Raw genomic sequence first — 57,288 nt, 5'->3', positions numbered from 1 at the left:
GGTCCGCGCTTCTGTGCGACGCGGGAGGCGGCGGCGTTCGCGGAGGCTCGTGGGGCCGGTGAAGCCGGGGCCGGAGTCGGTGACCTCGATGCGGCAGGTGTCCCCGTCGATGCAGGCGGTCACGCGGTAGCCGGTGGAGGAGTCACCGCCGTGCTCCACGGCGTTCGCACACGCCTCGCTGAGGGCCACGGCCAGGTCATAAGCCGTCTCGGGATCGACACCGGCCGTCTCCATCGCACCGACCAGCAGCCGCCTGGCGAGCGGAACGCTCGCAGCCTCGCGCCGCAAGTGGAGTGACCACCAAATGCTCATGCTCAGCCTCCTGGCTGCGGCTCGACATACCGATACCTATAGCCGTGCGCGACAGGTGGTAAGCCTGCCGGGCGTGTGAGTCCGCTCATTCGGCGGATGCGTCCGGACGGCGCATTGGGGTATGCGGGCCCACCCTGCCGTGGGGAGGGGGTGGGTCCGGTGGGATGATGACGCAGCCATGCCTCACCCCGTCGCGCGCGCCGGCGCCGATCTGCGACTGACCCGGGCCGCGGTGTTCACCGCGGTCTGCGTTCTGCTGTCCGCGGTCGGGCACGCGCTGGCGTCCTGTGCGGCCGTGCCGGTGTGGACGCTGGCCGCGGGGTTCGCGGCGGTGTTCGCGCTCGTCGCGCCGCTGGCGGGGCGGGAGCGCTCGCTGCCCGGGATCGCGGTGTGCCTGGCCGTGGGCCAGGTGGCTCTGCACGCCCTGTTCGCCCTGGGCCAGCGGGGCCCGGAGGCCGTACCGCGGCGGTCCGGTCACGACGGTCCCCTGGTCTCCTTCGCGGGCCGGCTGCTCTGCAACGCGCGGCCCCCCGCGTCCCCGGCCGAGGCGCGCCGGATCCTCACCGACGCCGGGCTCGACCCGGCTGCAGCCCAAGGGGCCCAAGGAATCCAAGGGGCTCAAGGGGCCCACGGTGCACAGGGGAACGCGTCCGGGGTGCTGGAGGGTGTGGCACACGCCCTGACGCCCTCGCTGCCGATGCTGCTCGGCCATGTCCTCGCGGCCCTGGCCGTCGGCTGGTTGCTGCGGCGCGGCGAGGTGGCGCTGTGGCGGGTGGTGCGGCTGTCGGCACAGCCCGCCCGCGCCCTCGCGGAGGCGGCGTTCGTCCGGGCGCTGCGCGCCGCGTCGGTGCTCGTCCGCGTCCTGTCGGCCGGCACCGTCCGGGAGCAGGCCGTCCCGGCGCGCCGGACGTCCGGGGACGAGGCGCGCCCGGCGCGCGAGCCGGAGCTCCAGCACTTCGTGATCAGGCGGGGCCCGCCGCGGTTCGCCCTCGCGGCCTGAGCACACGACGCACTCCGCGTTACGGCGGGAGGGCGGACGTGTGGTGGCCGCACGCGCGCCATCACATCCGCCCCCTCCTGCCCAAGGAGTGTTTCCGCATGAACATCAACACCGCGCTCCCCTCGCGTCCCTCGTCCACCCGTCGCGGCCGGCTCGGCCGGCTGGCCGTCGTCGGCGCCGCCGCCGCGAGCGGGGTGCTGCTGCTCGCCGGGCCCGCCTCGGCACACGTCAGTGTCCAGCCGGGCACCGCCGAGAAGGGCGGCTACAGCACCATCTCGATCAAGGTCCCGAACGAGAAGGACAACGCCTCGACGGTCAAGCTGGAGCTGGACCTCGATCCCAAGCACCCACTGGTCTCGGTGATGCCACAGGCGGTACCGGGCTGGGACGTGAAGGTCGAGAAGACCAAGCTCGACAAGCCGGTGCAGATGCACGGCAAGTCCATCGACGAGGCCGTCACCAAGGTCGTCTGGACCGGCGGCAAGATCGAGCCCGGCCGGTTCCAGCAGTTCCCGCTGTCGGTCGGGCAGCTGCCCACCGACGCCGACGAGCTCGTCTTCAAGGCGCTCCAGACCTACTCCGACGACGACGTGGTCCGCTGGATCGACCCGTCCAAGCCGGGCGGTGAGGAGCCCGAGCACCCGGCTCCCGTGCTCAAGCTCGTCGACAAGGCGCCGGCCGGCGGCAAGGCGGACGGTGCCGACGAGAAGAACGGCAAGGACGCCACCACCCAGGCCGCGGCCTCGGACGACGACGGTGGTTCCTCCGACACCACCGCGCGCGTCCTCGGCATCGTGGGCATCGTCGTCGGCGTGGCGGGCGTCGCCTTCGGCGTCCTCGCCGGCCGTCGTCGCACCGCGGCCTGACGTACGGAACGGCCAGGGCCGGCGACCGCACCGGGCGGACCGCCGGCCCCCATCCCCCGAACCCACCCCTGGAGAAGCACTCCATGCGCATGCGCACCAAGACCGCGAGCACGGTGCTGGCCCTCGCCGCCGCGCTCACCCTGTCGGCCTGCGGCGGTTCCGACGAGAAGGCGGACGACAAGCCGATCGCCGATGTGTCCGGCGGGGAGCCGAAGAAGTCCCCGCTGACGCTGGACATCGCGAAGGCCAAGCCCGACCTCGTCCTGAAGGACACCGCCAACAAGAAGTACGAGCTGGTCAAGGAGACCGCGGGCCGCCCCGTGCTGCTCTACTTCGGCTACACCTACTGCCCCGACGTCTGCTCGACCGTGGTCTCCGACATGGCCGCCGCCGCGAAGAAGCTGCCGCAGGCCGAGCGCGACCGGCTGCGGATCGTCTTCGTCACCACCGACCCCGACCGGGACACCCCGGAGCGGATGCGGAAGTGGCTCGACGCCCAGGGCGGCCAGGACATCGTCGGTCTGACCGGCTCGTTCGACACCATCCAGGCGGCGGCCAAGCCGCTGGGCATCCTGGTGGACAAGGCCAAGAAGGAGAAGGACGGCTCCGTCACCGTCAGCCACGGGGCCCAGGTCGTCGGCTTCTCGCCCAAGGACGACAAGGGCCACTGGCTCTACACGGCCGAGACCACCGCGGACCAGTACGCCAAGGGCCTCCCCAAGATCGTCAAGGGGGAGAACCCCTGATGCGCAAGTCCACCGTCGCCGCGGCGGCGGCCCTTCCGCTGGTGCTGGCCGGCGCGCTCGTGCTGGTCACGGGCTGCGGCTCCGGCTCCTCGGACAAGCCCGAACTGTCGGTGAGCGGCGCCTACATGCCGCGCCCGGCGATGCAGGACATGGCCGCGGCGTACTTCACCGTCAAGAACGAGGGCGGGAAGGCGGACCAGCTCACCAAGGTCACCACACCGCTCTCCCGCGACGTCACCCTGCACACCACCGAGGGCTCGCGGATGAAGCACGCCGAGCGGCTGGACGTCCCGGCGAACGGCGATCTGTCCCTCTCCCACGGCGGCACCCATCTGATGCTCGGCAAGCTGGAGCACCGGCCCGCGGTGGGCGAGAAGGTCGAGTTCACGCTGCACTTCGCCACGTCCGCACCGGTGAAGATCCAGGTGCCGGTCGAGAGCGCGTCGTACCGGCCCGGGGACTGACGCACGATGAGCACCCCGACCGCCGGGCGGCTCGCGGCCCTGCTGGGCACGCTGGCCGCCGCCCTGATGTGCGTGCTGACCGTCGGCGCGGGCACCGCGTCGGCGCACGCCGCGCTCACCTCCACCGATCCCCGGCAGGGGTCGGTGGTGCCGTCCGCGCCCCGCCAGGTCCGGCTCACCTTCTCCGAGGGAGTGCTGCTCGGCGCGGACTCGGTACGGGTCCTGGACCCGAAGGGCGCCCGCGTCGACGACGGCCGGCCCGCGCATGTCGACGGCCGGTCCGAGACGGCCGCCGTCACCCTGCGGACCGGGATCGCCGACGGCACGTACACGGTGGCGTGGCAGGCGGTCTCCGCCGACAGCCACCCGGTGGCGGGGGCCTTCACCTTCTCCGTCGGCGCGCCCTCGGCGACCACGGTGAAGGCGGCGGTCAACGGGACGGACCCGGCGGTCGGGACGCTCTACGACCTCGCCCGGTACACGGCGTACGCGGGGTTCACGCTGCTCGTCGGCGCCTGTGTCTTCGCCGCCGTGTGCCATGCCACACGCGGGGTGCAGAAGGTCGCGGTCGGCGGCTGGGTGGCGTTGTTCCTGTCCACGGCGGTGCTGTTGCTGCTGCGCGGCGCCTATACGGGCGGCAGGGGGCTGGGCTCCGTCCTCGACCTGTCGCTGCTGGGGGACGCGCTCTCGACCAAGCCGGGGGCGGCCATGCTCTCCCGGCTGCTGCTGCTCAGCGCCGCGGCGGTGGTCCTCGCCCTGGTGTTCGGCACGCCCGTCCGCGAGGGCGGCAGGATCGCCGGGGGACGCCGGGGAGCCGCCTGGGGCCTGGGCATCGGCGGTGGCGTCGTCGCCGCGGGCCTCGCGACGACCTGGGCGGCGGCCGAACACGCGTCGGCCGGCATCCAGCCGTGGCTGGCCATGCCCGTCGACGTGCTCCACCTGCTCGGTGTCGGCGTGTGGCTGGGCGGGCTGGCCGCCCTGCTCATCGCGCTGCGGGCGGACGTGCCGCCGACGGGCGGCGCGGTCCGCCGGTTCTCCCGGCTGGCCTTCGCCGCCGTGTGCGTCCTGGTCGCGACCGGGCTCTACCAGGCCTGGCGGCAGGTCGGCAGCTGGGACGCGCTGACCGGTACGGAGTACGGGCGCTGGCTGCTGGTCAAGGCCGGTCTGGTCGTCGTCATGGTCGTCCTCGCGTCGTTCTCGCGGCGCTGGACGGCCCGGCTCACCGACCGGGCGCCGGCCAGGAAGCCGCGGCAGAAGACCGGGTCCGAGGGGCCCGGGGCGAAGGGCGCCGGGGCGAAGGAGGCCGGCGGCTCGCCCGAGCGGGCTGCGCAACTCGCCCGGCAGCGGGCCGCGATGGACAGGGCGGCCGGGCGGCGGCAGCGCGACGCGGACCCGGGCCGCTCCGGCCTGCGCCGGGCCGTACTCGCCGAGTCCGCGGTGGCCGTGGTGCTGCTCGCGGTCACCACCGTGCTCACCACCACCCAGCCCGGCCGTGCCGAGACCGAACAGCGGCAGGCGGGCCGCCGGGCCACCGGCGAGGCGCCCGCCGCCGGGCCCGCCGAGGCGCGGATCGCCTACGACACCGGGGGCAAGGACGGCCGCGGCACGGCGCGGATCACCGTCGCTCCCGGGCGCTCCGGCGCCAACACCGTCGACGTCGCGCTCACGGACCCCGCCGGGCGGCCGGTGGACGTCCCCGAGGTGACGGTTTCGTTCACCGAGAAGGAGAAGAGCATCGGTCCGCTGCGGGCGCCCCTGGAGCGCCTGTCGGCCGGCCGGCTGCGCGCCTCCGGATTCCAGCTGCCCATGGCGGGCCGGTGGCAGCTCACCCTGACCGTACGGACCTCCGAGATCGACCAGGTCACCGAGATCGAAGACGTGAACATCAACTGATGGCTGAGACTTCCGGCAAGACGACTTCCGGCACGACGCAGAGGACCACGCAGAAGAAGCGGCGGGAGGAGGAAGAGAAGAAGCTGTCCCGGCGGCGGCTGCTCGGCACCGCCGGTGCCGTGGGCGCCGGCGGGCTCGTCGCGGGCAGCCTGGCCGGGGCGTCGGTCGCCGAGGCGGTGCGCAAGGACGCGGAACCGCTGTCCGGCGTCGGCTCCGCCGCCGTCCCGTTCCACGGCGCGCACCAGGCGGGCATCGCCGACCCCGTACAGGCCCACGGCCACCTGGTGGCCTTCGACCTGGCGCCCGGCGCCGACCGCAAGGCCGCCGCCGCACTGCTCAGACGCTGGTCGGCGACGGCGGCGGAGCTGGCGGAGGGCCGGGCCCCCAAGGGGGACGACACCGGCATCGCGCTGGACGCGGGACCGTCCTCGCTGACCGTCACCTTCGGATTCGGCCGCACCTTCTTCGACCGGACGGGACTGAAGGACCGGCGCCCCGCGGCCCTCGAACCGCTGCCCGCCTTCACCCAGGACGCGCTCGACCCCAGGCGCAGCGACGGCGACCTCTGGGTGCAGATCGGCGCCGACGACACGCTGGTCGCCTTCCACGCCCTGCGGCTGCTGCAGAAACAGGCCGGGGACGCGGTCCGGCTGCGCTGGCAGATGAACGGCTTCAACCGCGCGCAGGGCGCCACCCCGCGGCCGATGACCCAGCGCAACCTGATGGGCCAGATCGACGGCACCAACAACCCCAAGCCGTCGGACGACACCTTCGACACCCGGGTGTTCGTGCCGTCGGACCACAAGGGCGCCGACGCCTGGATGGCGGGCGGCTCGTACGCGGTGGTGCGGCGCATCCGCATGCTGCTGGACAGCTGGGACAACCTGTCGCTGGAGCGGCAGGAGAGGGTGATAGGCCGCCGCAAATCGGACGGCGCCCCGCTGTCCGGCGGCACGGAGACGACGCCCGTGGACCTGGAGAAGATCGGACCGGACGGCGCGCTGGCGATCGCCGGTGACGCCCATGTCCGGGTCGCCGCACCGGAGTCCAACCGGGGGGCGGCGATGCTGCGACGCGCCTTCTCGTACCACGACGGCTACCGGGACGACGGCGCACCGGACGCCGGGCTGCTGTTCGTCGCCTGGCAGGCGGACCCGATGAAGGGGTTCGTGCCGGTGCAGCGGAAGCTGGACCGGGGGGACGGGCTGTCGCGCTTCCTGAAGCACGAGTCGAGCGGGCTGTTCGCGGTGCCCGGCGGCTGCGCGGAGGGCGAGTACGTGGGGCAGCGGCTGCTGGAGGGTTAGCCCCCACCGCCGATGGGAAGCCGTGGAGCCGGGGTGCCCCCTCCGGGGAGGGTCGGGGGCACCCCCCACGTGCTCGGTATCGTGGCGGGAGCCCGCTCACCGCAGCGGACCGTCCGGAGGAGTATCGCGTGATGTCGGCCAGCCGCTACACCTACCTCGGTCCCGAAGGCACCTTCACCGAGGCCGCGCTGCGCACGCTCCCCGAGGCGGCCACGCGGGAGCTCGTGCCCATGGTCTCCGTCCCGGCGGCGCTGGACGCCGTGCGCGGCGGCGAGGCCGCGGCGGCCCTGGTGCCCATCGAGAACTCGGTGGAGGGCGGCGTCACCGCGACGCTCGACGAACTCGCCACCGGCGCCCCGCTGATGATCTACCGCGAGGTGCTGCTGCCGATCGCGTTCGCCCTGCTCGTCCGGCCGGGCACCGGGCTGGCGGACGTCAGGACGGTGACCGGACACCCGGTCGCGCAGCCGCAGGTACGCAAGTGGCTGGCGGCACACCTGCCGGACGCGCGGTGGGAGTCGGCGGCGTCGAACGCCGACGGGGCCCGGCTGGTGCGGGAGGGCCGCTACGACGCGGCGTTCGCGGGCGAGTTCGCGGCCGCGACGTACGGGCTGGAGCCGCTGGTCACCGACATCCACGACGCGAAGAACGCGGAGACCCGGTTCGTGCTGGCGGGGCGGCCCGCGCGGCCCGCGGCCCGGACCGGCGCCGACCGGACGTCCCTGGTCGTGTGGCTCCGCGACGACCACCCCGGTGCGCTGATGGAGCTGCTGCAGGAGTTCTCCGCGCGCGGGGTCAACCTGACGTGGATCGAGTCGCGTCCGACCGGTGAGGGCATGGGGCGGTACTGCTTCTCCATCGACTGCGAGGGGCACATCACCGACCGGCGGGTGGCCGAGACCCTGATGGGGCTGAAGCGGATCTGCCCGAACGTGCGGTTCCTCGGCTCGTACCCGCGGGCGGGGGGCGAGGCGGACGGGCCTTCCGGCGCGGCCTCCCGGCCCGGGACGTCGGACGCCGACTTCGTCGCGGCGGCGGAGTGGCTGGCGCGCTGCCAGGACGGGCGGGCCTGAGGACATCGGCGGGCCGTCGGGGGATCACCCGGGTGGCCGTCCACAGAGTTATCCACAGGGTGCGTCGATCCTGGGGATAAGTCGACAGAGTCAGGCCCAGGCAAGGGTTACGAATCGGTCAACGTCGACAAATCTCTCTAGCAATCCACGCCCTCGTCCACAGCTCCCCCCGCCGGCCCCCAGCCCTGGCCACAGCCCCACCCGTCAGCCAAAACGGCTCGAACAACCCTTAAGGGCGGGAAATCTCCACCCGAAAGAGTGCCCGGCCAAGGTTTATACGTCAGAAAGCCACCAAAGGATGGCCGATAACGAAAACGGGCGGAAGATCGACTTCCGGCATCCACAGATTTCACGCACACCCTGTGGACAACAAACCGGAACCACTCGTTCCTGTGGACAACTGACGCCCTCATTGACTCCGTATGCCGATTCGTCGACGCACCGCCGTTAGGCGGCGATTCACAGCGCCTCGCGACGGCTCGCGGCGGCTCACGGCGAATCGCGACGACTCACGGCGAATCAGCAATTTCACCCGATGTGCACCCGGAGTTTTCCACTCTTCCGTAATTACCCTCAGAAACACCTGAAAACGGCTCGAACTGGACAAATCCCACCGAAGAGGAATATCGCGTCGAGTGATCGCAGCAGTCAACGGTAGCCTGGTGGGGTGATTGACCTTCGCCTGCTTCGTGAGGACCCCGACCGTGTGCGCGCCTCCCAGCGTGCCCGTGGAGAGGACGTCGACGTCGTCGACGCACTGCTCTCCGCCGACGAGCGGCGCAGGTCGTCCGGCGTCCGCTTCGACGAACTCCGCTCCGAGCAGAAGGCGCTCGGCAAGCTGATCCCCAAGGCCGTCGGCGATGAGAAGGCCGCGCTGCTGAAGAAGGCCGGCGAGCTGTCCGCCGCCGTCAAGGCCGCCGACGCCGAGCAGGACGAGGCCGCGGCCGAGGCCCAGCGCCTCCTGCTGAGCATCGGCAACATCGTCCACCCCGACGTACCGCGCGGCGGCGAGGACGATTTCGTCGTCCTGGAGACCGTCGGCACCCCCCGCGACTTCGCCGCCGAGGGCTTCGAGCCCAAGGACCACCTGGAGCTCGGCCAGGCGCTCGGCGCGATCGACGTCGAGCGCGGCGCCAAGGTCTCGGGCTCGCGCTTCTACTACCTGACCGGCGTCGGCGCGCTGCTGGAGCTCGCCCTCGTCAACGCCGCCATCGCGCAGGCCACCGCGGCCGGCTTCACCCCGATGCTCACCCCCGCGCTGGTCAAGCCACGCGCCATGGAGGGCACCGGCTTCCTCGGCCAGGCCGCGCAGGACGTGTACCACCTGGAGAAGGACGACTTCTACCTGGTCGGGACGTCCGAGGTGCCGCTCGCGGCGTACCACATGGACGAGATCCTGGAGGCCGACAAGCTGCCGCTGCGCTACGCGGGCTTCTCGCCCTGCTTCCGCCGCGAGGCCGGCACGTACGGCAAGGACACCCGGGGCATCTTCCGCGTCCACCAGTTCGACAAGGTGGAGATGTTCTCGTACATCGCGCCGGAGGAGGCCGAGGCGGAGCACGCGCGGCTGCTGGAGTGGGAGAAGCAGTGGCTGACCGCCCTGGAGCTGCCCTTCCAGGTGATCGACACCGCCACGGGTGACCTGGGCGCCTCCGCGTCCCGGAAGTTCGACTGCGAGGCGTGGATCCCCACCCAGGGCAAGTACCGCGAGCTGACCTCCACCTCCAACTGCGACGAGTTCCAGGCACGCCGTCTGTCCGTCCGGATGCGCGACGGCAAGAACGTCCGCCCGCTCGCCACGCTGAACGGCACGCTGTGCGCGGTGCCGCGCACGATCGTCGCGCTGCTGGAGAACCACCAGCAGGCCGACGGCACGGTCCGGGTGCCCGAGGTGCTCCGGCCGTACCTGGGCGGGCGCGAGGTCCTGGAGCCGGTCGCCAAGTGACGACACCGCCCCCGTACCGCCTCGTCGCCACCGACCTCGACGGGACGCTGCTGCGGTCCGACGAGACCGTCTCCGAGCGCACCCGCGCCGCCCTCGGCCTGGCCGCGGCGGCCGGGGCCGCGCACATCGTCGTCACCGGCCGGCCCGTGGCGTGGACCAAGCACATACTGGACGCGCTGGACTACCGGGGGCTCGCGGTGTGCGGGCAGGGCGCGCAGGTCTACCACGCCGGTGAGCACCGGCTGCTGACCTCGGTCACCCTCGACCGGCGGGTGGCCGCGCTGGCGGTGGAGAAGGTCGAGGCGGAGACCGGCCGGCTGCACCTGGCCGCCTCCCGGGACGGCCTCGACGGCGACCTGCTGATCACGCCCGGCTACCGCGTCCTGGAGGGCCCGCGCCCGCCGGTGCCGGTGACGGACCGGTCGGAGCTGTGGGCCGAGCCGCTCAACAAGCTCTACCTCCAGCACCCCGAGCTCGACGACGACGCCCTCGCGGAGGCCGCCAGGACCGCCGCGGGCGGGCTCGTGGACGTCACGATGGCCGGGGCCGGCATCGTCGAGCTGCTGCCGCTCGGGCTGAGCAAGGCCACCGGCCTCTCGCTGGCCGCGCGGCGGCTCGGGGTGAAGGCCGCCGACACGATCGCCTTCGGCGACATGCCGAACGACATCCCGATGTTCGCCTGGGCCGGGTACGGCGTGGCCATGGCCGGCGCGCACCCGGAGCTCAAGGCCGTCGCCGACGAGATCAGCGCCTCGAACGACGAGGACGGGATCGCGGTCGTCGTCGAGCGGCTCTTCGGCTGAACGACGCTCCTCGACTGGACGACGCTCCTCGGCCGGGCCGGGCCGCCACGGCTCACCGCCCCCGGCCGAGCAGCGTCCGGACGGCCCGGCCGGGGGCCGCGGCGTCCCAGGTCGGCCGCCCGCGCACGAGCGGCCCGCACGCGAGCCCCACGGCCACCGCGATCGCGTGCCCGACGTCGGTGAACGTGGCGCCGGTGGCCAGCGGAGTGGCGAAGAGGAGCACCAGGGCGGCCAGCCAGTACCAGCGCCAGGGCCGAGGTATCCGGTAGGTCAGCAGCCCCGCGCCCGCGGCCAGGCCGTACGAGACCCCGATGTCGACCACGTGCCGCATCGCGCGCGGCGCCGCGTGGTGCTCGATGGCGACGAGCAGTACCTCCTGGCTGGTCAGGGTCGCCGCGACGTGTGCGACGCCCACGGTGAACAGCCAGCGCAGGGTGCCGGCCCAGCGCTCCACATTGGCGTGGATCAGCTCGAAGAGGACCGCGTAGAGCAGGAACGACGACGGCGTCTCGATCCAGAAGCCGCTGATGAGCAGCGACTGCAGGGGGTGTTTCGCCAGTTGGTGGATGTTGCTGCTGGTGCGGTGGAGGAGGAAGGTCTCCAGCCCCTCGCTGGCCGCCGCCACGACCAGACTGGTGACGCCGATGACGAGCAGCCAGATGTGGGTGCCGGGAGAGCCGCGGACCCAGGAGCGGACGAGGTCACCGGCCCGGACGGTCCCCCGTCCGTACCGGCGCAGGCGGGCGGGAACGGACGGACGGCCGCCCCCGGGTGCCCCCGGTTCGTCCCGTTCCATCATTCGACGGTAGCCGAGGGGCCGCGGGCCGGACAGCGGGCGGCCGCGGGGGCGGAGGCCGAGCCGGGTGACCCATCCGGGGCAAACGGGGGGGCATCCTGCCCGACAGGTCTTGTCCCGCGCCGGGCGTCACGGAGAACAGCTCCCGGACGGCGGCTCGTGCCCGGTCGACGGCACGGGGCCGGCCATCGGGGCCACGCCCTCGGTCCGGTCCGGGCAGGGGTCGCCGAATCGCTTCTTCCTCACTCGTTCGAGCGGCGGGAAACGCACTCGTGCCCGATACGCTGAGGCCGGGATCAGAATCGCGCCCATGGGAGCAACCGTGACCACCTCCGCCGCCGGGCAACCGCTCATCCCCCAGCCCCCTGCCACGGTCACCGCGCTGCGGCAGGCCATCAGCCAGATCGCGCCTGCCGCGCTACCGGCTTTCACCAGGGAGCTGGACCAAGCCGCCGACCAGTCCCGGCAGGGCTCCGACCTGGCGCCGCTCCAGCGCTTCATCGCCCAGTGGGCGGTCTATGTCCACATCCAGCGCCAGCCCGACCTCGCAGCGGACCTCCGCCGCTGGGAAGACACCGCACAGTCGGGCGACGCCGCCCAGGCACGGATGGCTGCCTCCGAGATCGGGCGGATCCTGGACGGAGCCCACACAGCCATCGGTCTGCCGGCCCGGTGAGCCCGGACCGGCGTTGGGAGTACGACCCCGACCACGGCCATGTCGCAGGCGGAATCCCCGAATACGTGGTGGCGGAGGTGGAACGACTGGCCGGCCAGCTCGTCGACCTCGCCGGTACGGGCATCGACGTCAGCGATCTCGGCAAGGGACCCCGCCCCGGCGGCCTGCGCCGCATGGACGCCGCCGGCGGCTGGTTCTACTTCCTGGTGGCACCACGTGATCCGCTGATCATCGTCGTCCGCATCGTGCCCCCGTTCGACGCACTGTAGCGGGGAGTCGGCACACGACCGCGGGCCCGGGAGGCGGATCGCCTTCCCGGGCCCGTCGCGGCGCCGGCCGTCCGGCAGGGGCGCCTCAGCGCGAGGAGGCCAGGGTAAGGACCTCGGCGTCCTCCGTGACCGGCGCGGCCGGCCGGGACGCGGGGCGCGGGGCGCGGAGCAGCGCGGCCACGGCGACGCAGAGGGCGGCGGTGAGGCCGGCGATGCCCCACAGCGCCGTGTGCCAGGCACCGGTGAACTGCTGGGCCAGGTGGGCGTGGTCCGGTCCCGCGAGGTGGCCGGAGGCGATCTGGGCGGCGAGGCCGGAGGAGCCGACGCGGTCCTGGAGGAGGCTGAGCATCACCGCGCCGAGGGCGGCGATCATCATGGCCTGCCCGCCGCCGCGCACGGTGTTGAGGAAGCCGGCGGCGGTACCGGAGCGTTCCGGGTCGACGAGGCTCATGGCCTGGCCGTCGATGATGCCGTTGGCGAGTCCGGTGCCGATGCCGATCGTCAGCAGCGGTCCGGCCAGCGGGAGGAGGCCCATGCCCGGTTCGAGGACGGTCAGCCACGCGTTGCCCGCGGCGACCAGCCCGATCGCGACCGTGATCACCAGGCGGGCGGGCACGCCCCGGGTCACCAGCTGCGCGCTGATCAGCGGCGCGACCAGGACGGGGGCGGTGAGCAGCAGCATCGTCGTCCCGGCCTCGCCGGCCGACACGCCGTTCACGCCCTGGAAGTAGGTCGGCAGGTAGGTCAGCGATCCGGCGAACCCGACGGCACCGGTCAGTCCGGCCAGCGTCCAGGCCAGGTAGCGGCGGTCACGCACCAGCGTCAGGTCGAGGACCGGGTGCGCCGAGCGGCGCTGGAGGACCGCGAAGAGGCCCAGCAGGAGGGCGCCGACACCGAAGGCGGCCAGGACCAGCGGGTGCGACCAGCCGTTCTGCGGCCCCTGGGTGACGCCCGTCATCACCAGGGCGAGCGCGACGATGAACGTCACGGCCCCGGGCACGTCCAGGCGCGGACGGACGGCCGACCGCGATTCGGCGATGAGGAAGGTACCGGCCAGCAGCACCGCGCCCACCGCGGCGAACACCAGGAACCCGGCGCGCCAGCCGACGGCGCCGACCAGGGCGCCGGAGAGCGTCGGTCCGGCGGCGAGGCCGATGCCGCCGGTGGTGCCGAGGGCCGCGTACGCCTTGGTGCGGGCGGGGCCGGAGAAGGTGGTGGCCAGCAGCGCGCCGGCGCTCGCCATCACCCCCGCGGCGCCGAGTCCCGCGACCGCCCGGGCCGCGTCCAGGAGCAGGACGTCCGTGGCCGTCGCGCTCAGCAGGAGGCCCACGGTGAACAGCGCGGCTCCGGTGCGGTAGACGCGGCGGCGGCCGAAGAGGTCGGCCAGCGCGCCGGTGACCAGCATGAAGCTGGACGCCGTCAGGAAGTACCCGGTGACCGCCCACTGCAGGCTCGCGCCCGAGGCGCCGAGGTCCTCGCCGATGTCCGGCAGCGCCACGGTGGTGCCGGACATCGACATGGACAGGGTGAGCATTCCGAGCAGGACGAGGGCGAGGGTCACCGCCGCACGGCGGGACGGGGGAGCTGCGGAGCCCTTCGGGGCGGTGTCGTTCATGGTCCCGACGCTAGGAAAACGGACGACCGGGTCACATCTGCCGGACGACCGGGTCGGTGACCGGGTCCCTGACCGGCCGGCCCGGTCACCGAACCCGGTCGTCCGACAGATGTGGGGGCAGGAGCCGCCGCCATAGCTTTTGGGACGTCAGCCGGTCACGGCCGACGGGCCGCCGGATACCGGACGGCCCGCGGACGCCGGTGGGGCACGCCCCCGCCCCGCCGGCGTCTCTCCCAGCACGCGTTTCCCGAGCACGAAGGAAGTCCCCGTATGAACGCCGCGCCGCTCCGCCTCGTCGTCATCGTCGGTTCGACCCGCGAGGGCCGGTTCGGTCCCACCGTGGCCGACTGGTTCGCCGAGGAGGCCCGCGCCCACGCCGGCGTGGACATCGACGTCATCGACCTGGCGGAGGCCGACATCACGCACGTCCTGTGCGGCGAGCCCACCCCCGAGGTCGCCGCGATCACGCCCCGGCTGGCCGCCGCCGACGCGTTCGTGGTCGTCACGCCCGAGTACAACCACTCCTACCCGGCGTCCCTGAAGGCCGCGATCGACTGGCACTACGTGCAGTGGCAGGCCAAGCCCGTCGGCTTCGTCTCCTACGGCGGGCTGGGCGGCGGGCTGCGCGCCGTCGAGCACCTGCGTCAGGTCTTCGCCGAGCTGCACGCCGTCACGGTGCGGGAGACCGTCAGCTTCCACATGGCCTGGGAGCGCTTCGGCCAGGACGGGACGCCGCACGACGCGGACATCGTGAGCGGCGCGGCCAAGCGCATGCTCGACCAGCTCGTCTGGTGGGGCCGCGCGCTGCGGCAGGCCCGGGAGGAGCTCCCGTACGGAGCGTGACGCCGACCGTACGCCGCTGAACAGTGATTACTGTGGGGTACATGCTCCATGGACGTACCACGGAAATCGCCGCGCTCGACCGGCTCCTCTCCGACGCGCGGGAGGGCCGCAGCGGCGCCGTGGTGCTCCGCGGCGAGGCCGGCATCGGCAAGTCGGTCCTGCTCGACCACGCCGCCCGCACCGCCGGGGAGGCCGGCATGCGGGTGCTGCGCGGCCTCGGAGTCGAGGCCGAGGGCGAACTGCCGTTCGCGGGGCTGCACATGATGCTCTCCGGCGTCCTCGACCGCGTCGACCGGCTCCCCGACACCCAGGCGGCGGCGCTGCGGTCCGCGCTCGGGATGGCCCCCGCCGCGGTGGGCGGCGACCGTTTCCTCGTCGGCCTCGCGGTGCTCACGCTCCTCGACGGCCTCGCCGAGGAGCAGCCGCTGCTGTGCCTCGTCGACGACGCCCACTGGCTCGACCGGGAATCGGCGGACGCGCTGCTGTTCGCGGCCCGCCGGCTGGGCGCCGAGCCCATCGCCGTCGTGATCGCCGCCCGCGAGGAGAACGCCCCGGCCTTCCCCACCCCCGGCATCCCGGAGCTGCGCCTGACCGGCCTGGACGCCGCGGCCGCCGCCTCGCTGCTGGACGAGCACGCGCCCTCCCTGCCGCGGCACGCCCGTGACGTCATCCTCAAGGAAGCCGCGGGAAATCCGTTGGCGCTGCGGGAGCTCCCCACGGCCCAGCGGGAGGAGCAACGGTACGCCTCGCCGTACGGGGTGGCCGCCCTGCCCACGCACAGCAGGCTGCTGCGCACCTTCACCGGGGTCGTCACCGCGCTGCCCGGGCGCACCCGGAGCCTGCTCCTCGTCGCCGCCGCGGCGGGCGGCGCCGACCTCTCCGTCGTCCTCGCGGCGGCGGAGCGCTTCGGCGCGGACCTCGACGACCTCGAACCCGCCGAGCGGGCCCGGCTGCTGCGCCTGTCGGACGGGCGTCTCGTCTTCCGGCACCCCCTGGTGCGCACCGCCGTCTACCAGGACGGGACCGCGAGCCGCCGGCTCGCCGTGCACCGGGCGCTGGCGGACGTGCTCGCCGACCGCCCCGACCAGGCGGACCAGCGGGCCTGGCACCTCGCCGCCGCAGGGACCGGGCCCGACCCTGAAGCCGCCCGGCTGCTGGAGGAGAGCGCCGAACGCGCCCGGTCACGCGGCAGTTCGAGCGCCGTCGCCGCCGCGTACGAACGGGCCGCCGCGCTCACTGCGGACCCCGCCGGACGGGGCCGTCGGCTGACGGCGGCCGCCCGGGCCGCGGCCGACGCCGGGCAGCTGTGCCGGGCCGAGGAGCTGGCGGCCGGTGCCGTCGCGCTGTCGGACGGCGTGGCGGACCCGGCCGCGCTCGCCGCCGCCGTACGGGTCCGGGCCGAGGTCACCGACGAACAGGACCGGTCCCGCGACGCCCACGCCATGCTCGCCGCCACCGCCCTGGACCTCGTCGGCCGCGCGCCGGAGCTCGCGGACACCCTGCTGTTCCAGGCGGCACAGGCCGCCTGGCACGCCGGTGACCAGGAGGCGCTGGACCGGACCGCCGCCCGGGCCGCGGAGCTGGAACTGCCCGGCGCGGCGCGGATCGCCGCGCTCGCGCGGCTCGCCGCCGGGCAGCACCGGACCGGCCCCGGCGGCCCGGCGGACGCCGCCGACGCGGTGCGGCAGCTCATCGGCACGGCCGACGGGTCGCCGGAGGACATCCGGGAGGACGTGCGGCTCGGCTGGTGGCACATGTTCAACGGCGACCTGGCCGCCGCCCGCGAGCTGGCCTCCTCGCTGGAGCGCCGGTGCCGGGAGACCGGCGCCATCGGCGTCCTCGCCCTGGTCCAGATGCTGCTCGCCCGTACGCAGCTGCTGCTCGGCCTGCACCGCGAGGCCCTGGCCACCGCCACCGACGGGATGCGCGTCGCGGACGACACGGGGCAGTCCCGCGTCCGCGTCCACCTGGCCACCGTCCTCGCCCACCTCGCCGCCGTCCGGGGCGACGACGAGGGCTGCCGCGAGCTGACCGCCGAGGCGCTGGCCCGCGGCGTGGCCCCCGGCACCGTGCACGCGGCGGGCGCGCTCAGCGTCCTCGACCTGGGGCTCGGGCGGACCGAGGCGGCGTTCGACCGTCTCACCGCCGTCACCGCGGGACCGGACCGGCAGGGTGTCATCGGCAGCCTGCCCGACCTCGTCGAGGCGGCGGTACGGCTCGACCGGCCGGACGGGGCCCGTTCGGCCTTCGCCTGGTACGAACGGCACACGGCCGCCTACCGGCGCCGGCCCTGGGCCGAGGCGCTCACCGAGCGCTGCCGGGCCCTGCTCGCGGACGACGCGCGCGCCGGCGAACACTTCGCCCGGTCCCTCCGCCTCCACCACGAGGGCGGGGGCTCCACGTTCGACCGGGCCCGCACCGAGCTGCTGTACGGCGAGCACCTGCGGCGCCTTCGGCAGACGTCGGACGCGCGGCTCCGGCTGCGGTCCGCGCTGGAGACCTTCGAGCGGCTCGGGGCGGTGCCGTGGGCGGAACGGGCCCGCACCGAGCTCCGGGCCACCGGCGAGAGCGTCGTCACGTCCGGCGCCGCGGCCGGTCCGCTCGACCGGCTCACCCCGCAGGAGTTCCAGGTGGCACGCCTCGCCGCGCAGGGGCTCAGCAACCGGGACATCGGCGCCCGGCTCTTCATCAGCCCTCGGACGGCGGGGTACCACCTGTCCAACGTCTACCCGAAGCTCGGCATCACCTCGCGGACGGAGCTGGCGCGGCTGATGATCTGAGGGCGGCTCCACTGGCTCCAGCCGGAGCCTTCCCGGGCAGGTTGTAGGATGACTGGGCAACCGGGAGATCCGGTGAAGCGGAAGACGCGGGCAGCCGGAGGTTCGACCCCATGGCACTACGGGCAGCGGGACGCCAGTCCCTCGTGGACACCGTCGTGGAGCAACTGCGCGGGCAGGTGGCCGCCGGTGAGTGGCGGGTGGGGGAGCGCATCCCCACCGAGCACGCCCTCGCCGAGCAGCTCCAGGTGGGGCGCAACACGGTCCGCGAGGCCGTCCGCGTCCTCGTGCACGCCGGGATGCTGCGCTCCCGGCAGGGCGAGGGCACCTTCGTGGTCTCCACCGCCGACCCGGCCGAGATCATGCGCGGGGTGCAGCGCGCCGGGGTGCGCGACGTCCTCGAACTGCGGATCGCGCTGGAGGCCGAGGCCGCCCGGCTCGCCGCGGTCCGCCACGAACCCGCCGACCTGGACCGGATGCGCGCCGCCCTGAACGCCCAGGCGGAGCTGGAGGACGCCGACGGCCAGCCGGACTCCGGCAGCCTGGAGCTGTACGCGCACCACGACATCGAGTTCCACAAGGCCGTCGTGGAGGCCGCGCACAACACCGCGCTGACCGCGACCTACACCTGGTTCAGCAGCTCCGTGCGCGAGGCGCTGGTCACGGCGCTCGGCGACCGGGACATGCCGCGCATCATCCACGGCGACCACCACGCCCTCATGGTGGCCATCGCCTCCGGCGACCCCGACGCGGCCCACCGCGCCGCGCGGGCCCTGCTCGAACGCCCGAAGCAGGCGGTCGAGGCACTGCTCGCCGAGCGGTGACGGACGGCCTCCCCCCTCTCACTCCTCTCTGAGCACCACCTGGAAAGGCATCCCCATGTCGGAAGCGAGGTCCGAAACACCTCTCATAGCCGCCGAGGAACCCTCGTCCGCGGCCCCGGCCCCCACCGCCGTCCGCGCCCTGCGCGCCCACCCCGCGCTGGTCCTCGCGGGCATCGTCCTCGCCTCGCTCAATATGCGGGCCGCGCTCGCGGGTGTCTCCCCGCTCGTCGGGGAGGTCAACGACCACTTCGGACTGAACGCGACCGCGAGCAGCCTGGTCACGACCATTCCGCTGGTCTTCATGGGCCTCGGTTCGATCGCCGCGCCGAAGCTCGCCCGGCGCTTCGGCACCGAGGCGGTGCTGTGCGCCGCCCTTGTCCTGCTCTGCGGCGGCATCCTCGTGCGCGTCGCGCCCCCGGTGGCCTCGCTCTTCGTGGGCAGCGCACTGGTGGGCACCGCGATCGCCTTCCTCAACGTCCTCATGCCCGGCCTGATCAAGCGGGACTTCCCCGACCGGGCCGCGAGCATGACCGCCCTCTACTCGACGGCGATGATCCTCGGCGCCACCGTCTCGGCCGCCTGCGCGGTCCCGCTCGAGAACGCCCTCGGCGGCTGGCAGGGCTCGCTCGCCTCCTGGGCGCTGCTCGCCGCGATCGCCGTCGCCGTCTGGATCCCCCAGGCGCTGATCGCCCGGCGCGGCGGCCACCGCCACGCCGTCCCCGCGGGCGGACGGCCCGCCCCCGAGGGGCCGAACCTGCTGCGCTCGCCGCTGGCCTGGCAGGTCACCCTGCTCATGGGCACCCAGTCGCTGATCGCGTATGTGTGCATCGCCTGGATGCCGACCGTCTTCACCGACAACGGCATGACCAAGAGCGAGGCGGGCCTCGTCTACGCCTTCTACACCCTGGTGCAGATGGCCGGTTCGTTCGCCGTGCCCGTCCTCGCCGGGCGGATGCGCGACCAGCGGCTGCTGGCCGTCGGCGTCGTCCTCCTGATGGCCGGTGGCACGACCGGCCTGCTGCTCGCCCCCGTGGCGGGCGCCTGGGCATGGGCCACGATGATGGGCGTCGCCCAGGGCGGCACCCTGGGGCTGGCGCTGACCCTGATGGTGCTGCGCAGCCGCGACGCGCACACCGCGGCCCGGCTGTCCGGCATGGCACAGACCTGGGGCTATCTCCTCGCCTCCGTCGGCCCGTTCGCCGTCGGCGCGGTCCACCAGGCCACGGACGGCTGGACGTTGCCGGTCTGCGTGCTCCTCGCCGCCTGTCTGGCCCTGGTGTTCCTGGGACTCGGCGCCGGGCGCGATCGGAAGATCTGAGACGTTGGGGGTGGGTGAGACCGTGTCCACCCCGTGAGGAGAACGCCGCCGTGCCGATCACCGTGCCCCCGCAGCTGGCCGACCACCACAGCCGGCACAACCCGGAGAACGCCGCCGAGTGGATCGCGGGGCTGCCGGACCTGGCGGCCGGCTTCCTGGACCGCTGGAACCTGAGGCCCGACGGCGATCCTGCCCATGGCTTCGTGGCGCTCGTCCTCCCCGTGCTGCGGGAGGACGGCACCCCGGCGGCCCTGAAGCTCCAGCCGGTGGACGAGGAGCGGGCCGGCGAGCCCCTGGCACTGCGCGCCTGGAACGGCTCCGGCGCCGTCCGGCTCCTCGACCACGACCCCGCAACGGGCACCCTGCTGCTCGAACGGCTCGACGCCACGCGCTCGTTGGACTCCGTACCGGACGTCGAGACCGCTCTGCTGTCCCTGACCGGGCTCCTCGCCCGGCTGCACACCGCGCCCGCGCCCACCGGGCTGCGGCACCTGGGGCAGGTGGCGGCCGCCATGCTGGACGACGTGCCGCAGGCCCTGACCGCCCTGCCCGACGCGGACGAGCGCCGGCTGCTGACCGACTGCGCCGCCGCCGTCCGCGAGGTCCTCGGCGAGCCCGGCGACCGGCTGCTGCACTGGGACCTCCACTACGAGAACGTCCTCGCCCCGCTGCCCGGCCCCCCGCGCGGCCCCTGGCTCGCCATCGACCCCGTGCCGCTCGTCGGCGACCCGGGCTTCGACCTCATGCCGGCGCTCGACAACCGCTGGTCCGACGCTGTGGCGACGGGCGACGTGGAACGGGCGGTGCGCCGACGGTTCGACCTGATGACCGAGGTGCTGGGCCTCGATCGGGGGCGGGCGGCGCGCTGGACGCTGGCTCGTGCTCTGCAGAACTCGCTGTGGTCCGTCGAGGACGGGGAGTCGCGGCTCGAGGAGGAGCAGATGGCGGTGGCGCGGGCGTTGAGGCGGTACGTCTGAGGTGACGGTTTGTGTGCCCCGGTCCCTCCCTTTCACCGTTTCTTGCAGGGGCTGCGCCCCCGCACCCCCGAAGCGCGCTGCGCGCACTGTCCTCAAACGCCGGACGGGCTGAAGTCAGCCCGTCCGGCGTTTGAGGACGCGCGCCGCAGGCGCGCGCACCCGGGGGCGCGGGGCCCTCCCCGCGGAAACGGTGAAAGGGCGGGGCTGGGGTCACTCCTCCCCCGCCAGCGTCAGCTTCCGCAGCTTCTCCCCCGCGTACCAGGTAGCCCCCACCGTCACCCCCACCATCAACACCACCGCCACCGGCAACCCCACATCCGATGACACCGCCCCCGGCGCAGCGATCCGCTCCGCCAGCGACAGAGCCCACTGCTGCACACTCAGCGTCCGCGCCCCCGCCACCAGATTGCCGAACAGCGACTCCCAGATCAGCGCGTAGACCAGCCCGGCGACCACGGCATGCCGGGTGACCGTGCCGAGCAGCAGGAAGACGGCGCTGTAGGTCACGGAGGCGACGGCCGCCGCGACGGTGTAGGCGACGGCGATCTGCTGGCTGTTGCCGTTCAGCACCAGGCCGGCGATGAGCGTGGGGACGGCCGAGAAGACGACGGTGACCCCGGTCGCGACGAGCAGTTTGGTGAAGATGATCGTCGGGCGCTTGACCGGCTTGGCGAGGAGGTAGACGACCGAGCCGTCGTCGATCTCGGGGCCGATGGCGCCCGTCCCGGCGATGACACCGATCAGCGGGACCATGGTGGCGAGCGCGAACCCGCCCAGGACCTCGCCGGCCGTGTCGTCGTCGGCACCGGTGAGCAGGCGGACCGCCACGGCGATGACCAGCAGCAGGGCTGGCAGCGTAAAGAGGACGGCGGCCCTGCGGCGGCCGAGGAGCCCCCGGTAGGTGAGCCGGGCGACCGTGGGGTGGTAGATGCGGTGCATGGGTTCGATGCCTCCTTTCAGGCCGCGACGAGGTAGGAGAAGACCGATTCCAGGGACTCGTCGGAGGGCGAGACCGTGAGGAGGCGGATGCCGTGCGCGCGGGCCACGGCCGGGAGGAGGGTGGTGAACCGGGCGAAGTCGATGGCCTGGACGCGCAGGGCGCCCTCCTGGACGTCCACCTCGATGCCGGACGTCGACGGGTCGGCGATGAGGGCGGCGGCCAGGGCCCGGTCGTCGCTGGAGCGGACGAGGTAGCGGTGCGGCCGGTTGGTCATCAGCCGGCGGATCTTGCGGAAGTCGCCCGACGCCGCGTGCCGCCCGGCCACCACGACCTCGATGTGGGCCGCGAGCTGTTCGACCTCCTCCAGGATGTGCGAGGAGAACAGGACCGAACGCCCCTCGCTCCCCATCTTCCGCAGCAGGTCCATCAGTTGCATGCGCTGACGGGGGTCCATGCCGTTGAAGGGCTCGTCGAGCAGCAGCACGGTCGGGTCGTGCACCAGGGCGGACGCCATCTTCACCCGCTGCCGCATGCCCTTGCTGTACGTGGAGATCTTCCGGTCCTGCGCGTACTCCATCTCGACCGTCGCCAGCGCCCGTTGGGCCGCGGAGGCGGGCAGCCCGTGGAGCTCGGCGTTGGCGCGGACGAAGTCCAGGCCGGTGAGGAAGTCGTACATCGCCTCGCGCTCGGGGACGACGCCGATGTGACGGTAGATCTCCTCGTTGCCCCAGATGGTCGTCCCGTCGAGGGTGACCGTGCCGGTGGAGGGGGCCAGGAAACCGCCCATCATATTGATGAGCGTGGACTTGCCCGCTCCGTTGGGGCCCAGCAGGCCGGTGACGCCGGGGCCGATCGTCATGGAGACGTCGTTGACGGCCACCACGTTGCCGAACCAGCGGGAGACGTTGTCGATATGGATGCTGGTCACAGCCCGGCCTTTCGGTAGCGGCGCATGAGCAGGCCGTACGAGCCGGCGATCAGGCCCAGGACGACGACCAGGTAGAGCACTCCGGCGCCCGTGCCGGGCCCGTGGCCGCCGGGGTAGCTGGACGTGGCCGAGAGGAACGCCGTCTGCACGCCGTCGATCAGGGTGATCGGCGAGAAGAAGCCCAGCCACCCGATGACGTCGGTGTTGTCGCGGCTGAGGGCGATGCTCTGGATGGTGCTCACGGCACCGTACGAGATGGTGAGGACGGCGATCACGGCGGCGACCCCGAACCCGCGGCGCGGGGTGAGCGCCGCGACGACCAGGCCGATGCCGGCGAAGAGGAGGGACAACAGGGCCACGGAGACCAGTCCTTGGGCGAAGGCTTTCGTCTGGGCGGCGAAGTCCAGCTTGGCGAGCAGGGCGCCCAGATAGAGGATGAGCAGCGGCGCCGCCGTCAGCAGGAACAGCGCGGAGGCGAGCGCGGCGAACTTGGCCACCACGTAGTCGACGCGTTCGACCGGGCGCGAGAAGTAGAGCGGGACCGTCCTGAAGCGCAGGTCCCTGGAGACCGACTGCGGCGCCTGGGCTGCCAGGTAGAGGCCGACGACGGCCTGGAGGAGGATCGCGTACCGCGTGTACTCCAGGGGCAGCTTGTCCATCTTCGTCGTGACGGCCACCGCCACGATGATCGCGGCCGGTACGCACATCACGGCGAACAGCGTCATCGGCAGGACCTTGGACTTCGCCGAACGGCCCAGGCCGTAGGCGCCGCGCAGGCTCTGCGAGTAGAGCGCGCGGCGGGCGTAGGCACGGCCCAGGCGGGGACCGGAGTACGGGCGGTAGCCGATGTTGTGGATCACGTCCTGCGCGGGCGTGACCGTGGTCTCAGGCGGCATCGGAGGTGCCCCATTTCTGCGCGCTGTCGTCGTGCGGACCGCCGTCCGCCTGGAACACCTCGGCGATGCGGTGCCGGCGCTGTTCCATGCGCACCAGCCCCAGCCCGAGCCCGGCGACGGCGTCGCGGACGACGTCGTACGTCTCGTCGCCGGTGACGTCGACGAGCAGGACGTGCCCGGCGCCCGCCGCCGCGTAGCCGCCGGTGCCGGTGGCCTGCTGCACCGCGAGCCCGGCGGCGGCGAGCGCCGCGCCGAGCGCTCCCGTCCCGTCCGGGTGGGTGTCGCTGTCGGTGACCTCGACCGCGAGCGAGCCGGTGGCCTGGGTGAAGTCGCTGGTGGCGGAGGAGCGCAGCAGTCTGCCGCCGTCGATGACGACGACGTGGTCGCAGGTGCGCTCCAGCTCGCCGAGCAGGTGGGAGGTGACCAGGACCGAGATCCCGAAGTCGGTGTGGACCCGGCGGATCAGGGCGAGCATCTCGTCGCGCCCGACCGGGTCCAGGCCGTTCGTCGGCTCGTCCAGCAGGACGAGCTGCGGGTCGTGGACGAGGGCCTGGGCCAGCTTCACCCGCTGCTTCATGCCCGTCGAGTAGCCGCCCATCGGGCGGTAGCGCTCCTCGTAGAGGCCCACATGCCGGAGGGTGTCCGCGGTGCGCTCGCGCGCGGCGGTCAGCGGCAGGCCGGACATCCGCGCCATGTGGACGACGAACTCGGTGGCCGACACGTCGGGCGGCAGGCAGTCGTGCTCGGGCATGTAGCCGACGCGCTCGCGGATGGTGCCGCCCCGCGTCGCGACGTCCAGGCCGAGCACCTCCGCGCGCCCCTCGGTGGCCGGGGAGAGCCCCAGCAGGATCTTGATCAATGTGGACTTGCCGGCACCGTTGGCACCCACCAGACCGGTCACTCCCGGAGTGATGTCAACGGAGAGCCGGTCGAGCGCGGTCACCCTGGGGTACCGCTTGCTGAGGCTTTCGGTGGCGATCACAGTCACGGAATCGACGGTAGTGGCGCGGACCACATCATCGCGTCAGTCCAGATGAGGGCTTGCGCGTCGTCCTCCGGTCTGACCTCCCCGTAGGGGATGGGCCGAAAGGACGGGAGTGGGTGTCAGGGACCCGCGGTCCACACGTGTCCTGAGAGGTGCGGTCGCACCCCTTGACGCAGCCTCCGAAGATTGTCACATTCATCAATGTCAACTTCCGCACCGGCAGGGACGGTTGTGCCATGAGGACCGCCGCAGCACCGCACGTCACCCAGGACCTGGCCGGTTTCCGCGCCGTGCAGCGCCTGGCCTACGACTGCGCCGAGGCCGTCGCCGCGCAGCTCACCCCGGGCGTCACCGAGCGGGACGCCGCCCGGCTGCAACGGGAGTGGCTCCGGAGACGGGGGGTGCGTGACTGGTTCCATCTGCCCTTCGCCTGGTTCGGGGACCGCACGGCCTTCACCGGCTTCCGGGTGCCCACGCAGTTCTTCCCCACCGGACGGCGGCTGGAGCCCGGGATGCCGTTCGTCCTCGACCTGGCCCCGGTGCACCGCGGCTTCACCGCCGACGTCGGCTACTCGGGCTGCCTCGGCCCCGACCCCCTGCACGCCCGGATGCTCGACGACCTCCTGGCCCACCGCGACCTCGTCCTGCGCGAGATCCGCGAACGGCGCCCGCTGCGCGCGATCTACGAGGACGTCGACCGGCTCATGGCACACCAGGGATACGCCAACCGGCACCGCGCCTATCCCTTCGGGGTCATCGCCCACAAGGTCGGCCGGGTGCCGGACCGGCGCCGCTCGGCCCGCCTCTTCGGCTTCGGCACCCAGTCCCTGAAGGGGCTGGCCTCCGACCTGCTGCACGGCCACCGGGAGGGCTGGTCCCCGCTGTGGAGCCCGTACCGCTTCTCCGACCACCCGCCCACACCCGGGCTGTGGGCGGTCGAACCGCACCTCGGGTTCCGCGGCACGGGCGTGAAGTTCGAGGAACTGCTCGTGGTCACGGACTCCCGGGACCCCGAGGAGAGCGCGTTCTGGCTCGACGACGATCTGCCGCACGTGCGGCGCGGACAGGGACGGCAGGAGGGAACCGGACGATGAACGCCTTCGGCACGGGGATCGAGGGGGCGCGGGAGCGCCGGGTGCGCTCGGGCGGGGTGGAGCTGTGCGTCGCCGAGCTGGGAGACGCCGCGCACCCGACCGTCGTCCTGCTCCACGGCTACCCCGACAGCAAGGAGGTGTGGGAGCCGGTCGCCCTCCGGCTCCGGGACCGGTTCCACGTGGTCCTCTACGACGTGCGCGGCTGCGGCCGGTCGACGGCCCCGCGCCCCCTGCGCGGCGGCTTCACCCTGGAGAAACTGACCGACGACTTCCTGGCGGTCGTGGACGCGGTGAGCCCGGACGCGCCGGTGCACCTGGTCGGCCACGACTGGGGGTCCGTGCAGGGCTGGGAGTTCACCACGGTCCGGCGCACCGAGGGCCGCATCGCCTCCTTCACCTCGGTGTCGGGGCCCTCGCTCGACCACTTCGGTCACTGGATCAAGGAACGCGCCGCCCGGCCCACCCCGCGCCGGACCGCCCAGCTCCTCGGACAGAGCGCCAAGTCCTGGTACGTGTACGCCCTGCACACACCCGTCCTGCCGGAGCTCCTCTGGCGCGGACCGCTCGGCAGGCGGTGGCCGGCCCTCCTGGAACGGACCGAGAAGGTGCCTCGGGGCTCCTACCCCACCGCCTCGCTGCCCACCGACGCGGCGCACGGCGCCTGGCTGTACCGCGACAACGTCCGGGAGCGGATGCTCCGGCCGCGCGCCGACGCCTACGCGCACGCCCCGGTGCAGCTGATCACGCCCACCGGTGATCCCTTCCTGTCCGAGCGGCTCTACGACGACCTGGAACGCTGGGCCCCCGGCCTGGTGCGGCGCACCCTCCGGGCCGGGCACTGGGTGCCCCGCACCCGTCCCGGTCAACTGGCCGACTGGACAGCCGACTTCGTCACCCACCAGGAGGAGGGTGCGTCGGGCCCGGTGCCCCGCCCGTCCGGAGCCGCCGCGGCGGGGCGGGACCGGTACGCGCAGCGCTTCGCCGGCCGCCTGGTGCTGGTGACGGGCGCGGCGAGCGGGATCGGCCGGGCCACCGCCTTCGCCTTCGCCGAGGCCGGTGCCCGGATCGTGGCCGTGGACCGGGACGCGGAGGGCGCGACGCGCACCGCCGAGCTCGCGCGCCTGCTCGGGGCGCCCGAGGCGTGGGCCGAGTGCGTCGACGTCTCCGACGAGGGGGCGATGGAGAAGCTGGCCGCCCGCACCGCCGACGCGTACGGCGTGGTGGACGTCCTGGTCAACAATGCCGGGATCGGTGTCGCCGGGGCGTTCCTCGACACTCCGCCGGACGCCTGGCGCAAGGTCCTGGACGTCAACCTGTGGGGTGTTCTCCACGGTTGCCGGATCTTCGGGCGGCAGATGGCCGAGCGCGGCGAGGGCGGACACATCGTCAACACCGCCTCCGCCGCGGCCTTCCAGCCCTCCCGGACCCTCGCCGCCTACAGCACCTCCAAGGCCGCGGTACTCATGCTCTCCGAATGCCTGCGCGCCGAACTCGGCGACCAGGGCATCGGCGTCACCGCCGTCTGCCCCGGCATCGTCGCCACCGGAATCACCTCCGCCACTCTCTTCACCGGCGTCCCGGAGGAGGAACAACACCGGCTCCGGGAACGGACGACCCGGCTGTACGGACGGCGCAACTACCCGCCGGAACGGGTTGCTGAAACGATTCTCCGCGCTGTGCACGACGACCTCGCCGTCGTCCCGGCGACCCCCGAGGCCCACGGCCTGCGCCTCGTGTCCCGCTTCGCCCCCCGTCTGCGGCGTGCGATCGCACGGGTCGAACCCCGCCTGTGAGGGGCTGCTGGGGAGGGTGGCCCGGGTGAGCTGGGTGAGCCGGGTGAGTCGGGGCGGAGCTGCGGGAGACCGAGCTTCGCCTCCAGGCCCCTCAGGCCCCTCAGGCCCCTCAGGCCCCTCAGGCCCCTCAGGCCCCTCAGGCCCCGGCCCCCAACCCCTTCGACCTCCACACGGACACCCGGATCCCGGCCCCTCGCACCCTGCCCCCTCTCCCCTCCCCGGCACCTCATGAACCTCGAAGGAGGAACCCCCGCATGACCTCCGACTACCGCATAACGCCCCGGCGCGTCTCCTTCGACTGGCGTGAGACGCCGCTGCACTGGATACCCGACGAACCGACCGCCACGCACGTCATCAACGTCCTGCACCTGCTGCTGCCCGCCGGGGAGCGGTGGTTCGTCAAGGTCTTCAAGGAGGCCCTGCCCCTGGTGCGGGACCCGGCACTGCTCAAGGACGTCAAGGGCTTCATGGGGCAGGAGGCCACCCACAGCGTCCAGCACTCCTACGTGCTCGACCACCTCGCCCACCAGAACCTGGACACCACCCCCTACACCCGTCAAGTCGACTTCCTCTTCGACGTGCTGCTCGGCGAGAAGCCACCGTTCGGCCTGCCGGTCACCGACCGGGAGTGGCTGCGCTTCCGGCTGTCGGTCATCGCCGCGGTGGAACAGTTCACCGCCGTCCTGGGCGACTGGGTCCTGCGCGCGGAGGAGCTCGACCGGGCGCTGCCCGACCCGGTGATGCTCGACCTGCTGCGCTGGCACGGCGCCGAGGAGGTGGAGCACCGGTCGGTCGCCTTCGACATGTACCAGCACTGCGGCGGCGAGGAGCCTGGCCGCTATGCCCGGCGCGTGCTGGGCATGGCCATCACCGCCCCCATCCTGACGTACCTGTGGGGACGCGGGGCCGCCTACCTGATCCGCCACGACCCCCGGCTCGCCAAACGGATCCGCTACACGCTGCGCCACCACAAGCGCGCCGTGGACAAGGGGCTGCTCCCCACCTGGCGCGAGCTGGGCGCCGCCATCCCCCGCTACCTCCGGCGCTCGTACCATCCTTCCCAGGAAGGATCGTTGAGCAGGGCCGTCGCCTACCTGGCGGTCTCACCCGCGGCCCGGGGCACGGCGAGCACACCCGGCCGGCGACCGGACGCCCCGGACACCCCGGACACCCCGGACACCCCGGGTGAGGCTGCCGTCTCCTAGGGGCAGCGGCTTCCCGAGGAACGGCGGTGCCCTGTGCGGTATGTGTGAGGAGCGACCCTTGAGCGAACAACTGGCGTACCGGATCGAGGACCTGGCCCACCACAGCGGTGCCACGGTCCGCACCATCCGCGCCTACCAGGACCGGGGCCTCCTCCCCAAACCCGAGCGACGCGGCCGGGCCAACGTCTACGGGGACACCCACCTGCTCCGCCTCCGGCAGATCAGCGGCCTCCTCGACCGCGGTTACACGCTCGCCAGCATCAAGGAGCTCCTCGACGCCTGGGACGCCGGCCGGGGCCTGGGAGGGATCCTCGGACTCGTCGCCGAGGTGGAAGGCCCCTGGTCGGACGAGCAGGCCGTGCGCGTCACCCGCGCCGAACTGACCGAGTGGTTCGGGGGCGCCCCGGACGAGTCCGCCGTCGAGGACGCCGTAGAACTGGGCGTCCTCGAACCTGTCCCGGGCTCCCCGGACACCTTCCTGGCCCCGAGCCCCCAGGAACTGGCCGTGGCCGCCGAACTGCACGCGGCCGGGGTGCCCCTGCTCGCCATCTCCGAGCACCTGCGGGAGGTACGCGCCCAGGTCGAGCACATCGCCGGTCGCTTTCTCGACTTCACCACCGAACACGTCTTCCGCCCCTATCTCGACCATCCTCCGACCGACGAGGAGGCGGCCCAGGCCGCCGACCTCGTCCGCCGCCTGCGCCCTCTCGCCCAGCAGACCGTGGACGCCGAACTCGCCCGCGCCATGCGCACGCTGGCCGTCCGCAACCTCCGGCGCCACCTGGGAGAAGTGGCCCACGGAGCTGCGGCGGCCGGTGAGCCGGCGGAGAGTGGCCTGGTACCCGGCGCCCGGTTGACGGGGGATCCGGCGGCCGAGATTCCGTCGGCCAGTGCCCCGGTGCCCGGCGGCCCAGCGACCGGCGCCCCCGGCGGTGCTCCCCTGCCCGCCCCGGAGTTCCCGGACGACGTCTGGACGACGGTCCGGCTGCCCACCGCAACGGTCCGTGCGGTCAAGTCCCTGACCGGCCCGGACAACACCGCGGCGTTCATCGCCGCCGCCGCCGAACGCGAGGTCCGGGCCCGCACGATGGATACCCTCGCCACGCGCCGGCACCCGGATCGTGAGCCGGGGGGCCTGAGGCGCGAGGCGTAGGCGTGACCACCGCCCGCTACTGCGCGACCCGACGGGCGCGGACGCTCTCGCGGTAGCGCGCGGTGAACATCGCCGGCACCACGAAGCCCGCGATCTGGACCGGTATGGAGACCCCGCTGCCGAGGCCCTCCGCCCGGACGGCGGCCAGGGCGACGGCGGACAGCGTGAAGGCCGCGGCCCAGACACTCGTGATCACGACGTTCATCCGGCGGAAGAACGCCGTCCCCCACACGGCCTGAGGGGCGTGCCGCTTGGCTATGCCCGAGGTGAAGGGCCGCCCGACGACCACGGTGCCCCAGGCGGTGAGGGCGAGCCAGCCGAGGGACAGGACACCCGAGTACGTGCCGAGGGCACTGTCCGGACAGCTGAAGCCCAGCACCGTGAGAACGGCGAAGAAGAGCACCGAACTCTGCTCCAGTATCAGCGAATCCGCAGTCGCCCCGGAGCGCAGGTCCTGGACCAGCAGGCCGACGGCCACAGCCAGGGCGGCCGCGGCACCCCATCGCCAGTCGTACGACGACACGATCGCGAAGGCGATCCAGGCGATGAAGCCGCGCAGATAGTTCATGGAGTCTCCTGGCCCGGTCGTGGGTGACGGTGGCCACCGGCCCGCCCGGCGACATTCCTATTCTGACATGTCGAAGATACAGAGTCCAGTCTTGACATGTCAATAGTGGAATGTAGAGTGAGGGACATGAGCCTGAGACACGCGGTACTGGGCCTGCTGGCCGACCACCCCGCCAGTGGCTACGACCTCATGCGGATGTTCGAGACCTCACTCGCCAACGCCTGGTCCGCGACCCAGAGCCAGGTCTACGGCGAGCTGGCGAAGCTGACGAAGGAAGGGTTGCTGGAGGCCGCCTCCGAAGGCCCTCGCGGCCGCAAGGAATACGCGATCACGGATGACGGCCGCACCGAGCTGCACCAGTGGCTGACGGAGACCAAACCCCGCCACCGCATGCGCAGCGACGCCCTGTTGAGGGTGTTCTTCCTCGACCAGCTCACCCCGCTCGAAGCCGTCACCTATCTCCACGGCGAGGCCGAGCGCGCGGCACGCCAGCACGGCGCTTTCAAGGAGCTGGAGCAGGAGATCGAGTGGGACGAGGGCTCCTTGTCCCTCAACGGCCGTCTCGCCCTGGAATACGGGATGCGTCTCAGCGCGATGCGCGAGGAATGGGCCCGCTGGGCGGCCGAGGAGTACGCGAAGCGACCCCACGGAACGGCCGTTGCCGCGGCCGACGCCACGGCCGGTGAGGAGGTGAGCTGACCCGTCCACCACCCCGCCGCCCCTGCCCCCCGCCGCCCCTCCGGCGTCACAGCCCCGGGGCGCCCCACACCGGGAACCAACGGCTCAGGTCGCCCTCGATCCGCAGGTCGTCCTCCAGCAACGCCCGCGTCTGGAGCTCCAGTTCGTGGTCGCGCCGCTCCTCCGTGCCCCGCAGGGGCGCGAAGGGGTAGAAGGTGCCGCGCTTGTAGAGGTAGACGAGGGCGAGCCGGCGCCCGTCGGCGTCCCGGAAGCTCATCAGCGAGCACAGCAGCTGAGGTCCGAACCCGCCTTCCTGGAGGAGCGTGTTGACCGCGTGCAGATCATTGACCAGGGCAGGGGTGTCGTCCGGCGCGTGCCGGGTGAGCAGCCAGGTGTACCCGTAGGCGTCCCGGCTGAACTCGACGGGCACCCCGCCGCCCCCGGTATCCGTGTCCAGCAACTGCCTGACGTCCTCCCGCAGCGTGCCGAAGGCGCCGCCCTCCACGCTGGCGAAGCAGACCGACCCCAGCCCGGTCGGCTCCATTCCGGCGCCCGCCTCAAGGGTCAGGGCGGCCGAGGGCAGGGCGAAGAGCCGGTCGAGATCGGGGCGGACCGGCTTGGAGCGCCCGAGGATGACGTCGAGGAAACCCACTGTTCCGAGACTCCTTCCCGCCCGCGGCCCGACGCCCCGCGGCGCCTCCTCCTGTGTCCCCGCCCCACGGCCCGTCGTCCCGCACGACCCCGGCACATCACGCGTTTGCCGTCGCCCTCGCCCCCGTCCCCGTCCCCGGTGCCCCGCGCGTCCGCCCTCACGCCTGTCCGAGCCGTACCGAGATCCTCCCGAGCTGGTCAAGCCGCTGTTCCAGCGTGGGGTGCGACGAGAGCAGGCTGCTCAGGGTCTCCTTGGAGAAGGCCGGCGCGAACCAGAAGGCGTTGAACGGCTCGGCCTGCCGCAGATCACGGGTGGGAATCCGGGCCATCTCCCCGGTGACCTTGGTGAGCGCCGACGCCAGTGCCGACGGCCGGCCCGTCAGCAGGGCGGCCGCCCGGTCGGCGGACAGCTCCCGGTAGCGCGACAGCATCCGGGTCAGCAGGAACCCGATGACGTAGACCACGGCGCTGACCAGCGGAATCACCACCATCAGCAGCGCGGTGTTGCTGTCCCGGCCCCCCACCCTGCGCAGCCCTCCCCACAGCCCGACGCGGGTGATGAGCCCGGCCAGGACGCCCAGGAAGGAGGCGATGGTCATCACCGCGACGTCCCGGTGCGCCACATGACTGAGTTCGTGTGCCAGCACCCCCTCCAGTTCCTCCGGCTCCAGCCGACGCAGCAGCCCGGTCGTCGCACAGACCAGGGCGTTCTTCCGGTTGCGCCCGGTGGCGAAGGCGTTGGGCACATCACTGTCGGCGATCGCCACCCGCGGCTTGGGCATGTCCGCCAGCGCGCACAGCCGGTCCACGGCACCGTGCAGCTCGGGCGCCTCGCGAGGGGTGACCTCACGTGCCCCCATGCCGAAGGCGGCGATGCGGTCGCTGAACCAGAACTGGGCGACGAACACCCCTCCGGCCAGGACCAGGATGATCGGCCACGCGCCGCGCAGCAGCACGATCAGCACGCCGACGAACACGACGTAGAGCAGTCCGATCAGGAACATCGTGCTGACCATGCGGGTGGTCAGCCCGCGGTCGGGGGTGAATCGAGTGCTCTCCCGCACAGTGGCCTCCCAGATGTCGCGGTAGCTCCCCGGCAAGGCTTCCCTGTCACGATTCTCCCTCTCGTCTCCCCCATTCCGCCGATTTCCGTTCCGCCGGCCGTCCCGGACCGGCGCCGCCGTAGGCTCTGGACCATGGCTACTTCGCACCGTCTGAGCACCGTGATCCTGCCCGTCAACCGCTGGCGGGAGGGTGGCCGCGACCAGTGGCGCCGCGCGGAAGAGCTCGGTTTCCACACGGCGTACACCTACGACCACCTTTCGTGGCGGACCTTCCGGGACGGCCCGTGGTTCGGCGCGGTCCCCACCCTGACCGCCGCCGCGGCCGCGACCGACCGGATACGGCTGGGCACCCTGGTCACCTCGCCGAACTTCCGGCATCCGGTCACCCTCGCCAAGGACCTGATCACGCTGGACGACGTCTCGGACGGGCGCATCACCCTGGGCATCGGCGCGGGCGGCAGCGGGTTCGACGCGACGGCCCTGGGCCAGGAGCCCTGGTCGCCGAAGGAGCGGGCGGACCGGTTCGCCGAGTTCGTCCCGCTGCTCGACCGGCTGCTGACCGAGGGCGCCGTCAGCCACGACGGCACGTTCTACTCGGCGGTCGAGGCCCGCACCATTCCCGGCTGCGTCCAGGGCCCCCGGCTGCCCTTCGCCGTCGCCGCCACCGGCCCGCGCGGCCTGCGGCTGGCCGCGCGGCACGGGCAGGCGTGGGTGACCACGGGAGACCCGAAGCTCTTCGAGAGCGGGACCCCCGAGCAGTCCCGGGACGCCATCCGGGGCCAGATCGAGAAGCTGGGCGCCGCCTGTGCGGAGATCGGCCGTGACGTCTCCGAGCTCGACAAGATCCTGCTGACCGGCTTCACCCCGGACCGGAACCGGCCTCTCGCATCGCTCGACGCGTTCGTCGACTTCGCGGGCCGGCACTTCGAGCTCGGTTTCACCGAGATCGTCGTCCACTGGCCGATCCCGGACTCGGACTTCGCCGCTGACCAGGCCGTCTTCGAGCGCATCGCCACAAAGGCGTTGGCGCAGCTGGGCGAGTGACGTCGCGGGCCCCAACCCCGCAGGCCCCAACCCGCGGACGCCAACACCGCAGACCCCGAAGCCGCAGATCCGAACGCCGGCCGCAGCCTCGACCGCCGTCGGCCGCCCGGCCGCACTCCCGGAGCCGAGGAACCGCGCCCCCGGTCCACCACCGGGACCGCCGGGCTGCCGGGCTGCCGGGCAGGGGTCTGCCCTCCGCGGCGACCGCCTCGCCGTCACGACCGCCTCCACCCCCCGCCACCTGCGCTTTCCACCGGACACCCCCGCCCCGCCACCGGCCGCTCCGGCGCGCTGGCTCAAAAACACGGCGCCCCGCCCACCCGGGCGCCCGGCACCACCGCGTAACCGACAATGGGAACCGTGACTTCAGCTACCGAGCAGCCCGAGACCCCGGCCGCCGGCCGGACAGCCCCGATACCCCGGCTGATCGCCACCGACCTCGACGGCACCCTGCTGCGGGACGACAAGACGGTGTCCGACCGGACCGTCGCCGCGCTGGCCGCCGCCGAGGCGGCGGGGCTGGAGGTCTTCTTCGTCACCGGCCGCCCGGCACGCTGGATGGACGTGGTCAGCGCCCATGTGCACGGCCACGGCCTGGCGATCTGCGCGAACGGCGCCGCTGTCGTGGACCTCCGGGACGGTGGCCGGTTCGTCGAGGTCAGACCGCTGGGGCGGGCCGACGCCCTGGCCATCGTCGTGGCGCTGCGCGCCGCCGTCCCCGGCTCCTCGTTCGCCGTCGAACGCACCACCGGCTTCCACTACGAGCCGCAGTACCCGCCCTTCCAGCTCGACCCCGCGGCGGTCATCGCCCCCGCCGAGGAATTCCTGGCCGCGGAGGCGCCCACGGAGGGCGGCGACTCCTGCGGCCCCATCCTCAAGCTGCTCGCCCACCACCCCGAGCTCGCCCCCGACGCGTTCCTCGCCCGGGCCCGCACCGCGGCCGGCGACCACGGTTCGTTCACCCGCTCCAGCCCCACCGCGCTGCTGGAGATCAGCGGCCCCGGCGTCAGCAAGGCCAGCACGCTCGCGGGCTACTGCGCCGAACACGGCATCGCGCCCGAAGAGGTGGTGGCCTTCGGCGACATGCCCAACGACCTGGAGATGCTCGGCTGGGCCGGCACCTCCTACGCCATGGCCAACGCCCACCCGGAGGTACTGGCCGCCACCACGCACCGGACCGCCGCCAACAACGACGACGGCGTCGCCGCGGTCATCGAGCAGATCCTGCACGGCTGCCCCTGACCTGCGGCGGACCCGGCCGGCTACAGCCCCACGCCGCGCCGGCGCAGCCACTCCACCGGATCGACGGCGGACCCGAACTCCGGGGTCGTACGGATCTCGAAGTGCAGATGCGGCCCCGTGGAGTTTCCCGTGGTCCCGGACAGGCCGATCCACTCGCCCGGCCGCACCCGGTGTCCCGGGGCCACGAACGGTGTCGCCAGGTGGGCGTAGTGGGAGTACCAGCCGCCCGGGTGCCGGATCACCATGCTGATGCCGAAGGCGCCGCCGCACCCGGACGCCACCACCGTCCCCGGCCCGACCGAGCGCACCGGAGTGCCGGTGGGCACGGCGAAGTCCTGGCCGGTGTGCGTGCCGGCCCAGTTCGCGCCGGAGCCGCCGTACCCGGCCGAGAGCCGGTAGCCGAGCACCGGCCGCGTCCAGCCGTCCCGGTCGGGGTCCCCGTCCGGCCGCGCCGCGTCGTCCGCGTCCAGCCCGTCCCGGTCGGCCGCCTCGCAGCGGCCTCCGGCCACGGCGGCGGCGGCCAGCGCGTCCAGCCGGCCGCGCGCCGCGGTCAGCCGGCCGCCGACGGTGTCCAGCGTGGTCCGCATCCGGGCGACGTCCTGGTCCAGCGCGTGCCAGGAGGACGCGGTCGCCCGCGCCTCGGCGGCCAGGGCCCTGCTCCGGTCGTCGGTCTCGCTCAGCCGCCGGGCCAGCCGCTCCCGGCGGCCGGTGTCGTCCTCCTGGAGGGACAGCAGCTCCAGTGGGTCGTCCAGGACCTGGAGGCTCTCCCGGGCGGTGAAGCCGCCGGTCCGGTACTGCGCGCGGGCGGCGGCCCCGGCGTCCTCCCGCAGCACTCCGGAGACGAATTGCAGCCCGCTCAGCCGGTCGGCCAGCCGGCGGACCTCCCGCTTCCGGTCCCGCGCGGCCGGCAGCGCCCGGGCGTAGCGCTCCTTGACCAGGGCCTCCTCCCTGGTCAGGCGGTACACCTCCGAGGTGGCGCGGGCGAGCCGGCCCGGAGCCGCGTAGGAGGCGGGCGGCTGGGACGCGAGAACCGGCGTCACCACGACGCCCAGCGCGCAGAGGACCGCGCATCCGTCGCGGCACGCGCGGCGGCCGGGCCCGCGCGGGCGCGGCCGGCGGTCGCCGGGGTCGGGACGCTGAAATCGCCGCATGGACGCGATCCTGACCCGGCATCCGGCGGGTCCGCTTCCGCAGGGGGACCGTTCAGGGGACGGGAGGCCGTCCCCGGGGCGTGTCCCGGACGCCCCTTGTCGAACACCAATGCGCCACCGTCACAGCGGCGCCTCCCACACCACGCATGTCCCGCGCCCCTCCTCTCCCAGCCCGGGGCCGCAGGAGCTGGAGCCGCCCAGCGACTCCGCCCGTTTGGCGAGGTTCCGCAGCCCGCTCCGCCGACCGCCCTCCGGGATGCCGATCCCGTCGTCCGCCACCGTGAGCCGGACCGCCTCGCGGCCGTCCGGCAGCCGGACCGTCGCGTCGACGACCACCTCGATGCGCGTCGCCCGGGCATGCCGGAAGGCGTTGGACAGGGCCTCCCGCAGCGCTGCGATCAGATTCTTCCCCGTGCCCTCGCCCACCTTGGCGTCCACCGGGCCGACGAAGTTCACGGACGGCTGGAAGCCCAGCGGCACGGCGGCCGTGCCGATCTCCCGGAGGACGCGGGTCCGCAGCCCGGCGGGCGCTTCGGCCGGCCCCTGCTGCAGGGCGAAGATCGCCGTCCGGATCTCCTGGATGGTCACGTCCAGTTCGTCGACCGCCTGGGCAACCGTCGTCCGCACGTCCGGCACCACGGCCTTGCGCTGCGCGGTCTCCAGCAGCAGGCCCGTCGCGAACAGCCGCTGGATGACCAGGTCGTGCAGGTCACGGGCGATCCGGTCGCGGTCCTCGTAGACCGCGAGCCGCTCCCGGTCGCGCTGCGCCTCGGCCAGGACGAGCGCGAGCGCGGCCTGTGCGGCGAACTGCGTGGCGAGCGTGCGCTCGGTGGCCGTGTACGTCCGCGCGCCCCTGCGGCGCGGGATGGCCAGGGTGCCCAGCACCCGTCCGCCGCTCTTGAGCGGCAGCAGCATGCTCGGGCCGAAGCGCGGGGCCACCTCCGTGATCATGCGCGGGTCGGTGGCGGAGTCGTCGATGAACACCGGCTCGCCCGCGAGGAGCTGGGACGCCACGGGACTATGCGGCGGCATCACCGTCCCCAGCAGCCCCGCCGGATCGTCGGCGGAGACGACCACTATCTCCAGCCCGCCCTCGCCGTCCGGCAGCAGCACGATGCCCGCGTCGGCCTCCGCGAGCCGGCGTGCCTGCTCGGCGACGACGGCGAGTGCGTCCTCGGCGTCGCCGCCCGAGAGCAGTGCGGTGGTGACGGCCACCGAGCCGTCGATCCACCGCATGCGCTGGCGGCCCTCCTCGTACACGCGCGCGTTCCCGATCGCGATGCCTGCCTCGGTCGCGAGGATCTTCACCATGTGGAGGTCCGCGACGCCGAACTCACCGCCGCCGCGCTTCCCTGCCAGGTAGAGATTGCCGAAGATCTCGCCTTCGACGCGGATCGGGACGCCCAGGACCTCGCCCGTCGTGCCGGCCGTAACGGGCCGGCCGGGACGGCGCAGCAGGGCGTCCAGGACACCCCGGCCGGCGGCCGGTTCGCCGGTGCGACCGTCCGGTTCACCGGGAAGGCCGTAGGTGACGAAGTCGGCGAGGCCCTCGCCGGACGGGTCGGCGGCGTCGGTGACGGCGATGGCGGCGTAGCGGGCGTCGGCGAGCTCGGCGGCGGTCTCGGCGATGCGGTCGAGGGTGGAGTGCAGCTCCAGCCCGGTGCCGACCGACCGCATGGCCTCCAGCAGCTGCGGCACCCGCCCGGTCAGTTCGGTGGACATGCCCTGGAGGCTGCGGGTGGCCTCCGTCGCGACGGCCAGCGGGTCCAGCGGCCCGTACGGCGTGGTCGTCGGACGCGGGGGACCGGTGGGCTCTTCCGTGGCGGGCATACCCAGAGCCTAATAAGTACCTTTTGCCAGGGAAAGCGGCGGATGCACCATGCCGCTCTCCATCTCTTCCCGTTCCCGCATCAACCGGAACGTTCCGTCCGCCTCGGCCAGTTCCCCGTACGTACCTCGCTGCACGATCCGGCCGCCGTCGAGGACGATCACCTCGTCGACCGCCTCCAGCCCTGCCAGCCGGTGCGTGATCAGCACGGTCGTCCGACCTTCCGTGGCCGCCAGCAGGTCCGCGGTGAGCGCGTCCGCGGTCACCAGGTCCAGGTGTTCGGCGGGCTCGTCCAGCACCAGCACCGGGAAGTCCGCCAGCAGGGCGCGGGCCAGCGCCAGCCGCTGCCGCTGACCGCCCGACAGTCGGGCACCGTGCTCGCCGACCGGTGTGTCGAGCCCCCGCGGCAAGGAGTCGACCCAGTCCAGCAGACGGGCCTCCGCCAGCGCCTCGCGCAGTCGCGCGTCGCTCGCGCCGGGGCGCGCGAGCCGCAGGTTCTCGCGCAGGGAGCTGTCGAAGATGTGCGCGTCCTGCGCGCACAACCCCACCAGCCGCCGCACCGCGTCACCGTCCGTCCGGGACGCGTCCCGGCCCCCGACGACGTACGTGCCGGCCTCGACGTCCAGGAAGCGCAGCAGCACCTGGGCAAGGGTCGTCTTGCCCGCCCCGGACCGGCCGACGACGGCGACCCTGCGCCCCGGCGTCAACTCCAGGTTGACATTCCGCAGGGCGGGCTCCGCGCGGCCCGGGTAGCGGGCGGACACCCCGGACAGCCGCAGCGGGAACGGGGTCGGCGGCGCGGGCTCCGTGCCGTCCCGCACGGGCTCCGGGGCGTCCAGCACCTCGTACACCCGCTCCGCGGAGCGGCGCACGCGCTGGCGGTGCTGCACCGCGAGCGGAAGCCCGGTCACCGCCTCGAACGCGGCCATCGGCAGCAGGACGACGACGGCCAGCCAGATCCCGCCGAGGCGTCCCGCGGACACGGCGGCCGCTCCGGCCCACGCCGTCCCCGCCACGGTCAGGCCGCAGGCCAGGGCCGACAGGCCGGAACCGAGCGCGGTGGCGGACGAGGCCCGGCGGGCGATGCCGGTGAGGGCGGCGTCCACCCGGCGCAGCCGCTCCAGCCGGGCGGGCAGGGCGCCCGCGACCGTCAGTTCGGCCGTGCCGGACAGCAGGCCGACCACATGATCGGACAACTCACCTCGCACGGGCGCCAGCTGACGCTCGGCACGCCGTGCGACGGCCGCCGACAGTACGGGCACGGCGACGCCCGCGGTCAGCAGCCCGGCGGCGAGCACCGCGCCGGCCTCCGGCAGCAGCCAGGCGGTGAAGCCCACGGAGGCGGCCCCCACGACGACGGCCGCCCCGAGCGGCAGCAGCCAGCGCAGGAAGTAATCCTGGAGCGCGTCCACATCACCGACCAGTCGTGACAGCAGATCGCCGCGGCGGACGTCCCGCAGCCCCGCGGGGGCCAGCCGCTCCAGCCGCCGGTACACGGAGACCCGCAGTCCGGCCAGGGCCCGCAGCACCGCGTCGTGCGAGACGAGACGTTCGGCGTAGCGGAAGACGGAACGGCCGATGCCGAAGGTGCGCGTCGCGGTGACGGCGACCATCAGGTAGAGGACGGGCGGCTGTTGGGAGGCGCGGGAGATCAGCCAGCCGGAGACCGCCATCAGACCGGTCGCGCTGCCGAGCGCGAGGCTGCCGAGGAGGAGGGCGAGCCAGAAGCGGCCGCGCCAGGGACGGCCTTCGGCGCGGACACGGGCGAGGGGCGCCGCTTGCGCGGGCCTTCCGGTCTCCTCCCGGGGGCCGGCGGGGGCGGTCTCCCGAGGCACTGCACCGGTGATCACCGCCTCCCCACGACGCCGGCTCTCCGGGTCCCCGCCGTGCCGGGCGTCCGCTGCTCCGGGTCGGACGGTTGCGTGCCGCTCCGGGTCCCGGTCCGGGTCCCGCTCCGCGTGCCGCTCCAGCCGGACCACCCGGTCCGCCACCGCCAGGAGCGCCGGCCGGTGCACCACCAGCAGCACCGTCCGGCCCTCGGCGAGGCGGCGGACGGCCTCCACCACGGCGGCCTCCGTCTCGCCGTCCAGGTTCGCGGTCGGCTCGTCGAGCAGCAGGACCGGCCGGTCGGCGAGGAACGCCCGGGCCAGCGCGAGGCGTTGGCGCTGCCCGGCGGAGAGCCCGGCGCCGTCCTCGCCGAGGCGAGTGTCAGTGCCGTGGTGCAACATGGAGACGAAGTCGAGGGCACCGGCGGCACGGAGTGCTTCGCGCACCTGTGCCTCGGTGGCGTCCGGCCGTGCCAGCCGGACGTTCTCGGCGACCGTGCCGGCGAAGAGATGGGGCCGTTGCGGGACCCAGGCCACCTGGTCCCGCCAGCTTTCGGGGGAGAGCGATGACAGATCCGTGCCGCCGATCGACACCCGCCCGCTCGTGGGGCGTTCGAAGCCGAGGAGGACGTTCAGCAGGGTCGACTTGCCGACTCCGCTGGGGCCCGTCAGGGCGACCGTCTCCCCGGGCCGCACCTCGAACGAGGTAGCGGCCAGGGAGAGCCGGTCCCGGCCGGGGTGCCGGACCACGAGCCGGTCGACGGAGAGCACCGCGCCACGGGCGTCCGGGGCGGGCCGGGTGCCGGCGGGGGCCGGTGCGGTCTCCAGCACCGCGAAGACCTGGTCGGCGGCGGCCAGTCCTTCCGCCGCCGCGTGGTAGTGGGTGCCCACCTGGCGGAGCGGCAGATACGCCTCCGGCGCCAGGACGAGCACCAGCAGACCGGTGTAGAGGTCGAGTTCTCCGTGGACGAGCCGCATGCCGATGCCCACCGCGACCAGGGCGACCGACAGGGTGGAGAGCAGTTCCAGGGCGAAGGAGGAGAGGAAGGCGATGCGCAGGGTGCGCAGTGTCGCGCGCCGGTAGTCGGAGGTGATGGCGCGGATCGACTCGGCCTGGGCCTTGGCCCGGCCGAAGACCTTGAGCGTGGGCAGCCCGGCGACGACGTCGAGGAAGTGCCCGGAGAGCCGTGACAGCAGGCGCCACTGACGGTCCATCCGGGACTGGGTGACCCAGCCGATGAGAGCCATGAACAGCGGGACGAGGGGGAGGGTGAGGACGATGACCAGGGCCGAGAGCCAGTCGGCGGTCACGATACGGGCGAGGACGGCGACCGGCACCACGGCCGCGAGACCGAGCTGGGGCAGGTACCGGGCGAAGTAGTCGTCCAGCGCGTCGATGCCCCGGGTGGCGAGGGTGGTCAGCTCGCCGGTGTTGACCGCGCCGGGGCCGAGCCGTGCGGCGTGGGCGAGCAGCCGGGTGCGCAACTGGGACTTGACCGCGGCGCCCGCCCGGTGCGCGGCGAGCTCGGTGAGCCAGGCGACCACCGCCCTGCCGACCGCCGTCGCGGCCAGCAGGGCGAGGGGCACGGCCAGGTCACCGGCGGTGCGCCCGTGCCGGAAGGCGCCCGTCACGGTCTCGGCGATGAGCATCGCCTGGCCGATGACGAGGGCGGCTCCGGCCAGTCCGAGGAGCACGGAGGCGGCCAGGAAGAACCGGGTCGCGGACGCGTGGCGGAGCAGCCGGGGGTCGACGGGCTTCATGTGCTGCCGTCCCTCAGTGCGCGGCCGGGAGGTGCTGGGTGCCGATCCGCTTGCGGAAGACCCAGTACGTCCATGCCTGGTAGGCCAGGACCACGGGCGTCATAAAGCCCGCGACCCAGGTCATGATCTTCAACGTGTAGGGGCTGGAGGCCGCGTTGGTGACGGTGAGGCTCCACCGGACATCGGTGGAGGAGGGCATCACGTCCGGGAAGAGGGCGAGGAAGATCATGGCGAAGGCGGCGACGACGGTGATCCCGGACAGGGCGAACGCCCAGCCCTCCCGGCCGAGCCGGTTCATCACCAGCGCGGCCACCAGGGCCGCCACGGCCACGACCAGGGCGGGCAGACTGCGGCCGTTGCCCGACTCGGCCTGGGTCCAGACCAGGAAGCCCACCGCGAGGGCCCCGGCGGCCAGCCCGGACAGACCGGCGAACCTCCGGGCCCGGCGGCGGATGTCGCCGACCGTCTTGAGCGCGGCGAACAGCGCCCCGTGGAAGGTGAAGAGGACGAGCGTGAGGAGGCCGCCCAGCAGGGCGTACGGGCTCAGCAGGTCGAACGGGCCGCCCGTGTAGTTCTTGTCCGGGCCGATCGGCACGCCGCGCACGATGTTGGCGAAGGCGACACCCCAGAGGAAGGCGGGGATCACCGAGCACCAGAAGATCGCGTGTTCCCAGTTGCGCTGCCAGCGCTCACCGGTGCGCTTGTGGCGGTACTCGAAGGCGACGCCGCGCACGATCAGGGCGACCAGGATGGCGAGGAGGGGGAGGTAGAAGCCGCTGAAGAGGGTGGCGTACCAGTCGGGGAAGGCCGCGAAGGTCGCGCCGGCGGCCGTGATCAGCCAGACCTCGTTGGCGTCCCAGACGGGACCGATGGTGTTGATCAGCACACGCCGTTCGGCACGGTCCCTGGCGAGCGCCTTGGTCAGCACACCGATGCCGAAGTCGAACCCTTCGAGGAAGAAGTAGCCGGTCCACAGGACCGCGATCAGCAGGAACCAGAAGTCGTGGAGGTGCATGGTCGGTTCTCCGTTTCCGCCGGCCGCGTCAGTAGGCGAAGGTCATCGGCTTGTCGGCTTCCTCGGCGGCCCCGTCGGCGCCCGTCCCTCCGGAGGGGAACCGCAGCCGGGGGTCCTTGGCCGGGGGCTTCTCGTCCGTGTCCGGCCCGGCCTTGGCGTACTTGGCCAGGAGCTTGACCTCGACCACGGCGAGCACGGCGTACAGCCCGGTGAAGACCAGCAGGGAGGTGAGCACTTCGCCCTGGCCGACGCCCGGCGACACCGCGTCGCCGGTCTTCATGAGCCCGTAGACGGCCCAGGGCTGGCGGCCCATCTCGGTGAAGATCCAGCCGAAGGAGTTGGCGATCAGGGGGAAGCCCATGGTGAGGACGCCGATACGCCAGGACCACTTGGTGAGGAAGGGGCCCATCTCACGGTGCTTGGTGAGCATCAGCTTCGGGATCTCGCCCTCGCCGGGGCGGTGTTCGGGGGCGAGCCAGAATTTCCGGCGCGTGGTCCAGAGGCCGACGAGACCGGCGACGAACGAGGTCATCCCGAAGCCGATCATGAGGCGGAAGCCCCAGAAGGTCATGAAGATGCTGGGGATGTAGTCGTCCGGACTGCCGCCGTAGAGCGCCGCCTCCCGGGCGGCCGTGTCCTTGATGCCGGGCACGGAGTCGGTGAAGTTGTTGTGGGCGAGGAAGGAGAGCAGACCCGGTATTTCGATCTCGACGCTGTTGTGCCCCTTGGACACATCACCGACCGCGAAGACCGAGAACGGCGCCGGTGACTGGGTCTCCCACAGGGCCTCGGCGGCGGCCATCTTCATCGGCTGCTGCTCGAACATGACCTTGCCGAGCTGGTCACCGCTGATCGCGGTGCCCATGCCGGCGATCACCGCGACGACCAGGCCGACGCGGAGCGAGGCGAGCATCGCGGGGAGCTGCTTCCGCTGCTTCTCGCCCAGTTCCTCGCCCTTGAGCTGCTTGCGCTTGGCACGCCACAGGTGGAGGGAGGAGATACCGACGATGAAGGCCGCGCCGGTGAGGAAGGCGGCGGTCAGGGTGTGGAAGACCACGACCAGGGTGGTGTTCTGGGTGAGGACCGCCCAGATGTCGGTGAGCTGGGCCTTTCCGGTCGCCTTGTCGACGGTGTAGCCGACGGGGTGCTGCATCCAGGAGTTGGCGGCCAGGATGAAGTACGAGGAGAGGATCGTGCCGAGGGCGACGATCCAGATGCACGCGCAGTGGATCTTCTTGGGCAGCTTGTCCCAGCCGAAGATCCACAGGCCGATGAAGGTGGACTCGAAGAAGAACGCCAGCAGCGCCTCCATCGCGAGCGGCGCCCCGAAGACGTCACCGACGAAGCGGGAGTAGTCCGACCAGTTCATGCCGAACTGGAACTCCTGCACGATGCCGGTGACCACCCCCATCGCGATGTTGATCAGGAAGAGCTTCCCCCAGAACTTGGTGGCGTGGAAGTACTTCTCCTTGCCCGTACGGACCCAGGCCGTCTCCAGTCCTGCGGTGATCGCCGCCAGGCTGATCGTGAGGGGGACGAAGAGGAAGTGATAGACGGTGGTGATGCCGAACTGCCAGCGCGCCAGCGTCTCCGGCGCCAGAGCCAGGTTCACTCGGTCCCTCCTTGCGTCTTGCGTCACCGGTACCTCGTACCGGTGCTTCACCGGCGGATCCGTCGGCGTTTTGCCCCGCTACGCCCGGATGAAAGGGCGCATAAAGGGCGAGCTTGTGAACGCGTTCACATTCACAAGCAATTATGACGCACCTGCTTTTCGGACAAGTAGGCGGGGTACCCCCTTGGACCCTTGCGGCAGCGGAACCGCGCTCTCCGCCGCCGGTCGCGGGCATACAAAAGCGCCGCGCACCCCTCGTCGAAGAGGTACGCGGCGCCCGGAAGTGCCCGGCGGCCGGGCCGGCTACAGCCCCTTGCGGAACTCCTCGGCCGCCCGCAGGAAGATCGTGTTGGCCTCGGTCTCGCCGATCGTGATCCGCACACCGTCCGGCGCGAACGGCCGCACGATCACGCCCGCGCGCTCACAGGCCGCGGCGAACTCCTCCGTACGCTCACCCAACCGCAGCCAGACGAAGTTCGCCTGTGTGTCCGGCACCGGCCAGCCCTGGCTCACCAGCCCCTCGATCACCCGGGTCCGCTCCGCCACCAGCGCGTCCACCCGTTCCCCCAGCTCCTTCTCGCTGCGCAGCGAGAGGATGGCGGCCTCCTGCGCCACCTGCGTCACACCGAACGGCACCGCGGTCTTCCGCAGCGCCGCGGCGACCGGCTCGTGCGCGATCGCGAAGCCGACCCGGAGTCCTGCCAGCCCGTACGCCTTGGAGAAGGTCCGCAGTACGCAGACGTTCGGCCGGGTCCGGTAGAGGTCGATGCCGTTGGGCACCTCCTCGTTCCGGATGAACTCGATGTACGCCTCGTCCAGCACCACCAGCACATCGGCCGGGACCCGGTCGAGGAACGCTTCCAGCTCCGCCCGGCGCACCACCGTGCCGGTCGGGTTGTTGGGGTTGCAGACGAAAATCAACCGGGTCCGGTCGGTGATCGCGGCGGCCATCGCGTCCAGGTCGTGCGCGTCGTCCTCGGTCAGCGGGACCGGGACCGGAGTGGCCCCCGCGACCTGGACGATGATCGGGTACGCCTCGAAGGAGCGCCAGGGGAAGATGACCTCGTCGCCCGGGCCCGCGGTGGCCTGGACGAGCTGCTGGGCGACGCCCACGGAGCCGGTGCCGGTGGCCAGGTGGGAGATCGGCACGTCGAAGCGGTCCGCGAGCTCGGCCATCAGGCCGGTGCACGCCATGTCCGGGTAGCGGTTGAGCTGCCCGACGGTGGCGACCGCGCGCTCCAGCACACCGGGCAGCGGCGGGTACGGGTTCTCGTTGGAGGACAGCTTGTAGGCGACCGGGCCGTCCTTCGCGGCCGGCCGGCCGGGCTTGTAGGTCGGGACGCCGTCCAGCTCGGGGCGCAGCCTGGGGGTCTTCTCGGTCACCGCGGGTCCTCCTCCGCATCCCGTGCGCATCCGGCCATCCGGGATTCCGCACTCTTCAGCACACGTGGGGGCACGTGGGCACGTGGGGCAACAGGCATCACATGGGGCAACAGACATGCCGCACATCTGCGTCACATCTGCGTCGACGTGAATACTGCACACCTTATGAGGATTGCCCCGGGTGGCGTCCAGAGCCTTGGACGCGCCAGTCCTGTGGGCGCGCGCCGTGGCGGGCGCCCTGGCGCGCGTCCCTCGTGAAGGTGAGTTGAGACCTCTTCGAGACCTGGCACCTTCATCAGACGTAGATATGCCAGGGGCCAACGGTTGACTGTGACCTAGGTCAACGACCTGTATTTCCATGGTCATTGGCAGGTTTCCGGCATGCAGAAACGTACCTGTCAACTCCAAAATATGGCGCCCCGCCCAGGGACCACCCGAGCCCTACTATCGGCTCGCCATGACAGCAGCAGGGAAGCACCAAGTGAGCCGGACGGAGAACGCCCGGCGGGGCACCCGGCAGGGACGGGCGGGCATCCGTGATGTGGCCGCCGCCGCCGGTGTCTCGATCACGACCGTCTCCGACGCGCTCAACGGCAAGGGCCGGCTGCCGGACGCGACCCGCCGCCACGTCCGCGAGGTCGCCGACCGGCTGGGCTACCGGCCCTCCGCCGCGGCCCGCACCCTCCGTACGGGCAAATCGGGCCTGATCGGCCTGACCGTGACCACATACGGGGATGAACCTTTCACCTTCACCGAGTTCGCCTACTTCGCCGAAATGGCCAGAGCCGCCACCTCCGCCGCGCTCGCCCGCGGCTACGCCCTGGTCATCCTGCCCGCGACCTCCCGCCACGACGTCTGGTCCAACGTCGCCCTCGACGGGACCGTGGTGATCGACCCGTCCGACCACGACCCCGTCGTCTCGGAGCTGGTCCGCCAGGGCATCCCCGTGGTATCCGACGGGCGTCCAGCGGGCACGCTGCCCGTCACCGCCTGGGTGGACAACGACCACGAGGCCGCCGTCCTGGGCATCCTCGACCACCTGGCCGCCGCGGGGGCCCGCCGGATCGGACTGCTCACCGGGACGTCCACCGACACCTACACCCGCCTCTCCACCCACGCCTACCTGCACTGGTGCGAGCGGAGCGGTCAGGACCCGGTCTACGAGGAATACCCGGCGCACGACCCGTGCGCCGGTGCGGTGGCAGCCGACCGGCTGCTCGCCCGCCCGGACCGGCCCGACGCGGTGTACGGGCTCTTCGACCCCAACGGCACCGACCTGCTGGCCGCCGCCCGCCGCTACGGCCTGCACGTCCCCGATGACCTGCTGCTCGTGTGCTGCAGCGAGTCCACGGTCTACGCCACCACCGAGCCGCCGATCACCACCCTCTCGCTCAAGCCGCGGCGCATCGGCACGGCCGTGGTGCAGCTCCTCATCGACGCGATCGAGGGGCTGGACCACGGGCGACCGGTGGAACAGGTCATATCCACCGAGCTGATCGTGCGGACCTCGTCCGAGCGGCGCCCGCCACGCGCCACGGTCGGCGCCCCGCGCGGATCCGCCGGCGGCTGACCGCCCCCGGCGCCCGGCACACCGTCCGCACGCGGGCCACCAATACCGCGCCGACGGCGACCGTCAACAGCGCACCCTCTATGGGTCACCACACAAGAGCGCCTCGACCAGAGGGCGCGAAACAGGCAATACCGGGCAAAAGACCGGCGATCCCGGGCTCCCTCCCCGATTGACGGCCCCTGGTGCGTCACAAGCCGCGACGGTCATTCCTATGATGGGCGCACGACACCACGGGCCGCCGCGACCAGGCAGGGTCCACAAGGTGCACTGCGGCGCGACGGTGGAGGGGTCGATGGCTCAGGGGGCCGGACAGGGACCTGCGGTACGGACCACGGAGGCGATGACGCCGTACCCGGGGTACGCCGCTCCCCCTCCCCTGCCCGAACACACCCACCCGCCCCTGTCTGAACACACCCACCCGCCCCTTCCGGCGTACACCCATCCGCTGCCGCCCGCGCACCTCGGCGACGAGGACCACGCGCACCTCGGTGGCTACACACCCACCGCCCGTGACCTGCCGGTCATCGAGCCCCGGCAGCCGCAGCCGTACGGCGAGGCCCCCAGCGACGTGCCGACCGTCGAGCTGACCCCGATCACCGCTCCCCAGAGCCACCCCGTGCCGGGCGGCCCCGGCCCGCTGTACGTCGTCGGCGATGTCCACGGCTACCTCGACGAGCTGTACGCGGCCCTCGCCGAGCAGGGGATCGTCGACGCCCACGGCCACTGGGCGGCCGGCAACACCCGGCTGTGGTTCCTCGGCGACTTCACCGACCGGGGCCCCGACGGCGTCGGCGTCATCGACCTCGTGATGCGGCTCTCCGCCGAGGCCGCGGCGGCCGGCGGCTACTGCAAGGCGCTCATGGGCAACCACGAGCTGCTGCTCATCGGCGCCAAGCGGTTCGGCGACACCCCCGTCAACTCCGGTGCCGGAACGGCCTCCTTCCAGGCCGCCTGGCTGCTCAACGGCGGCCAGCGCACCGACATGGAGCGGCTGGAGGACCACCACCTCCAGTGGATGTCCCGGCTCGACGCGATGGCCGAGGAGGACGGGCACCTGCTCGTCCACTCCGACACCACCGCGTACCTGGAGTACGGCGACTCGATCGAGGCCGTCAACGACGCGGTGACCGAGGCGCTCCAGCGCAACGATCCCGACGAGTGCTGGGACCTCTTCCGGAAGTTCACCAAGCGCTTCGCCTTCCGCGACGAGTCGGGCTCCCTCGCCGCCCGCGAACTGCTGGAGACGTACGGCGGCAGCCGCGTGGTACACGGCCACAGCCCCATCCCCTACCTCCTCGGGGAGGTACCGGGGGAGGACGCCGAAGGGGAGGAGAGCGCTCCGGTCGTGGAGGGTCCGCACCTGTATGCGGAAGGGCTGGCCCTCGCCATGGACGGTGGTGTCACGATGGCCGGAAAGCTGCTGGTGGTCCAACTGCCACTGACCGGCTGAGGATTATCCGACCGGATCATGGGCAGGTTGGGAGTCCCACCACCGCGGGGGAATTCGCGAAACGCACTGTCACCCCGCGCCGGTGCGGCTCTACCATCGGCTTATCCGTAGCAGGCTCTCCTCCGTTTCCGCCCCATGCAGGCGCCGCCCGCGCCAAGGGCCCTACGGAGCATCGGGGGATGCACATGAACAGCGCTCCGCACCTGCCGGCCGAGGACCGTCCGGAATTCGAGCGGGTCCTGGACCTGGCACTGCGCTCGGTGGACCGGGACCCGGAGATCAGCGCCCTGATCGCCGCGGAAGGACAGCGGCTCGACACCGAGCGGCTGCGTGCTTCTGCCGTCCTGGCCATGGACGCCATTTCCGCCCGTGCCCTGACGGAGTACCGGATATTCGTCAGAGCGCGCGAAGAACTGCGCGACCGTTCCGCCGCGGTCCGTTCCCAGCCCGTGGGCGCCGGCCGGGGCCGTCGCGACAGCGAAGGGCCCGACGGCCGGGAGCCCGGCACGGGGCCCGTCGCGGCCTCCGAGGGGGCGGGAGCGGGCGCGGTGCTCACCGTGCTGGCCCCGGTCCTCGCGGGAATAGCCGCGTTCCTCTTCCTCCTCATCGGCTACGCCCTGAAGGCGGTCGGGACCAACGGCTCGGTGTCCCGGCCGATGGTGACCGCGGGCTGGTGGTTCGCCGGTCTGACCGCCGCGGGCGCGCTGGTCGCCATGGGCGCACTGTTGCTCACGGCGTTGCGCAACGGCCGCCCGGGCGCCCCGGGGCAGGGAGCGTCCGGCGGCTCGCTCGCCCGGCTCACCGCGGAGACGGACCGCGCCCGGGACGCCTGGCGCGAGGCCCTGCTGCGCCGCGGCATCCTGCCCTTCCTGCGCGAGACGCTGGCGAACGCGCCCGCGGAGCCCGACTCCTCGTACGTCCCCGGACGGCGGGAGGGCCACGGTCACACCCCGCACCTCGGCTTCTCCAGCCCGGGGTTCTCCAGTCACGAGGAGCGGCCGAGCCCGCACACCCGGCCCAGCTTCACAAGCCCGGACTACACGGGTCCGGAGTTCGGCGGGTCGGACCGGCGGAGCGAGTGAGACCACCGGGGCATCAGGGGTACGCCTCGCACGGTCAGAGGATGCCCGCCTGCCGCGCCGCTGCCGTCCAGGACGGGAATTCGGACAACAGCCGGTCGTAGAGGTCCTGGTCGGAAACGGTGGTGATGTCGTCCAGGGAGAAGAAGCCGACGTTGTCGATGGAACGATTCGGCAGGGTGTCGAATCGTTCCAGCATCCCGTAATCGGCATCGCCCAGCCCCACGAACTGCCAGAAGACGGGCTCCTTCGCGGCCGCGCGGAGCTGCCGTTCGATCCTGTCGCTTTCGTACACTCCGCCGTCGGAGAAGAACAGCACGAGGGTGGGCTCGGCGGACGGGTTCTCCCGGACGTCCGCGCGGATCTTGGCGATCACCTTCGGCTCGTTGTTCCCGCCGCCGATGCTGTACATGTCGACCTGCCCGGGACGACGCTCCCGCTCCTCGTACTCCCAGGGGTTCTCCATCCGCACGTGCAGGGCGATCCACTCGGGCAGTTCGCTCAGCCGCAGGTCGGGCAGCCGGGCCGGCCGGTCGGCGAAGACCCATGCCTGCATCGCGCCGTCCGCGTCCAACTGGGCGGCGACGGCCGCCATCCGCTCCACCACGTCGGCGACCACGCCGCCCGCGTACAGATCGATCATCGACCCCGATGCGTCGAGCACCAGGATCACGCGCGCCCGCATCCCGTCGGCACCGCGCTTTCTGAGGCTGACCGAAACCTGCTCCTTGCGCAGCGCCAGCCGCTTACGCATGTCGATCGGCAGGCGCTCCTCGGCAGGGGCTGCCGGTGCGGGTACGGCCGCGGGCTCCTCCTCGACGGCGACGCCGAAGTCGGTGGCGAGCCCGGCCAGCCCGGTGTCGTACCCCTGTCCGACCGCGCGGAACTTCCACTGCCCGCCCCGGCGGTACAACTCCCCGAACACCATGGCGGTTTCCGGACCCGCAGTCATCTCGAAGCGGGCGAGCCCGGCTCCCGTCGCCGCGTCCAGCAGCTCCAGCGTCAGTCCGGCGACCCCACCGAACGTCCCGCCGTCCGCCGAGGCGCACAGCGCCACCCGCTCCATCCCCGGCTCCAGCCCACCCAGATCGACCGCGACGCCATCGGTGACCAGGCCGGCGTCCGACCGCTTGCCCCGGTGCGCGACGGCGCCGGAGGCGTGCCGCGGCTGGTTGTAGAAGACGAAGTCACCGTCGTCGCGCACCACGCCGTCGGCGGTCAGCAGCAGGGCCGTTGCGTCAACATCCGGCGCACCTGGCTTTTCCTTCCAGCTGAGCACGGCATGCACGGCGGACACGGGCACCACACAGTTGGCGCCCTTGCTCAGGGATATGGCATTCATCCGGCCAGTCTGGCCAAAAATGCAGGAAGCACGTAATCCGGGGGAGCCCCGTCAACCGGGGCTCCCCCGTCCGTCCTCACTCGGCGAGCGGCAGGTACACCCTGTTGCCCGACGCCGCGAACTCCTCCGACTTGGCCCGCATCCCGGCCTCGATGCCGGCCGCGCCCAGGTCGCCGCCGTGCTCACGGCGGATGTCCTGGGAGATCTTCATGCTGCAGAACTTGGGACCGCACATCGAGCAGAAGTGGGCCGTCTTCGCCGGCTCGGCGGGCAGCGTCTCGTCGTGGAAGGCGCGGGCGGTGTCCGGGTCGAGGGCCAGGTTGAACTGGTCCTCCCAGCGGAACTCGAAGCGCGCGTCCGAGAGGGCGTCGTCCCATTCCTGGGCGCCCGGGTGGCCCTTGGCGAGGTCGGCCGCATGGGCGGCGATCTTGTAGGTGATGACGCCGGTCTTGACGTCGTCGCGGTCGGGCAGGCCCAGGTGCTCCTTCGGTGTGACGTAGCAGAGCATCGCGGTGCCCCACCAGGCGATCATCGCCGCGCCGATGCCCGAGGTGATGTGGTCGTACGCCGGGGCGACGTCCGTGGTCAGCGGGCCGAGCGTGTAGAACGGGGCCTCCTCGCAGATCTCCTGCTGGAGGTCGATGTTCTCCTTGATCTTGTGCATCGGGACATGGCCCGGGCCCTCGATCATCGTCTGCACGTTGTGGCGCTTGGCGATTGTGTTGAGCTCGCCCAGGGTCCGCAGCTCGGCGAACTGTGCCTCGTCGTTCGCATCCGCGATCGAACCCGGGCGCAGGCCGTCGCCGAGGGAGTAGGTGACGTCGTAGGCCGCGAGGATCTCGCAGAGCTCCTCGAAGTTCTCGTACAGGAACGATTCCTTGTGGTGCGCCAGGCACCACGCGGCCATGATCGAACCGCCGCGGGAGACGATGCCCGTCTTCCGGCGCGCGGTGAGCGGGACGTAGCGCAGGAGCACGCCGGCGTGGACGGTCATATAGTCCACGCCCTGTTCGGCCTGCTCGATGACCGTGTCCTTGTAGATCTCCCAGGTGAGTTCCTCGGCCCTGCCGTCGACCTTCTCCAGCGCCTGGTAGAGCGGCACGGTGCCGATGGGGACGGGGGAGTTGCGGAGCACCCACTCGCGGGTGGTGTGGATGTTGCGGCCGGTGGACAGGTCCATGACCGTGTCCGCACCCCAGCGGGTGGCCCAGGTCATCTTCTCGACCTCCTCCTCGATGGAGGAGGTGACGGCCGAGTTGCCGATGTTGGCGTTCACCTTGACCAGGAACTTCTTGCCGATGATCATCGGCTCGGTCTCGGGGTGGTTCACATTGGCCGGGAGCACGGCGCGGCCGGCCGCGATCTCCTCGCGGACGGTCTCCGGGGAGACGCCCTCCCGGAGGGCGACGTACTCCATCTCCTCGGTGATCTCGCCGCGCCGGGCCTGGGCGAGCTGGGTCACGGCGGTGCCGGGACGTCCCCTACGGGGCAGCCGGGGGCGGCCCGGGAAGACGGCGTCGAGGTTCTTGAGGCCACCGCGCGGCGAGGTGTGCTTGATGCCGTCGTCCTCCGGGCGCATCGGGCGCCCCGCGTACTCCTCGGTGTCCCCGCGGCCGATGATCCAGTTCTCGCGCAGCGGCGGCAGGCCCCGGCGGACGTCCGTGGTGACGTCCGGGTCCGTGTAGGGGCCCGAGGTGTCGTACAGCCGTACGTCCTGTCCATTGGTCAGGTGCACCCGGCGCACCGGGACCCGGAGGTCCGGGCGGGAGCCGGTGACGTAGTCCTTGTGCCAGCCGATCTGCCCGGTGCGCTCCGCCGTCGGTCGGGTGATGGACGGGTCGGCAGACGTGCGTGCGTCCTGCGAGGTCATAAGACCGTAACTCCCTACGCCGGCATTACCCGGTAACAGGTTCAGCGGTCGACGCAGCGGTTTCCGTACCGTTCGTACGGAGGTCAGCGCCCTCTCAGCCCGGTGCTCCGAGCTCCCGCGATTGCAAAGGTGGCACAACGCTAGCGCCTACCGGCGTCGGAGTGCCAGGGGGGCTTGCGATGATCGGGCGATGACCCCGAGCGACCCCATTCCGCCTCCCCGGCCGCCCTCGACCCCGCACGATTCCGGCCATGGTCCGGCCCGTGGGCACCGTCGCAGGAACGACTCCGGCCATGGTCACGCGCAGGGCCACGGCCACAGCCACAGCCATGGGCCCGCCACTCCGGTCTCCGACCGGCTGCGCAAGGTGATCGCGGCGGTGCTGATCCCGTTCGCCACCGCGGTGGTGACCAGCCTGATCGTGCTCTGGCCGGGCGGCGCCCCGCCCCATCAGCACACCGGCCTCGGTCTCGACCAGCACACCGAGTCCGGGCGGGTGGTGAAGCTGGAGGAGGTGGACTGCGCCAAGACCGCGGGGGGCGGGGCGCCGTCCGGCGGTCAACCCCCGCGGCAGGGCGGGCCGGCTCCCGCCGAGGGGCCGTGCCGGTCGGCGGTCGTCGAGGTCGCGTCCGGTCCCGACAAGGGCCGCACGTTCACCGAGGTGGTGAATCCCGGGGCCCCGCGGCAGTACTCGGTGGGGCAGAAGGTCGTGCTCGCGTTCGCCCCGAAGGCTCCGGAGAACCTGCGCTACTCGGTCACGGACGTGGACCGCGACCTCCCGATCGCCCTGCTGGCCGGCCTGTTCGCGCTCGCGGTGGTGGCCATCGGACGGATGCGCGGGGTCTTCGCGCTGGTGGCCCTCATCATCAGTTTCGGTGTGCTGACACTGTTCATCCTCCCCGCCGTGCTCCAGGGCTCGGATCCGCTGCTGGTCGCGGTGGTCGGCGGCAGCGCGATCATGCTGATCGCGCTCTACATGTGCCACGGCCTCACCGCCCGCACGTCCGTCGCGGTCCTGGGAACGCTCACCTCGCTGCTGGTCATCGGCCTGCTCGGCTCGCAGTTCATCGAGTGGGCGCACCTGACCGGGAACACCGACGACCAGACCGGGCTGGTGCACGGCCTCTACCCGCAGATCGAGATCAAGGGGCTGCTGCTCGCGGGGATCATCATCGGCTCGCTGGGCGTCCTGGACGACGTCACGGTGACACAGACGTCGGCGGTGTGGGAGCTGAAGGACGCCGACCCGTCCGCGAGTTGGCGAAAATTGTACGGTGCGGCGATGCGCATCGGGCGGGACCATATCGCCTCTGTCGTCAACACGCTCGTGATGGCGTACGCGGGTGCGTCACTGCCGTTGCTCTTGTTGTTCTCGATCGCCGACAGCGGGGTGGGAGCCGTGGCGACGAGCGAGATCGTCGCGGAGGAGATCGTACGGACGCTGGTCGGCAGCATCGGTCTGGTGCTCTCGGTGCCGGTGACGACCCTGCTGGCGGCCCTCGTTGTCAGTGCCGACCGGCACACTGTGACCACGGGACCGGATGCCGCGGCCGGGGGCAGGGCGCGCTCCGGGGGAGGGCGGCGGCGACGGGCGAAGCGCTGAGCGGGGGGCTGCCGGTGATCGGGGAGACGGGCCGGGTGACGGGGGCGATCGGCCCCGGGCTGGTCGGCGAGGTGATGCTCGGCGTGCGGGGCGGCGCCGAGGCGTTCCTGGCGTACGCGGTGGAGCCGGACGAACGCATCGGGCGGGGGGCGCTCGTGGTGGTCGTGGAGTACCAGCCGCCCCGCACGGTGTATGTGATGGCCGCCTACGGCTGACCCACAACACAAAAGGGGGAAACGGGACATGTTCATCGGGATCGTGGCGGGGGCCGTCGTCGTGGCCGCCGCCCTGGCGGTCGGGCTGTTCAAACTGATGTGGCGCGTCGCGGAGCCGAACGAGGCGCTGGTGATCTCCGGCTCCAAGCACCGCACGGAGGGCCTCGGCGAGGGCATGGGCTTCCGGATCGTCACGGGGCGGGGAACCTTGGTGCTGCCCGGTGTGCAGGTGGTGCGCAAACTGTCGCTGGACCTCAACGAGGCTCAGCTGAACGTGGATTGCGTGACGAACCAGGGCATACCGCTCAAAGTCCATGGCGTGGTGATATTCAAGGTGGGCGACGACTTCGTCTCGATCGCCAACGCCGCCCGCCGCTTCCTCGACCAGCAGAGGTTCGTCTCCGAACGGGTGCACAACGTGTTCGCGGGGCATCTGCGGTCGATCGTCGGCGGGCTGACCGTGGAGGACATGATCCGTGACCGCGAACGGCTGACGGGCGAGACGCGGGCGGCCTCGGGCACCGAGATGGAGAAGCTCGGTCTGATCATCGACTCCCTCCAGATCCATGAGATCCAGGACCCGACGGGCTACATCAAGAACCTCTCGGCACCGCATGCCGCGGCGGTGCACCGGGACGCCCGGATCGCCCAGGCCGAGGCGGACCGGCTCGCCACCGAGGCCGAGCAGCAGGCGGCGGCCCGGATGGCCGAGGCGACCCGGGACAGCGAGATCCTCCAGGCCGGTTACCAGGCCGAACGGGACAGCGCGGCGGCCAAGGCCCGGCAGGCCGGGCCGCTGGCCGAGGCCGCGGCGCAGCAGGAGGTCGTGGTCCAGGAGACGCGGGTGGCCGAGCTGGCGGCGCAGCGCCGGGAGCAGCAGCTCCAGGCGGACGTACGGAAGCCGGCCGACGCCGCCGCGTACGAGACGCGCACCCTGGCGGAGGCGGAGCGGGACGCCCGGATCTCGGCGGCGCAGGCACGGGCGCGCGAGACGGAGCTGGCCGCCGCGGCCGAGGCGACCCGGGTGAAGACGGAGGCGGCGGCCGAGGCGGAGGCCACCAAGGCACGGGGTCTGGCCGAGGCGCAGACGACGCGTGCCACCGGCGAGGCGGAGGCGGCGTCCGGGCAGGCCCAGGGAGTGGCCGAGGCCGAGGCGGCCAAGGCGCAGGGGCTGGCGGAGGCAGCGTCGGCCCGGGCCCAGGGCCTCGCGGCCGCCGAGGCGGCGAAGGCCCGGGGGCTCGCCGAGGCCGAGGCGGCCAGGGCCCGCGGACTCGCGGAGGCCGAGGCCGCCAGGGCCAGGGGGCTGGCGGAGGCGGAAGCGATCAAGGCACGGGCGGCGGCACTGGCGGAGAACCAGGACGCCGTCGTCGCCCAGCAACTGGCCGAGAAGTGGCCCGAGATCGTCCGGGCCGGCGCTCAGGCGTTCGGGAACGTGGACCACATGGTGCTGTTGAACGGCGCGGACGGCATGTCCGAGACGTTCGCCAAGGCGCTGACGATGGGCGGTACGGGTCTGGGGCTGGCACGGCAGCTGCTGACGGCGATGAGCGACGGCAGCGGCGGCCGGGACGCCCGGGGGACGGCGGCCGGGGAGGGCACCGACGCGGGCGGCGGGCCCGGCGTCCCGGCCCGGGGCGCGGCGTCCGCGCGGCGGGGCCCGGCCCCGCGCACCGAGCGGGTGCCGGTCGATCGGCCCGCCGGGGAGCTGGTCGACGGGGACGGCACCGCACGGGGCCGTTAACCGGCGTTCTGACCCTCGGTGTTGCCGGCGAGGATGCTGTCGAGCGCCGCCGCCAGGTCGTAGTCGAAGTCGGCGACCGAGCGCTCCTCGCCGAGCGGGGCGACGCGGTCCGTCCGGTCCAGGAAGGCCACGAGGGGCGCCGCACCGGCCCGGAACAGGGCACCTTCGCCGCCCACTTGCAGGCGGATGAAGACGTCCGAGAGGTGCTGCGCGGAGGCGGGGGCGATGTGCACATCGCCTTCGCCCGAGGGCTGGCTCAGCCCGTCGAGCAGCAACTCCCTTGCGAAGGCCCAGGTCACCGGGGCATCGCCGGGCAGGTGAAAGGTGAACTTCACCGCATAGGGATCGCAGCTGTCATAGGCCAGCTCCACCGGGATACGGAAGGACAGCTCCTCGGAGACGAGGAACGTCATGATCACTTCTGCCTGAACTGTGTCGCGCATCGCCCAATGCCCCGTCTTTGTCGGTTTGGCCGGGATTGGATCCTCATGGCCCTACTCATGACGCCATAGTCTGACAACAACGTCCTGCGGATCACAAGGAGTGATTTTTCAGTTACCGATAGAGATTGAGAGGGAGCTTACGGCTCTTCGACTCTGGAGAGTAGCGACTCGACTACCGCCCGGAGTCGTTCCGCTGGATTCCGGGCGGGCATAAGCAGAGAACTGGCCAAAGTGGCAGGGACCGCCCACCGCCGGGGGCGAGGCGGCAAGCGGGCGGCGCACGACGGCAAACGGCGTGGGACAGGCGGCCCGGCTCGGCCTACTCCTGCCCCACGCAAACCGGTTGGAATCATGTCCGGACGGGCCGGAGGGGCGGAAATCCCGCCCCTCCTCGCACACTCGGTGCCGGGGTGAACCCGCCGTACCGGCTGACGGCTGAAGTTACTCCCCGCGTCCCGATTCGTTGAGTTGACGAATTCGCCGGAGCGACGGACCTACCAGTCGCCGCCCTTCGACGACGAGGACCCCGTGAACTTCTTGACGACGAAGATCAGGCCGCCGATGAGCACGACCAGCAGCAGCGCCTTGAACAGGACGTCGATGACGAACCCCAGCACGCTGATGATCAGGCTGCCGAACACCACGCACACGAGAACC

The 57,288-nt window shown here is 72.5% G+C and carries 49 protein-coding genes and 1 riboswitch (2 of these 50 only partly in view); of the genes, 29 read left to right on the top strand and 20 right to left on the bottom strand.

Annotated elements, in window-relative coordinates; translation table 11 throughout:
* On the bottom strand, positions 1 to 312 hold the 5' portion of the coding sequence (locus HN013_RS08915; RefSeq protein ID WP_171164867.1) for an ATP-binding protein. It extends 159 nt beyond the left edge of the window; only the first 312 of its 471 coding nucleotides appear in the window; its start codon is at positions 310 to 312; the stop codon falls past the left edge of the window.
* A 178-nt stretch (positions 313 to 490) separates the two neighbouring features.
* Between HN013_RS08915 and HN013_RS08910 the strand changes: the two genes are divergently transcribed.
* From HN013_RS08910 to HN013_RS08870, 9 genes are all read left to right on the top strand, one after another.
* Positions 491 to 1,312 carry a hypothetical protein gene (locus tag HN013_RS08910; protein WP_171164865.1) on the top strand — a complete coding sequence of 274 codons (822 nt, stop codon included), beginning with the start codon at positions 491 to 493 and terminating at the stop codon, positions 1,310 to 1,312.
* Positions 1,313 to 1,410: 98 nt separating this feature from the next.
* A complete protein-coding gene (locus tag HN013_RS08905) occupies positions 1,411 to 2,178 on the top strand; it encodes a YcnI family protein (protein ID WP_171164864.1) in 768 nt (255 codons plus the stop codon).
* A gap of 89 nt (positions 2,179 to 2,267) precedes the next feature.
* The gene (locus HN013_RS08900) at positions 2,268 to 2,924 is read left to right on the top strand and encodes an SCO family protein (protein WP_398978934.1); all 657 of its coding nucleotides are present in this window, start codon (positions 2,268 to 2,270) and stop codon (positions 2,922 to 2,924) included.
* Complete coding sequence (locus tag HN013_RS08895; RefSeq protein WP_171164860.1) at positions 2,924 to 3,388, top strand: copper chaperone PCu(A)C; 465 nt, start codon at positions 2,924 to 2,926, stop codon at positions 3,386 to 3,388. The genes HN013_RS08900 and HN013_RS08895 overlap by 1 nt, the downstream gene beginning before the upstream one ends.
* Before the next feature lie 6 nt (positions 3,389 to 3,394).
* The gene (locus HN013_RS08890; protein ID WP_171164858.1) at positions 3,395 to 5,281 is read left to right on the top strand and encodes a FixH family protein; all 1,887 of its coding nucleotides are present in this window, start codon (positions 3,395 to 3,397) and stop codon (positions 5,279 to 5,281) included.
* A complete protein-coding gene (gene efeB, locus HN013_RS08885; protein ID WP_171164856.1) occupies positions 5,281 to 6,585 on the top strand; it encodes an iron uptake transporter deferrochelatase/peroxidase subunit in 1,305 nt (434 codons plus the stop codon). Before HN013_RS08890 ends, efeB begins: the two co-directional genes overlap by 1 nt.
* A gap of 131 nt (positions 6,586 to 6,716) precedes the next feature.
* Positions 6,717 to 7,658, top strand: a complete 942-nt coding sequence (gene pheA / locus HN013_RS08880; protein ID WP_171164920.1) for a prephenate dehydratase — start codon at positions 6,717 to 6,719, stop codon at positions 7,656 to 7,658.
* Between the two features lie 667 nt (positions 7,659 to 8,325).
* Complete coding sequence (gene serS, locus HN013_RS08875; protein ID WP_171164854.1) at positions 8,326 to 9,603, top strand: serine--tRNA ligase; 1,278 nt, start codon at positions 8,326 to 8,328, stop codon at positions 9,601 to 9,603.
* Positions 9,600 to 10,406, top strand: a complete 807-nt coding sequence (locus HN013_RS08870; RefSeq protein ID WP_171164853.1) for an HAD family hydrolase — start codon at positions 9,600 to 9,602, stop codon at positions 10,404 to 10,406. Before serS ends, HN013_RS08870 begins: the two co-directional genes overlap by 4 nt.
* A 52-nt stretch (positions 10,407 to 10,458) precedes the next feature.
* Here HN013_RS08870 and HN013_RS08865 read toward each other — a convergent pair whose 3' ends face one another.
* Complete coding sequence (locus tag HN013_RS08865) at positions 10,459 to 11,202, bottom strand: rhomboid-like protein (RefSeq protein ID WP_249374840.1); 744 nt, start codon at positions 11,200 to 11,202, stop codon at positions 10,459 to 10,461.
* Positions 11,203 to 11,524: 322 nt separating this feature from the next.
* Here HN013_RS08865 and HN013_RS08860 point away from each other — a divergent pair, with 322 nt between their 5' ends.
* Positions 11,525 to 11,878 carry a DUF6247 family protein gene (locus HN013_RS08860; protein ID WP_171164917.1) on the top strand — a complete coding sequence of 118 codons (354 nt, stop codon included), beginning with the start codon at positions 11,525 to 11,527 and terminating at the stop codon, positions 11,876 to 11,878.
* Positions 11,875 to 12,147, top strand: a complete 273-nt coding sequence (locus HN013_RS08855; protein WP_171164851.1) for a hypothetical protein — start codon at positions 11,875 to 11,877, stop codon at positions 12,145 to 12,147. Before HN013_RS08860 ends, HN013_RS08855 begins: the two co-directional genes overlap by 4 nt.
* Positions 12,148 to 12,232: 85 nt before the next feature.
* On the opposite strand, the gene HN013_RS08850 is transcribed toward HN013_RS08855, so the two are convergent.
* Positions 12,233 to 13,762: an MFS transporter gene (locus HN013_RS08850; RefSeq protein WP_171164849.1), complete on the bottom strand. Its 1,530-nt coding sequence runs from the start codon at positions 13,760 to 13,762 to the stop codon at positions 12,233 to 12,235.
* 270 nt (positions 13,763 to 14,032) lie between these two features.
* Here HN013_RS08850 and HN013_RS08845 point away from each other — a divergent pair, with 270 nt between their 5' ends.
* The 5 genes from HN013_RS08845 to HN013_RS08825 all read left to right on the top strand — a co-directional run bounded on the left by HN013_RS08845 (position 14,033) and on the right by HN013_RS08825 (position 20,501).
* Positions 14,033 to 14,605, top strand: a complete 573-nt coding sequence (locus HN013_RS08845) for an NADPH-dependent FMN reductase (RefSeq protein ID WP_171164847.1) — start codon at positions 14,033 to 14,035, stop codon at positions 14,603 to 14,605.
* 41 nt (positions 14,606 to 14,646) lie between these two features.
* Positions 14,647 to 17,385 (top strand): helix-turn-helix transcriptional regulator, encoded by a 2,739-nt coding sequence (locus HN013_RS08840; RefSeq protein WP_171164845.1) that lies wholly within the window; start codon positions 14,647 to 14,649, stop codon positions 17,383 to 17,385.
* Positions 17,386 to 17,495: 110 nt separating this feature from the next.
* Positions 17,496 to 18,206: a FadR/GntR family transcriptional regulator gene (locus HN013_RS08835; protein WP_171164843.1), complete on the top strand. Its 711-nt coding sequence runs from the start codon at positions 17,496 to 17,498 to the stop codon at positions 18,204 to 18,206.
* A gap of 55 nt (positions 18,207 to 18,261) precedes the next feature.
* A complete protein-coding gene (locus HN013_RS08830) occupies positions 18,262 to 19,524 on the top strand; it encodes an MFS transporter (RefSeq protein WP_171164841.1) in 1,263 nt (420 codons plus the stop codon).
* A gap of 50 nt (positions 19,525 to 19,574) precedes the next feature.
* Complete coding sequence (locus HN013_RS08825) at positions 19,575 to 20,501, top strand: aminoglycoside phosphotransferase family protein (protein ID WP_171164840.1); 927 nt, start codon at positions 19,575 to 19,577, stop codon at positions 20,499 to 20,501.
* A gap of 210 nt (positions 20,502 to 20,711) precedes the next feature.
* On the opposite strand, the gene HN013_RS08820 is transcribed toward HN013_RS08825, so the two are convergent.
* Genes HN013_RS08820 through HN013_RS08805 form a run of 4 tightly spaced genes read right to left on the bottom strand, consistent with a single transcriptional unit; the run spans position 20,712 to position 24,280 of the window.
* Positions 20,712 to 21,431 carry an ABC transporter permease subunit gene (locus HN013_RS08820; RefSeq protein ID WP_171164916.1) on the bottom strand — a complete coding sequence of 240 codons (720 nt, stop codon included), beginning with the start codon at positions 21,429 to 21,431 and terminating at the stop codon, positions 20,712 to 20,714.
* 26 nt (positions 21,432 to 21,457) lie between these two features.
* Positions 21,458 to 22,369, bottom strand: coding sequence for an ABC transporter ATP-binding protein (locus HN013_RS08815; protein WP_171164838.1), 912 nt, complete (start codon positions 22,367 to 22,369; stop codon positions 21,458 to 21,460).
* On the bottom strand, positions 22,366 to 23,265 hold the full coding sequence (locus HN013_RS08810; protein ID WP_171164836.1) for an ABC transporter permease subunit: 900 nt from the start codon (positions 23,263 to 23,265) through the stop codon (positions 22,366 to 22,368). Before HN013_RS08810 ends, HN013_RS08815 begins: the two co-directional genes overlap by 4 nt.
* The gene (locus HN013_RS08805; protein WP_171164834.1) at positions 23,255 to 24,280 is read right to left on the bottom strand and encodes an ABC transporter ATP-binding protein; all 1,026 of its coding nucleotides are present in this window, start codon (positions 24,278 to 24,280) and stop codon (positions 23,255 to 23,257) included. Before HN013_RS08805 ends, HN013_RS08810 begins: the two co-directional genes overlap by 11 nt.
* Positions 24,281 to 24,486: 206 nt before the next feature.
* On the opposite strand from HN013_RS08805, the gene HN013_RS08800 reads away from it, so the two are divergent.
* From HN013_RS08800 to HN013_RS08785, 4 genes are all read left to right on the top strand, one after another.
* Positions 24,487 to 25,344, top strand: coding sequence for a M24 family metallopeptidase (locus HN013_RS08800; RefSeq protein ID WP_171164832.1), 858 nt, complete (start codon positions 24,487 to 24,489; stop codon positions 25,342 to 25,344).
* Positions 25,341 to 27,137, top strand: coding sequence for an SDR family oxidoreductase (locus tag HN013_RS08795; RefSeq protein WP_171164830.1), 1,797 nt, complete (start codon positions 25,341 to 25,343; stop codon positions 27,135 to 27,137). Before HN013_RS08800 ends, HN013_RS08795 begins: the two co-directional genes overlap by 4 nt.
* Before the next feature lie 254 nt (positions 27,138 to 27,391).
* Positions 27,392 to 28,342, top strand: a complete 951-nt coding sequence (locus tag HN013_RS08790; RefSeq protein WP_249374839.1) for a metal-dependent hydrolase — start codon at positions 27,392 to 27,394, stop codon at positions 28,340 to 28,342.
* 40 nt (positions 28,343 to 28,382) lie between these two features.
* Positions 28,383 to 29,495, top strand: coding sequence for a MerR family transcriptional regulator (locus HN013_RS08785; RefSeq protein ID WP_171164828.1), 1,113 nt, complete (start codon positions 28,383 to 28,385; stop codon positions 29,493 to 29,495).
* Between the two features lie 16 nt (positions 29,496 to 29,511).
* Here HN013_RS08785 and HN013_RS08780 read toward each other — a convergent pair whose 3' ends face one another.
* Positions 29,512 to 30,063 (bottom strand): hypothetical protein, encoded by a 552-nt coding sequence (locus HN013_RS08780; protein ID WP_171164826.1) that lies wholly within the window; start codon positions 30,061 to 30,063, stop codon positions 29,512 to 29,514.
* Positions 30,064 to 30,189: 126 nt separating this feature from the next.
* Between HN013_RS08780 and HN013_RS08775 the strand changes: the two genes are divergently transcribed.
* Positions 30,190 to 30,762, top strand: a complete 573-nt coding sequence (locus HN013_RS08775) for a PadR family transcriptional regulator (protein ID WP_171164824.1) — start codon at positions 30,190 to 30,192, stop codon at positions 30,760 to 30,762.
* A 46-nt stretch (positions 30,763 to 30,808) separates the two neighbouring features.
* Here the strand turns inward: HN013_RS08775 and HN013_RS08770 are convergent, their stop codons facing one another.
* Both HN013_RS08770 and htpX read right to left on the bottom strand, forming a co-directional pair.
* The gene (locus HN013_RS08770) at positions 30,809 to 31,393 is read right to left on the bottom strand and encodes a PspA-associated protein PspAB (protein ID WP_171164821.1); all 585 of its coding nucleotides are present in this window, start codon (positions 31,391 to 31,393) and stop codon (positions 30,809 to 30,811) included.
* A 157-nt stretch (positions 31,394 to 31,550) separates the two neighbouring features.
* The gene (htpX, locus tag HN013_RS08765; RefSeq protein ID WP_283247527.1) at positions 31,551 to 32,492 is read right to left on the bottom strand and encodes a zinc metalloprotease HtpX; all 942 of its coding nucleotides are present in this window, start codon (positions 32,490 to 32,492) and stop codon (positions 31,551 to 31,553) included.
* Between the two features lie 96 nt (positions 32,493 to 32,588).
* Here htpX and HN013_RS08760 point away from each other — a divergent pair, with 96 nt between their 5' ends.
* Together HN013_RS08760 and HN013_RS08755 are read left to right on the top strand one after the other, a co-directional pair.
* A complete protein-coding gene (locus HN013_RS08760; protein WP_171164819.1) occupies positions 32,589 to 33,500 on the top strand; it encodes an LLM class flavin-dependent oxidoreductase in 912 nt (303 codons plus the stop codon).
* 351 nt (positions 33,501 to 33,851) lie between these two features.
* Complete coding sequence (locus tag HN013_RS08755) at positions 33,852 to 34,742, top strand: Cof-type HAD-IIB family hydrolase (RefSeq protein WP_171164817.1); 891 nt, start codon at positions 33,852 to 33,854, stop codon at positions 34,740 to 34,742.
* 20 nt (positions 34,743 to 34,762) lie between these two features.
* On the opposite strand, the gene HN013_RS08750 is transcribed toward HN013_RS08755, so the two are convergent.
* From HN013_RS08750 to hisC, 6 genes are all read right to left on the bottom strand, one after another.
* Positions 34,763 to 35,893 carry a M23 family metallopeptidase gene (locus HN013_RS08750; RefSeq protein WP_171164815.1) on the bottom strand — a complete coding sequence of 377 codons (1,131 nt, stop codon included), beginning with the start codon at positions 35,891 to 35,893 and terminating at the stop codon, positions 34,763 to 34,765.
* Between the two features lie 120 nt (positions 35,894 to 36,013).
* Positions 36,014 to 37,723, bottom strand: a complete 1,710-nt coding sequence (locus tag HN013_RS08745) for a GAF domain-containing sensor histidine kinase (RefSeq protein ID WP_398978899.1) — start codon at positions 37,721 to 37,723, stop codon at positions 36,014 to 36,016.
* 9 nt (positions 37,724 to 37,732) lie between these two features.
* The gene (cydD, locus tag HN013_RS08740) at positions 37,733 to 41,308 is read right to left on the bottom strand and encodes a thiol reductant ABC exporter subunit CydD (RefSeq protein ID WP_171164813.1); all 3,576 of its coding nucleotides are present in this window, start codon (positions 41,306 to 41,308) and stop codon (positions 37,733 to 37,735) included.
* Positions 41,309 to 41,321: 13 nt separating this feature from the next.
* Positions 41,322 to 42,323 carry a cytochrome d ubiquinol oxidase subunit II gene (cydB, locus tag HN013_RS08735; protein ID WP_171164811.1) on the bottom strand — a complete coding sequence of 334 codons (1,002 nt, stop codon included), beginning with the start codon at positions 42,321 to 42,323 and terminating at the stop codon, positions 41,322 to 41,324.
* Between the two features lie 28 nt (positions 42,324 to 42,351).
* Positions 42,352 to 43,935, bottom strand: coding sequence for a cytochrome ubiquinol oxidase subunit I (locus HN013_RS08730; RefSeq protein WP_171164809.1), 1,584 nt, complete (start codon positions 43,933 to 43,935; stop codon positions 42,352 to 42,354).
* A 303-nt stretch (positions 43,936 to 44,238) separates the two neighbouring features.
* The gene (hisC, locus tag HN013_RS08725; RefSeq protein WP_171164807.1) at positions 44,239 to 45,318 is read right to left on the bottom strand and encodes a histidinol-phosphate transaminase; all 1,080 of its coding nucleotides are present in this window, start codon (positions 45,316 to 45,318) and stop codon (positions 44,239 to 44,241) included.
* 457 nt (positions 45,319 to 45,775) lie between these two features.
* Here hisC and HN013_RS08720 point away from each other — a divergent pair, with 457 nt between their 5' ends.
* From HN013_RS08720 to HN013_RS08710, 3 genes are all read left to right on the top strand, one after another.
* On the top strand, positions 45,776 to 46,888 hold the full coding sequence (locus HN013_RS08720; RefSeq protein ID WP_171164805.1) for a LacI family DNA-binding transcriptional regulator: 1,113 nt from the start codon (positions 45,776 to 45,778) through the stop codon (positions 46,886 to 46,888).
* A 292-nt stretch (positions 46,889 to 47,180) separates the two neighbouring features.
* Positions 47,181 to 48,338 (top strand): metallophosphoesterase, encoded by a 1,158-nt coding sequence (locus HN013_RS08715; protein WP_171164803.1) that lies wholly within the window; start codon positions 47,181 to 47,183, stop codon positions 48,336 to 48,338.
* Between the two features lie 179 nt (positions 48,339 to 48,517).
* Positions 48,518 to 49,420: a hypothetical protein gene (locus HN013_RS08710; RefSeq protein ID WP_171164801.1), complete on the top strand. Its 903-nt coding sequence runs from the start codon at positions 48,518 to 48,520 to the stop codon at positions 49,418 to 49,420.
* Between the two features lie 34 nt (positions 49,421 to 49,454).
* On the opposite strand, the gene HN013_RS08705 is transcribed toward HN013_RS08710, so the two are convergent.
* Positions 49,455 to 50,759 (bottom strand): VWA domain-containing protein, encoded by a 1,305-nt coding sequence (locus tag HN013_RS08705; protein ID WP_171164799.1) that lies wholly within the window; start codon positions 50,757 to 50,759, stop codon positions 49,455 to 49,457.
* Between the two features lie 76 nt (positions 50,760 to 50,835).
* Positions 50,836 to 52,629, bottom strand: coding sequence for a phosphomethylpyrimidine synthase ThiC (gene thiC, locus HN013_RS08700; RefSeq protein WP_212764097.1), 1,794 nt, complete (start codon positions 52,627 to 52,629; stop codon positions 50,836 to 50,838).
* Positions 52,624 to 52,758: riboswitch (TPP riboswitch) on the bottom strand. It overlaps the preceding gene by 6 nt.
* Positions 52,759 to 52,819: 61 nt before the next feature.
* Between thiC and HN013_RS08695 the strand changes: the two genes are divergently transcribed.
* Genes HN013_RS08695 through HN013_RS08685 form a run of 3 tightly spaced genes read left to right on the top strand, consistent with a single transcriptional unit; the run spans position 52,820 to position 56,188 of the window.
* The gene (locus tag HN013_RS08695; protein ID WP_171164797.1) at positions 52,820 to 54,232 is read left to right on the top strand and encodes a YibE/F family protein; all 1,413 of its coding nucleotides are present in this window, start codon (positions 52,820 to 52,822) and stop codon (positions 54,230 to 54,232) included.
* 14 nt (positions 54,233 to 54,246) lie between these two features.
* The gene (locus HN013_RS08690; RefSeq protein WP_171164795.1) at positions 54,247 to 54,447 is read left to right on the top strand and encodes a hypothetical protein; all 201 of its coding nucleotides are present in this window, start codon (positions 54,247 to 54,249) and stop codon (positions 54,445 to 54,447) included.
* Between the two features lie 28 nt (positions 54,448 to 54,475).
* Positions 54,476 to 56,188: a flotillin family protein gene (locus HN013_RS08685; RefSeq protein WP_171164793.1), complete on the top strand. Its 1,713-nt coding sequence runs from the start codon at positions 54,476 to 54,478 to the stop codon at positions 56,186 to 56,188.
* On the opposite strand, the gene HN013_RS08680 is transcribed toward HN013_RS08685, so the two are convergent.
* On the bottom strand, positions 56,185 to 56,631 hold the full coding sequence (locus tag HN013_RS08680) for an SsgA family sporulation/cell division regulator (protein ID WP_171164791.1): 447 nt from the start codon (positions 56,629 to 56,631) through the stop codon (positions 56,185 to 56,187). The two genes, HN013_RS08685 and HN013_RS08680, sit on opposite strands and share 4 nt — an antisense overlap.
* A 494-nt stretch (positions 56,632 to 57,125) precedes the next feature.
* On the bottom strand, positions 57,126 to 57,288 hold the 3' portion of the coding sequence (locus HN013_RS08675) for a DUF5326 family protein (protein WP_171164790.1). Its footprint extends 59 nt past the window's final position; only the last 163 of its 222 coding nucleotides appear in the window; its start codon lies off the right edge, out of view; the stop codon is at positions 57,126 to 57,128.

Origin of the sequence: Streptomyces sp. I05A-00742, assembly GCF_013055795.1 — a bacterium.
Taxonomy (GTDB): domain Bacteria; phylum Actinomycetota; class Actinomycetes; order Streptomycetales; family Streptomycetaceae; genus Streptomyces.
Note: the sequence above shows the minus strand (reverse complement) of the source record. Positions and strands in the feature narration are given on the sequence as shown.

Excerpts from the sequence above, each read along its gene's own strand:
- HN013_RS08910 (WP_171164865.1), top strand. The coding sequence starts at position 491 with ATGCCTCACCCCGTCGCGCGCGCCGGCGCCGATCTGCGACTGACCCGG.
- HN013_RS08905 (WP_171164864.1), top strand. The coding sequence starts at position 1,411 with ATGAACATCAACACCGCGCTCCCCTCGCGTCCCTCGTCCACCCGTCGC.
- HN013_RS08900 (WP_398978934.1), top strand. The coding sequence starts at position 2,268 with ATGCGCACCAAGACCGCGAGCACGGTGCTGGCCCTCGCCGCCGCGCTC.
- HN013_RS08895 (WP_171164860.1), top strand. The coding sequence starts at position 2,924 with ATGCGCAAGTCCACCGTCGCCGCGGCGGCGGCCCTTCCGCTGGTGCTG.
- HN013_RS08890 (WP_171164858.1), top strand. The coding sequence starts at position 3,395 with ATGAGCACCCCGACCGCCGGGCGGCTCGCGGCCCTGCTGGGCACGCTG.
- efeB (WP_171164856.1), top strand. The coding sequence starts at position 5,281 with ATGGCTGAGACTTCCGGCAAGACGACTTCCGGCACGACGCAGAGGACC.
- pheA (WP_171164920.1), top strand. The coding sequence starts at position 6,717 with ATGTCGGCCAGCCGCTACACCTACCTCGGTCCCGAAGGCACCTTCACC.
- HN013_RS08865 (WP_249374840.1), bottom strand. The coding sequence starts at position 11,202 with ATGGAACGGGACGAACCGGGGGCACCCGGGGGCGGCCGTCCGTCCGTT.
- HN013_RS08850 (WP_171164849.1), bottom strand. The coding sequence starts at position 13,762 with ATGAACGACACCGCCCCGAAGGGCTCCGCAGCTCCCCCGTCCCGCCGT.
- HN013_RS08845 (WP_171164847.1), top strand. The coding sequence starts at position 14,033 with ATGAACGCCGCGCCGCTCCGCCTCGTCGTCATCGTCGGTTCGACCCGC.
- HN013_RS08840 (WP_171164845.1), top strand. The coding sequence starts at position 14,647 with ATGCTCCATGGACGTACCACGGAAATCGCCGCGCTCGACCGGCTCCTC.
- HN013_RS08835 (WP_171164843.1), top strand. The coding sequence starts at position 17,496 with ATGGCACTACGGGCAGCGGGACGCCAGTCCCTCGTGGACACCGTCGTG.
- HN013_RS08830 (WP_171164841.1), top strand. The coding sequence starts at position 18,262 with ATGTCGGAAGCGAGGTCCGAAACACCTCTCATAGCCGCCGAGGAACCC.
- HN013_RS08810 (WP_171164836.1), bottom strand. The coding sequence starts at position 23,265 with ATGCCGCCTGAGACCACGGTCACGCCCGCGCAGGACGTGATCCACAAC.
- HN013_RS08800 (WP_171164832.1), top strand. The coding sequence starts at position 24,487 with ATGAGGACCGCCGCAGCACCGCACGTCACCCAGGACCTGGCCGGTTTC.
- HN013_RS08795 (WP_171164830.1), top strand. The coding sequence starts at position 25,341 with ATGAACGCCTTCGGCACGGGGATCGAGGGGGCGCGGGAGCGCCGGGTG.
- HN013_RS08790 (WP_249374839.1), top strand. The coding sequence starts at position 27,392 with ATGACCTCCGACTACCGCATAACGCCCCGGCGCGTCTCCTTCGACTGG.
- HN013_RS08785 (WP_171164828.1), top strand. The coding sequence starts at position 28,383 with ATGTGTGAGGAGCGACCCTTGAGCGAACAACTGGCGTACCGGATCGAG.
- HN013_RS08780 (WP_171164826.1), bottom strand. The coding sequence starts at position 30,063 with ATGAACTATCTGCGCGGCTTCATCGCCTGGATCGCCTTCGCGATCGTG.
- HN013_RS08775 (WP_171164824.1), top strand. The coding sequence starts at position 30,190 with ATGAGCCTGAGACACGCGGTACTGGGCCTGCTGGCCGACCACCCCGCC.
- HN013_RS08760 (WP_171164819.1), top strand. The coding sequence starts at position 32,589 with ATGGCTACTTCGCACCGTCTGAGCACCGTGATCCTGCCCGTCAACCGC.
- HN013_RS08755 (WP_171164817.1), top strand. The coding sequence starts at position 33,852 with ATGGGAACCGTGACTTCAGCTACCGAGCAGCCCGAGACCCCGGCCGCC.
- HN013_RS08750 (WP_171164815.1), bottom strand. The coding sequence starts at position 35,893 with ATGCGGCGATTTCAGCGTCCCGACCCCGGCGACCGCCGGCCGCGCCCG.
- HN013_RS08745 (WP_398978899.1), bottom strand. The coding sequence starts at position 37,723 with ATGCCCGCCACGGAAGAGCCCACCGGTCCCCCGCGTCCGACGACCACG.
- cydD (WP_171164813.1), bottom strand. The coding sequence starts at position 41,308 with ATGAAGCCCGTCGACCCCCGGCTGCTCCGCCACGCGTCCGCGACCCGG.
- cydB (WP_171164811.1), bottom strand. The coding sequence starts at position 42,323 with ATGCACCTCCACGACTTCTGGTTCCTGCTGATCGCGGTCCTGTGGACC.
- HN013_RS08720 (WP_171164805.1), top strand. The coding sequence starts at position 45,776 with ATGACAGCAGCAGGGAAGCACCAAGTGAGCCGGACGGAGAACGCCCGG.
- HN013_RS08715 (WP_171164803.1), top strand. The coding sequence starts at position 47,181 with ATGGCTCAGGGGGCCGGACAGGGACCTGCGGTACGGACCACGGAGGCG.
- HN013_RS08710 (WP_171164801.1), top strand. The coding sequence starts at position 48,518 with ATGCACATGAACAGCGCTCCGCACCTGCCGGCCGAGGACCGTCCGGAA.
- HN013_RS08705 (WP_171164799.1), bottom strand. The coding sequence starts at position 50,759 with ATGAATGCCATATCCCTGAGCAAGGGCGCCAACTGTGTGGTGCCCGTG.
- thiC (WP_212764097.1), bottom strand. The coding sequence starts at position 52,629 with ATGACCTCGCAGGACGCACGCACGTCTGCCGACCCGTCCATCACCCGA.
- HN013_RS08695 (WP_171164797.1), top strand. The coding sequence starts at position 52,820 with ATGACCCCGAGCGACCCCATTCCGCCTCCCCGGCCGCCCTCGACCCCG.
- HN013_RS08685 (WP_171164793.1), top strand. The coding sequence starts at position 54,476 with ATGTTCATCGGGATCGTGGCGGGGGCCGTCGTCGTGGCCGCCGCCCTG.
- HN013_RS08680 (WP_171164791.1), bottom strand. The coding sequence starts at position 56,631 with ATGCGCGACACAGTTCAGGCAGAAGTGATCATGACGTTCCTCGTCTCC.